General features: G+C 72.6%; 42 protein-coding genes (1 of these 42 running past the window's edge). 25 read left to right on the forward strand and 17 right to left on the reverse strand.

The features are described 5' to 3' along the window. On the reverse strand, positions 1-2711 hold a 2711-nt coding region (locus tag ABD841_RS20345; RefSeq protein ID WP_344973924.1), incomplete at its 3' end, for a family 78 glycoside hydrolase catalytic domain. Then, positions 2708-4108: a DUF3863 domain-containing protein gene (locus ABD841_RS20350; protein ID WP_344973927.1), complete on the reverse strand. Its 1401-nt coding sequence runs from the start codon at positions 4106-4108 to the stop codon at positions 2708-2710. The genes ABD841_RS20350 and ABD841_RS20345, both read right to left, overlap by 4 nt. Before the next feature lie 178 nt (positions 4109-4286). Between ABD841_RS20350 and ABD841_RS20355 the strand changes: the two genes are divergently transcribed. The 5 genes from ABD841_RS20355 (at position 4287) to ABD841_RS20375 (ending at position 13067) form a co-directional block, all read left to right on the forward strand. Next, a complete protein-coding gene (locus ABD841_RS20355; protein ID WP_344973930.1) occupies positions 4287-5570 on the forward strand; it encodes an ABC transporter substrate-binding protein in 1284 nt (427 codons plus the stop codon). Between the two features lie 102 nt (positions 5571-5672). Beyond that, positions 5673-6620: a carbohydrate ABC transporter permease gene (locus ABD841_RS20360; protein ID WP_344973933.1), complete on the forward strand. Its 948-nt coding sequence runs from the start codon at positions 5673-5675 to the stop codon at positions 6618-6620. Positions 6621-6666: 46 nt separating this feature from the next. Next, complete coding sequence (locus tag ABD841_RS20365) at positions 6667-7497, forward strand: carbohydrate ABC transporter permease (protein WP_344973936.1); 831 nt, start codon at positions 6667-6669, stop codon at positions 7495-7497. A gap of 12 nt (positions 7498-7509) precedes the next feature. Further along, complete coding sequence (locus ABD841_RS20370; RefSeq protein ID WP_344973939.1) at positions 7510-10473, forward strand: glycoside hydrolase family 2 protein; 2964 nt, start codon at positions 7510-7512, stop codon at positions 10471-10473. Beyond that, on the forward strand, positions 10470-13067 hold the full coding sequence (locus tag ABD841_RS20375; protein ID WP_344973942.1) for a glycoside hydrolase family 2 protein: 2598 nt from the start codon (positions 10470-10472) through the stop codon (positions 13065-13067). The genes ABD841_RS20370 and ABD841_RS20375 overlap by 4 nt, the downstream gene beginning before the upstream one ends. Positions 13068-13128: 61 nt before the next feature. On the opposite strand, the gene ABD841_RS20380 is transcribed toward ABD841_RS20375, so the two are convergent. Beyond that, positions 13129-13605 (reverse strand): hypothetical protein, encoded by a 477-nt coding sequence (locus ABD841_RS20380; protein ID WP_344973945.1) that lies wholly within the window; start codon positions 13603-13605, stop codon positions 13129-13131. Between the two features lie 169 nt (positions 13606-13774). Between ABD841_RS20380 and ABD841_RS20385 the strand changes: the two genes are divergently transcribed. Together ABD841_RS20385 and ABD841_RS20390 are read left to right on the forward strand one after the other, a co-directional pair. Beyond that, positions 13775-15214 carry an amino acid permease gene (locus ABD841_RS20385; protein WP_344973948.1) on the forward strand — a complete coding sequence of 480 codons (1440 nt, stop codon included), beginning with the start codon at positions 13775-13777 and terminating at the stop codon, positions 15212-15214. A 138-nt stretch (positions 15215-15352) separates the two neighbouring features. Next, on the forward strand, positions 15353-16012 hold the full coding sequence (locus tag ABD841_RS20390) for a class I SAM-dependent methyltransferase (protein ID WP_344973951.1): 660 nt from the start codon (positions 15353-15355) through the stop codon (positions 16010-16012). An 83-nt stretch (positions 16013-16095) separates the two neighbouring features. Here the strand turns inward: ABD841_RS20390 and ABD841_RS20395 are convergent, their stop codons facing one another. Next, positions 16096-18882, reverse strand: a complete 2787-nt coding sequence (locus ABD841_RS20395; protein ID WP_344973954.1) for a helix-turn-helix transcriptional regulator — start codon at positions 18880-18882, stop codon at positions 16096-16098. A gap of 199 nt (positions 18883-19081) precedes the next feature. Continuing rightward, positions 19082-20452, reverse strand: coding sequence for an FAD-binding protein (locus ABD841_RS20400; RefSeq protein ID WP_344973956.1), 1371 nt, complete (start codon positions 20450-20452; stop codon positions 19082-19084). Positions 20453-21037: 585 nt separating this feature from the next. Between ABD841_RS20400 and ABD841_RS20405 the strand changes: the two genes are divergently transcribed. Then, positions 21038-22465, forward strand: coding sequence for a tryptophanase (locus ABD841_RS20405; protein ID WP_344973959.1), 1428 nt, complete (start codon positions 21038-21040; stop codon positions 22463-22465). 211 nt (positions 22466-22676) lie between these two features. Here the strand turns inward: ABD841_RS20405 and ABD841_RS20410 are convergent, their stop codons facing one another. Beyond that, a complete protein-coding gene (locus ABD841_RS20410) occupies positions 22677-23858 on the reverse strand; it encodes an acyl-CoA dehydrogenase family protein (RefSeq protein ID WP_344973962.1) in 1182 nt (393 codons plus the stop codon). Positions 23859-23919: 61 nt separating this feature from the next. Here ABD841_RS20410 and ABD841_RS20415 point away from each other — a divergent pair, with 61 nt between their 5' ends. Further along, positions 23920-24531, forward strand: a complete 612-nt coding sequence (locus tag ABD841_RS20415) for a TetR/AcrR family transcriptional regulator (protein ID WP_344973965.1) — start codon at positions 23920-23922, stop codon at positions 24529-24531. Here ABD841_RS20415 and ABD841_RS20420 read toward each other — a convergent pair. After that, positions 24528-25232, reverse strand: a complete 705-nt coding sequence (locus tag ABD841_RS20420) for an HAD family hydrolase (protein ID WP_344973968.1) — start codon at positions 25230-25232, stop codon at positions 24528-24530. The genes ABD841_RS20415 and ABD841_RS20420 overlap by 4 nt on opposite strands. 119 nt (positions 25233-25351) lie before the next feature. On the opposite strand from ABD841_RS20420, the gene ABD841_RS20425 reads away from it, so the two are divergent. Then, a complete protein-coding gene (locus ABD841_RS20425) occupies positions 25352-26377 on the forward strand; it encodes an LLM class flavin-dependent oxidoreductase (protein WP_344973971.1) in 1026 nt (341 codons plus the stop codon). Between the two features lie 72 nt (positions 26378-26449). Continuing rightward, positions 26450-27418: an endonuclease/exonuclease/phosphatase family protein gene (locus ABD841_RS20430; protein WP_344973973.1), complete on the forward strand. Its 969-nt coding sequence runs from the start codon at positions 26450-26452 to the stop codon at positions 27416-27418. A gap of 34 nt (positions 27419-27452) precedes the next feature. Here the strand turns inward: ABD841_RS20430 and ABD841_RS20435 are convergent, their stop codons facing one another. Further along, positions 27453-28757: an MFS transporter gene (locus ABD841_RS20435; protein ID WP_344973975.1), complete on the reverse strand. Its 1305-nt coding sequence runs from the start codon at positions 28755-28757 to the stop codon at positions 27453-27455. Between the two features lie 509 nt (positions 28758-29266). On the opposite strand from ABD841_RS20435, the gene ABD841_RS20440 reads away from it, so the two are divergent. The 12 genes from ABD841_RS20440 (at position 29267) to mtnB (ending at position 43100) form a co-directional block, all read left to right on the forward strand. Then, positions 29267-29749 carry an OsmC family protein gene (locus ABD841_RS20440; protein WP_344973978.1) on the forward strand — a complete coding sequence of 161 codons (483 nt, stop codon included), beginning with the start codon at positions 29267-29269 and terminating at the stop codon, positions 29747-29749. Between the two features lie 427 nt (positions 29750-30176). Further along, positions 30177-31985 carry an ABC transporter ATP-binding protein gene (locus tag ABD841_RS20445; RefSeq protein ID WP_344973981.1) on the forward strand — a complete coding sequence of 603 codons (1809 nt, stop codon included), beginning with the start codon at positions 30177-30179 and terminating at the stop codon, positions 31983-31985. Next, complete coding sequence (locus ABD841_RS20450; protein WP_344973984.1) at positions 31982-33850, forward strand: ABC transporter ATP-binding protein; 1869 nt, start codon at positions 31982-31984, stop codon at positions 33848-33850. The genes ABD841_RS20445 and ABD841_RS20450 overlap by 4 nt, the downstream gene beginning before the upstream one ends. A 197-nt stretch (positions 33851-34047) precedes the next feature. Beyond that, positions 34048-34917, forward strand: a complete 870-nt coding sequence (locus ABD841_RS20455; protein ID WP_344973987.1) for an alpha/beta fold hydrolase — start codon at positions 34048-34050, stop codon at positions 34915-34917. Between the two features lie 234 nt (positions 34918-35151). Further along, complete coding sequence (locus tag ABD841_RS20460) at positions 35152-36198, forward strand: BMP family ABC transporter substrate-binding protein (RefSeq protein WP_344973990.1); 1047 nt, start codon at positions 35152-35154, stop codon at positions 36196-36198. 2 nt (positions 36199-36200) lie between these two features. Further along, the gene (locus ABD841_RS20465; RefSeq protein ID WP_344973993.1) at positions 36201-37718 is read left to right on the forward strand and encodes an ABC transporter ATP-binding protein; all 1518 of its coding nucleotides are present in this window, start codon (positions 36201-36203) and stop codon (positions 37716-37718) included. After that, complete coding sequence (locus ABD841_RS20470) at positions 37715-38830, forward strand: ABC transporter permease (RefSeq protein ID WP_344973996.1); 1116 nt, start codon at positions 37715-37717, stop codon at positions 38828-38830. Before ABD841_RS20465 ends, ABD841_RS20470 begins: the two co-directional genes overlap by 4 nt. Continuing rightward, positions 38827-39747 (forward strand): ABC transporter permease, encoded by a 921-nt coding sequence (locus ABD841_RS20475; RefSeq protein WP_344973999.1) that lies wholly within the window; start codon positions 38827-38829, stop codon positions 39745-39747. Before ABD841_RS20470 ends, ABD841_RS20475 begins: the two co-directional genes overlap by 4 nt. Further along, positions 39744-40784: a translation initiation factor eIF-2B alpha/beta/delta subunit family protein gene (locus ABD841_RS20480; protein WP_344974002.1), complete on the forward strand. Its 1041-nt coding sequence runs from the start codon at positions 39744-39746 to the stop codon at positions 40782-40784. The genes ABD841_RS20475 and ABD841_RS20480 overlap by 4 nt, the downstream gene beginning before the upstream one ends. Next, positions 40781-41737, forward strand: a complete 957-nt coding sequence (locus tag ABD841_RS20485; protein ID WP_344974005.1) for a nucleoside hydrolase — start codon at positions 40781-40783, stop codon at positions 41735-41737. The genes ABD841_RS20480 and ABD841_RS20485 overlap by 4 nt, the downstream gene beginning before the upstream one ends. Continuing rightward, positions 41734-42423: an acireductone synthase gene (mtnC, locus tag ABD841_RS20490; protein WP_344974008.1), complete on the forward strand. Its 690-nt coding sequence runs from the start codon at positions 41734-41736 to the stop codon at positions 42421-42423. The genes ABD841_RS20485 and mtnC overlap by 4 nt, the downstream gene beginning before the upstream one ends. Then, positions 42420-43100, forward strand: coding sequence for a methylthioribulose 1-phosphate dehydratase (gene mtnB / locus ABD841_RS20495; RefSeq protein WP_344974011.1), 681 nt, complete (start codon positions 42420-42422; stop codon positions 43098-43100). The genes mtnC and mtnB overlap by 4 nt, the downstream gene beginning before the upstream one ends. Before the next feature lie 73 nt (positions 43101-43173). On the opposite strand, the gene mtnK is transcribed toward mtnB, so the two are convergent. Genes mtnK through ABD841_RS20515 form a run of 4 tightly spaced genes read right to left on the reverse strand, consistent with a single transcriptional unit; the run spans position 43174 to position 48168 of the window. Beyond that, positions 43174-44415 carry an S-methyl-5-thioribose kinase gene (mtnK, locus tag ABD841_RS20500; RefSeq protein WP_344974014.1) on the reverse strand — a complete coding sequence of 414 codons (1242 nt, stop codon included), beginning with the start codon at positions 44413-44415 and terminating at the stop codon, positions 43174-43176. After that, entirely contained in the window at positions 44412-45464 is a 1053-nt protein-coding gene (locus tag ABD841_RS20505) for an ABC transporter permease (RefSeq protein WP_344974017.1), read from the reverse strand. The genes mtnK and ABD841_RS20505 overlap by 4 nt, the downstream gene beginning before the upstream one ends. After that, complete coding sequence (locus tag ABD841_RS20510) at positions 45461-47068, reverse strand: sugar ABC transporter ATP-binding protein (RefSeq protein ID WP_344974020.1); 1608 nt, start codon at positions 47066-47068, stop codon at positions 45461-45463. The genes ABD841_RS20505 and ABD841_RS20510 overlap by 4 nt, the downstream gene beginning before the upstream one ends. Further along, a complete protein-coding gene (locus ABD841_RS20515; RefSeq protein WP_344974023.1) occupies positions 47065-48168 on the reverse strand; it encodes a substrate-binding domain-containing protein in 1104 nt (367 codons plus the stop codon). The genes ABD841_RS20510 and ABD841_RS20515 overlap by 4 nt, the downstream gene beginning before the upstream one ends. Positions 48169-48263: 95 nt before the next feature. Here ABD841_RS20515 and ABD841_RS20520 point away from each other — a divergent pair, with 95 nt between their 5' ends. Continuing rightward, entirely contained in the window at positions 48264-48872 is a 609-nt protein-coding gene (locus ABD841_RS20520) for a 1,2-dihydroxy-3-keto-5-methylthiopentene dioxygenase (protein WP_344974025.1), read from the forward strand. Positions 48873-49111: 239 nt separating this feature from the next. On the opposite strand, the gene ABD841_RS20525 is transcribed toward ABD841_RS20520, so the two are convergent. Together ABD841_RS20525 and ABD841_RS20530 are read right to left on the reverse strand one after the other, a co-directional pair. Further along, complete coding sequence (locus tag ABD841_RS20525; protein ID WP_344974028.1) at positions 49112-50056, reverse strand: sulfite exporter TauE/SafE family protein; 945 nt, start codon at positions 50054-50056, stop codon at positions 49112-49114. A gap of 126 nt (positions 50057-50182) precedes the next feature. After that, complete coding sequence (locus ABD841_RS20530) at positions 50183-50611, reverse strand: RrF2 family transcriptional regulator (RefSeq protein ID WP_344974031.1); 429 nt, start codon at positions 50609-50611, stop codon at positions 50183-50185. Positions 50612-50975: 364 nt separating this feature from the next. Between ABD841_RS20530 and ABD841_RS20535 the strand changes: the two genes are divergently transcribed. Next, complete coding sequence (locus tag ABD841_RS20535; RefSeq protein ID WP_344974034.1) at positions 50976-52328, forward strand: cation:proton antiporter; 1353 nt, start codon at positions 50976-50978, stop codon at positions 52326-52328. A 238-nt stretch (positions 52329-52566) separates the two neighbouring features. On the opposite strand, the gene ABD841_RS20540 is transcribed toward ABD841_RS20535, so the two are convergent. The 3 genes from ABD841_RS20540 to ABD841_RS20550 all read right to left on the reverse strand — a co-directional run. Then, positions 52567-53931, reverse strand: coding sequence for a salicylate synthase (locus tag ABD841_RS20540; RefSeq protein ID WP_344974037.1), 1365 nt, complete (start codon positions 53929-53931; stop codon positions 52567-52569). A gap of 306 nt (positions 53932-54237) precedes the next feature. Continuing rightward, a complete protein-coding gene (locus tag ABD841_RS20545) occupies positions 54238-55023 on the reverse strand; it encodes a thioesterase II family protein (RefSeq protein ID WP_344974040.1) in 786 nt (261 codons plus the stop codon). Continuing rightward, on the reverse strand, positions 55016-57671 hold the 3' portion of the coding sequence (locus ABD841_RS20550) for an amino acid adenylation domain-containing protein (protein ID WP_344974042.1). The gene runs 974 nt beyond the window's last position; the window shows 2656 of its 3630 coding nt (coding positions 975-3630); the start codon falls outside the window, past its right edge; the stop codon is at positions 55016-55018. Before ABD841_RS20550 ends, ABD841_RS20545 begins: the two co-directional genes overlap by 8 nt.

The raw sequence follows: 57671 nt of genomic DNA on the forward strand, positions 1-57671 counted from the left end.
GCCACCGTGAAGGAGTAGGTCCCGGCCCGGACGAGGACCACGGTCTCCTCCGGCGTCTCCCGCACCGGCTCGACGCCCTCGGCCTCGGCGCAGGGGACGCCGCCCTCGGTGACGAGGTCGCCCGGGGCGGCCGGGAGGTGGACGTACGCCCGGGCGCCGACGGGCACGGTCACGCCGACGGTGAGCGCGTCCCCGTCCCGCCGCCAGGCCACCCCCGCCGTCCCCCGGGGGGTGACCACCTCGGCCCGGGCCCCCGCCAGGGCCCGGGTGAGCGCGGGGCGGACCGTCAGCGTGTCGGCGTCCGGCGTGCCCTGGCGGAGCCCGGCGACGTGGGTGAAGAGCCAGTCGTCGACGGTACCCAGGAAGTAGTGGCCGCGGGACCGCGACGCGGCGCTCCAGTGCTCCCAGAGCGTGGTCGCGCCCTGCTCCAGCCAGAAGGCCCAGCCGGGGAACTCCGGCCGCAGCGCCACCGCCAGGGCGAGCTCGCCGTGGCCGTGGTCGGTGAGGACCGGCAGGAGGTACTTGGTGCCGAGCGCCCCGGTGTTCAGATGGCCGCGCGCCGAGACGTCCGCGGCGACGCGTGCGGCGACCCCGGCGCGCTCGGCCTCCTCCAGCAGGCCGAAGGCCAGGGCCAGCACGTTGTGGGTCTGGCGGAACCCGCTGTCCCCCTCCCCGCGCACGCATCCGGACCCGGCGTCGAGGAACCGCTCGCGGAAGGCCGCCCGCACCCGCCCGGCCCGCGCGCGTAGCCACCGGACGTCCCCGTCCAGGCCGAGGATCCCGGCGACGTCCGCCAGGGCCGTGAGCATCGCGTACAGGTACGCGGTGGCCGCCACCCGCGGGTCCTCGGGGGCGTTGCCGCCGCCGGGGTCGGTCTCCGGGCTCACCCAGTCGCCCAGGGTGGTGTCGGCGATCCCGCCGGGCGAGCGGCCGAGCTCGAACTCCAGGTAGTCCCGCATCCCCGCGTAGTGCTCGCGCAGTACCCGCACGTCGCCCGTGTAGCGGTGGATCCACCACGGGATGAGCACGTACGCGGCGTGCCACGGCGGCGCCGGGCTCCAGTCGAGGTGCCAGCCGCCGTGCGGGGCGATCACCTCGGGCGCGCCGCCTCCGTCGCGGGTGTCGGCGATGTCGTCGACCCACTTGGCCAGGAACTCGTGGATGTCGAGGTTGCGCAGGAACATCTCCGCGCCGAGCATGCCGTCGCCGGTCCAGCCGTTCTTCTCGAACTTCGGGGTGTCGGTCGGGATGCCGTGCAGGTTGTTCAGGACGGTCGCCACGGTGACGTCGTGCAGCCGGGCGAGTGTGGGCTCCGCGCAGTCGAAGCGGCCGGTAACGGCGGCGTCGGTGTGCACGACCTTGGCGACGAGGCGGCCGGGCGGCGGCGGTCCGGGCTCCGGCCAGCCGGTGATCTCCACGTACTGGAATCCCTTCCAGGAGAACTTCGGCTCCCAGCACTCGGGCTCGCCGGTGCCGGCCAGGGTGAACTCGTCGGTCTGGAAGCGGCCGTCGAAGTAGCCCTTCTCGTCCTCGTAGTTGGGCAGGCCCCGCTCGGTGAGGCGCTCGCCGTACCGGAGGGTGACCGTGGACCCGGCGGCCCCGGTGGCCCGCACCTGCAGCCAGCCCGCGACGACCCGCGGGACACGGGCCACGTAGACGCCCGGCAGCGGCTCGGTGACCTGGTCGACGGGGAGCTCCTCGACGACCCTGACGGGCTGCTGGCGCTGGTTGACCAGGCGCCCGGACGGCCCGGCGAGCACGTCGGCGGGGCGCCAGCCGGCGTCGTCGAAGCCGGGACGGTCGTATCCGGGCCGCTCGTGGCGGGCGTCGTAGCTCTCGCCGCCGTACGGGTCGTCGTAGCGGGTGGGGCCGTCGGCCCGCCGCCAGGCGGGCGAGGAGACGATCTTCCGGGTGCGGCCGCCGGCGAGGCCGAGATGGAGCAGCACCCGCGCGCACGGCTCGCCGTGCCAGGGGGCGGTGTGCCAGTCCCAGGTGTTGGCCCCGGTGACGCCGTAGAAGCCCCGGCCGAGCTCCAGCCCGATCGCGTTGGCCCCGGACCGCAGGAGGTGGGCGACCTCGAAGGCCACGTACTGCACCCGGTCCTCGTAGTCGGTGAACCCGGGGGACAGGACGTCCGCTCCGGGACGCTCCCCGTTGACGGAGACGTCGGCGTACCCGCCGGCGGCCACGACCAGCAGGGCCGAGCGCACCTCGCCGTCGACGGCGAACTCGGTCCGCAGCAGCGGGGCGGCGGGACGCGCCCGCTCTCGGCCGATCCACGCCGCCCCGCCCCAGTCCGCCTCGGTGAGCGGCCCGGTCACGAACCACGATCGGGCGTGGGCGTCGCCGTGCGTGGTCCGCACGGTGACCTCCCATTCGTACCGGGTGAGCGGCGCCAGGGGCGGTCCTTCGTACTCGACCTCGTAGGAGCGCGGGCCGGGCACCTCGCCCGAGTCCCACACCGGGGCGCCGGGCCCCGCGACCACGACACGGTAGGAGAGCTGCGCGCAGGCGCGGGCGCCGGAGGTGACGATCCAGGAGAACCGGGGGACGACGTCGAGGCCGATCGGCGTGGTCCGGTGCTCGGCCCGCAGGCCGCCCAGGCGGGCCGCGCCGTCACCCGGACGGGCCGGCCCTGTTCCTCCGGCCGCGCCCGCGCCGCCCACCTCCGGTAACGGACCCGTTCCCGCCTCCGGGAGCGAACCCGTCATCGGACCTGCTCCAGGACGTCGGCCAGCTCGCTCGCGCCGGCGTAGCGCGCGGACAGGGCCTCGGCGACGTCGGGGTGGGCGTCGAAGAACTCGGCGACCGGGACCGGGGCGTCCTGGGGGCGGGTGCGCTTCTGGTTGATCTCGCCGAGGAAGCTCCAGTTCCGCTCCCCCGGCCCCTGCGGCTCGGGGACGGGCCGGCGGTAGTCGGTGTAGTCGAACACCTTCGCGGGCTCCAGGCCGTCGACGACGCCGAGGCGGTGGTCGGCGTTCATGAACCAGGTGACCCGCTCCCCCGCGGTCGAGGCGTCGATGCCGGTGCCCTCCTGCCGCAGGATGTAGCGCAGGCTCTCGTTGTCGGCGTGCCGGGCGCGGTGCTCCTCGCCGAGGCCGGCCATGGTGGGGCAGGCGAGGTCGGGCCAGCGCGACGCCATCCAGGCCAGCCAGTCGCCGAACCGGCCGAGGATCGCGGGGTCGACGGCCATCCCCCGGCTCACCTCGGCGATCTCGTAGTTGACGGTGACCCATCCGAGCCCGTTGCGCTCGACGTTGCGCTCGTCCAGATGGGCCTCTCCGGTGGCCTGCATCTGGCGGAGCGCGCGGTCCGGGGGCATGCGGTGCAGGGTCTCGATGGGGCCGACGCCGAGGCGGGAGTTGTAGGTCGTCTCGCCGCCGTGCGACATGCCCGCCGTACGGGCGGCCACCAGGTCGACGGTCCAGCCGTCGAGGGTGACGACGTCCACCCGGTCGGCGCCCCGCCCGGGGATGAGGAAGTTGCCGCGCGAGGGATAGTAGGGGTAGGCGATCGACCCGTCGCCGTCCTGGAGGTCGATGTCGAACTGGCTCCAGATGTTGCCCTGGACGGTCCGCACCCCCGCCTCCGTACCGGCCCGTTCGATGTTCTCCGCGGCGAGGAAGCCCGCCAGCAGGGACCGCACGGGGCGGGTGAACACCTCGCCGAGGACGTCGACGGCCTCGGCGATGTCCCTGGCGACCTCGTCCCGGGTGGCGTACCGGTTGGCGAAGAAGCCACCGGGCACGAACGTGACGTCGTCCCCGTACGTCTCGCACAGTTCGCGCACGGTGCGGCGGATGGTGGCGTAGCGGTCGGAGCCGTCGGTGAGCGCCCCCCAGGAGAAGCCCCAGGTGATCCTGGCGCCGGGGAGGTTCGTGCGCGCGCAGTCGGAGAACGCGAGCACGGTCTCGGCGGTGTGCAGCTCCGTCTCGTCCTCCCAGAGCCACCGTGTGCGGGTGGCCTCGATCTGGTGCTTGCGGATCACCGAGTTGAGCGTCAGCCGCCGGTCGCCGGGGCCTCGCGTGGGGGTGGGGTCGGGCAGGGCCATGAGGCTCTTCCTGTCGTCGCGCCGTCGTGCCGGGTCGGAGCCCTCACACCACGTCATTGTATCGATTTAGGTAGCGACACTAGCGAATCTACCGTGCGATTGCTAACGTTCACGCCCAAGCGTCGAATTTTAGCCCGTTTCTCGGCGCAAAAATGTAGTGTCACCACCTATCACTGCGTGAGACGCCCCGGTGTGCAAGGTGATCGGCCACCGACGGCAGCAGGAGGAGAACACCATGAGAAGGCTCAGACACGTCGCCGCCCTGATCGCCGTCGCCGCGGTGGCGCTGGCCGGATGCACGTCCGGCCGGGGCGGCCAGGGCGGCCAGGCAGGAGGCTCCGAAAGCGCGACGACCCGTCTGAGCTTCGTGATGTGGGGTGACGGCGGCGAGGCCACCAAGAGCTACCAGGAGGTCATCACCAGGTTCGAGGCCCAGCACCCCGACATCAAGATCAATTTCGAGACGTTCAACACGAACGACTACGACACCGTCCTCAAGACCCGCCTGGCCGGTGGCGCGGGGCCCGACATCTACGGTTTCGACCAGAAGAACCTGATCGACTTCATCAACGCCGGCTACACCACGGACCTGTCCAAGGAGAGCTGGTTCTCCTCCCTGAGCGCCGACACGCGCAAGGAGGCGACGCGCAACGCCAAGAACGGCGAGGCCAACTACGTGCCGATCTCGCAGTCGGGCAACGGCATCGTCTACAACGCCGACCTGTTCGAGAAGGCCGGCATCACCGAGGAGCCCACGACCTACGACGAGCTGGTGGCCGCCGCCAAGAAGCTCAAGGACGCGGGCATCACCCCGTTCGCGATGTCCGCCCAGGACAACTGGTGGCCGCAGTTCATCGTCTACTACGCGGTGGCCGAGAACGTCTTCGAGAAGGACCCCGACTTCAACGAGAAGCTCATCTCCGGAGCCGCCACCTTCAGCGGCAACGAGGGCTGGCGGCGCAGCCTGGAGATCTACCGCGAGCTGGTGCCCTACTACATGGACAACCCGCTGGGCACGAACCAGACCGCGGCCAAGTCGGCCTTCATGCAGGGCAAGGCCGCGATGTTCCCCGCCGCGTGGATCCTCCCCGACGTACGGGAGGCCAAGCTGAACGCGGGCTACATGAACTTCCCCACCACGAACGCCACCGGCACCAAGGCCATGTGGGGCAGCTACCTGGTCTCCCTCGGCGTCAACCCGAACAACAAGAAGACCAAGGAGGCCAACCGCTTCCTCAGCTTCTTCTTCACCGACGACGTCTACCTGAAGTTCCTCGGCGGCGTGAAGGCCTTCCCGGTCAAGGAGGGCCTGGACGTCTCCTCCATCGACCCCCTCTACCCCGACATGCAGAAGTCCTGGGAGGGCCGGACGTTCGTGCCGCTGCTGCTGCCGTCCTACCCCGCCATCCAGGAGACGCTGCTCGTCGAACTGCAGAACCTGACGGGTGACCGGTCCGACGTCACCAAGGTGCTCAACCGGCTGGACGAGACCATGAAGGACATCCGGGCGGGTGAGTAGGCACGCCTCCCCGCTCACCCCGGGCGAGACCACCGGAGCCGGGCGGCGCGTCACGCCGCCCGGCTCCGGTGGCCGGTCCCCCCTCAGAAAGGAAGCTTCCCCATGGCGGTCCACACCTCGTCGCCGTCGCTGCGGCCCGGCAAGGGGACCGAGCGGCCGGGCCCGGCGCCCCGGCGGATCCGGCACCCCCTGAACTCGCGGTTCTGGATCGCCCTGGCACCGGCCCTCGTCCTCTACACCGTCTTCACCCTCTACCCGATGGCCCAGGTCGTGCTCTCCAGCGTGACCGACTCCAACGGCTTCACCGGCGACAGCGACTTCGTCGGGCTCGACAACTTCGCGCGGATGTTCACCCGCGACCCCGCCCTGCTCGACGCGCTCGGGAACACCGGTGTGTACGCGTTCTTCCGCATCGTCGTGCAGACCGTGCTCGCCTTCGGCATCGCGGTGCTGCTGAACAAGAAGATGGTCGGCGGCAACGTCTACCGGGCGACCTTCTTCGCGCCCATCGTGATCAGCCCGGTCGCGATCGTGTTCACCTGGTCGTTCATGTTCGACCCGACCACCGGCACCGTCAACACCACGCTGCGGGACCTGGGGCTCGGCTCCTGGGCGCAGGACTGGCTGGGCGACTACGACCTCGCGCTGTACAGCGTGATCCTCGTCGACATCTGGGCGAGCATCGGGTTCAGCGTCGTGATCTTCCTCGCCGGGCTGGGGACCATCCCCTCCGAGGTCCTGGAGGCGGCCAGGGTCGACGGGGCCACCGGCTGGCGCAGCCTCCGGCACATCACCGTCCCGCTGATGCGACCGACCTTCGGCCTGGTGCTCGTGCTCGCGGTCAACGGGGCGCTGCGGGCCTTCGACACCGTCTACCTGATGACCAAGGGCGGGCCGGGCGGCGCCACCGAGCTGTACATGACGCGCGTGTTCTTCGAGGGCTTCGTGAAGAACCACTTCGGCTACGCCTCGTCGATGGCCGTCGTCGTGATCGTCGTGCTCATCGGCATCGCCTACCTGCAGAACCGGTTCGAAAGGGAGATGTCGTGACCCCCTTCCCACGGCCGAGGCCGGCGACCCCGCGCGGAGGTGCGCGATGAACCACGTCAGGAAGCTGGCCAGGTCGGCACCGCGGCACCTGGTGCTGATGATCCTCTCCGCCGGGATGGTCTACCCCCTGGTGATCATGCTTCTCACCTCGGTCAAGTCCAACGCCGAGGTGCTGCAGAACCCCACCGGCCTGCCGCGCGCCCCCACCCTGGAGAACTTCGTCACCACCTGGTACGAGGGCAGGTTCGACCTGCTGTTCGCCAACTCCGTCGGGCTGACGCTGGTCAGCATGACCGCCGCCACCTTCGTGGCGGCGCTGGCCGCCTACGCGGTGGTGCGCAAGGCCACCCGCCTGGGGTCCGGGATCTACCTGCTGCTCGCCGCCGGGATCTTCCTGCCCATGCAGCTGGCCGTCATCCCCCAGTTCCGCGTGGTGCGGAGCCTGGGCCTGATCGACAACTACCTCGGCGTCGTCCTCGTCTACGTCGCCGGCTCGATCCCCTTCGGGGTGTTCCTCATGGCGGCCTTCATGCGGCAGATCCCGCGGGAGATCGTCCAGGCCGCGGTCATCGACGGCGCCGGCTACTTCCGGCTGTTCGGCAGCATCTTCCTGCCGCTGGCCCGGCCCGCCATCGTGACGTTCTGGGTGCTGCAGGGCGTCGGCATCTGGAACGACTACCTCGTGCCCTACCTGTTCCTGACGGACCCGGAGAAGCGCACGCTCACCACGGGCGTGCTCTACTTCCAGCAGCAGTACCTGGCCGACTGGGGCAACATCATGGCCGGCGTGGTCATCATGAGCCTGCCGGTCCTGCTGCTGTTCGTCTTCGCCCAGAGATACTTCGTCAGCGGCCTGTACGCCGGCGCCGTCAAGTAGAAGGCGAGTCCCATGCCCGACCCGACGCCTCGCCAACTGGACGACGTCGAGAACGAGATCTACCGCCGTACCCGGATCGCCGGGGACGACTTCGTGGACCGGCACGCGTCGCTGCACATCGAGACCGTGCCCGCCGTGCCTGTCGCACCCGCCGTGCCTGTCGCACCCGCCGTGCCTGTCGCACCCGCTGTGCCCGCCGCGCCTGTTCCGCCCGCCGCCGATCCGGCGCGGCCCGGCGCGGCCCCGGACGGGGCGGACCCCGGCCGGGTGATCAGCCTGGCCGGGCGGTGGCTCATGGCGGGGCACGAGCCCCGGCGGCAGTTCTCCATCGACCACTGGACCGCCCCCGCGGGCCGCAAACCGGCCGGGGAACCACCCTCGTGGTGGCGAGAGGACACCGACCGCGGTGGCTGGATCCCAGCGCGGGTCCCCGGGACCGTTCAGGCGGCCCTGGTGGAGGCGGGCCTGATGCCCGACCCGTTCTGGGACTCCGGCACCTACGACGAGCTGACCGCCCACGGCACGCCCGCCGAATGGCCGTGGCACTTCCGGCGCACCCGGGCGGAGCGCCAGGAGTGGTGGCTGGCCCGGACGTTCACCCTCCCGGCGTCGTGGCGGGGCCACCGCCTGCGCCTGGCCTTCGACGGGATCGACTACGCGGCGACGATCTACCTCAACGGCGCCCCGCTCCGCCACCACACCGGCATGTTCGGCGGCCCGGAGATCGACGTCACCGATCTGGTGCGGTTCGACGCCGGCAACGAGGTCGTGGTGCGGATCTTCCCGCCGCCGCGCGACTGGCACGGCGTGCCCAAGGGCAGCCCCGGGTGGGGATGGCACTACGGGCACCTGATCAGCATGGGCGTCTGGCGGGACGTGACCGTCGAGGCCGTCCCCGACGTCGAGGTGCTCGACCCCTTCGTGCGGACCGTCTCCCTGGACTCCGGGCGCGCCGGGCTGCGGGTGCGGTACGACGTCGTCAACCACGGCACCGTACCCGTGCGGGTCCGCCTCACCGGCCGGCTCGAGCACCCCGACGGCACCGGCGCGACCGGCTTCGAGAACACGGTGACCGCACAGCCCGGGACGAACCGCTACGAGACCGCGGTGACCGTCGAGTCCCCCGCCGTCTGGTGGCCGATGGGCTACGGCGGGCAGCCGCTCTACCGGCTCGCGCTCGACGCCTCCGCCGCCCGGGACGGCGGTGGCGAGGTCTCCGCCGCGGGCACCGCCTGCGAGTTCGGCATCCGCACCGTCGAGATGGCCACCGTGCCCGACTGGCAGGGCGAGGAGTACTACCGCTGGCAGTTCGTCGTCAACGGCCGCCGCATGTTCGTCAAGGGCGCCAACTGGTGCTGGACCGACCCGCTGCTCGGCGGCGGGTCCGGCAAGGACGAGCACCTCCTGGAACTCGCCCGCCGCGCCAACCTGCAGATGCTGCGCGCCTGGGGCGGGGGCATGATCGAGAGCGACGACTTCTACCGGGCGTGCGACCGCAAGGGCATCCTGGTCTACCAGGAGTTCCCGCTGTCCTTCGGGCTGCCCGAGGCCCCGGACACGGACCTGGGAGTGCTCGACCGGCAGGTCTCCCGCGTCGTGCGGCGCCTGCGCAACCACCCGTCGCTGGTGCTGTGGGGCGGCGGCAACGAGAACGCCCGGCCCACCGGCGCCGACGAGTCGCACATCCTGATGGGGCGGCGCTGCACCCAGTACGACCCCTCCCGGCCCTTCCACCGCACGAGCCCGTGGGGCGGCGGCGCGCACAACTACGTCGTCTACCACGAGGGGCAGCCGATCGACAGCGGCTACCGCGGCGTCGACGCCGTGATGTACGGCGAGTACGGCACCTCCAGCCAGTCGGGCCGGCAGAGCATGCTGCGCTTCCTGCCCGAGGAGAAGCTGCGCGAGTGGCCCCCGCCCGAGGACGGCGGCATCATGCAGCACCAGTCCCAGTTCGGCCTGTTCGACCTGGTCAAGCAGTTGCGCTACGCCGACTACGGCCCGGTGACCGGCTGGGACGAGATGATCGAGTACAGCCAGATGGCGCAGGGGGACGCCCTCAGGTTCGCGTCGGAGATGATCCGCGCCGGGAGCGGCCGGCACACGAGCGGGTACCTGTTCTACAAGCTCACCGACCTCTTCCCCGGCGCCTCCTGGTCGGTGGTCGACTTCTACGGCGTGCCCAAGCTCTCCTACTACCGGGCCCGCCAGTTCAGCCGTCCCCGCTCGGGGTTCGCGGTCTACGAGAAGCTCGACTGGGGACCCGGCGAGCGGTTCCGGGCGGACGTCCACGTCGCCAACGACTCTCCCGTCCCCCTGCGGGGGGCGAGCGTGACGTCGAGCGTCTACGGGGCCGACCTCCGGCTGCTGCACCGCCGCGAGAGCCGGGTGTCCGTGGGCGACGACGACCGGGTGCTCGCCCACGCGCTCGACATCGACCTCGGCGGCGACGGCGGCGGGGTCTTCCTGCTCGACGTCGCCCTGCGCGACGCGGACGGCGCCCTGCTCTCGGACCAGTGGTACTGGTTCAACGCGCACCCCAAGACCGCCCGGGTGCGCCGGATCGAGGCGCGGCCGATCGACGAGCTGGCGGACGAGCCGGTCCGTGAGCTGATCCGGGCCTACGCCGAGCCCCGGCCCGCGCCGCTGCTGGAGTTCCCCCGGACCCGGCTGCGGCTGGAGGTGGCCGAGGCGGCCGGCGGAGGCGAGCTGGTGCTGCGCAACATCGGCGACGTCGTGGCGTTCAACGTCATCGTGGACGGCTTCGGCCACGGTTACGGCGACTACCTGGAGGACAACGGCATCGGCCTGCACCCCGGCGAGGAACGCCGGATCCGCTACGAGACGGCCGCGGGGCGGATCGACGCCTCCCGCCTGTCGGCGCGGGCCTGGAACGCCCCGCGGGTCACCGTCTCGCCCCCCGGCCCCCTGCCCACCCCCACCGTTCCGGCGACCACCGCGGGAGACCCCGAATGACGTTCCACGAACTGAGCCGCGGCTGGACGGTGCGCGCGCGGTCCGGGCCGGTCCCGGCCGAGCTGCGTCCCCGTCTCTCGGCGGGCGTGCCCGCCGAGGTACCCGGCGTCGTGCACACCGACCTGCTCTCCGCCGGGCTCATCCCCGATCCCCATGTGGACGAGAACGAGAGCCTGCTGTCCTGGATCGGCCTGACCACCTGGGAGTACTCCGCCACGTTCGACTGGCGCGGTGGGGACGGGGCACGGCACGACCTCGTCGCCGAGGGCCTGGACACCGTCGCGACGGTCGTCCTGAACGGCACCGAGGTGGCGCGGACCGTCAACCAGCACCGCGGCTACCGCTGGAACGTCTCCTCGCTGCTGCGCGAGGGGGCCAACGAGATCCGCGTCACCTTCGACTCCGCGATCGGGTACGCCCGGGAGCAGGAGAAGATCCTCGGTGAGCGGCCGCACTCCTACCACCACCCGTACAACGCCGTCCGCAAGATGGCCTGCAACTTCGGCTGGGACTGGGGCCCGGACGTGGTGACCGCGGGCATCTGGCGGCGGATCGGCGTCGAGAGCTGGTCACGGGCGCGCCTGGCCTCGGTCCGCCCGCTCACCTCGGTGACGGGCGACGCGGGTGGCGGGGGCACGATCACCGCCGCCGTCGAGATCGAATGGGAGCGCCCCGGCCTGACCGGGCCGGTCTCGCTGACGGTCGAGGCGGCGGGCCGCACGGCGAGCGTCCCGGTGGTCCCGGGGGCGGGCACGCGCGACCGGGCCGAGGCCGTCCTCCGCCTGGACGGCGTCGAGCTCTGGTGGCCGCGCGGCCACGGCGCCCAGCCGCTCTATCCCGTCTCCGTCACCCTGCGAGACGACACAGACGACACAGACGGTGCAGACGGTGCAGACGACACGGACGGCACCGCGGGGGCGGCGAGCCCGGACGGCGCGGCCGCCCCGAAGGGCCCGGACCCCGTGGCGGGCCCACTGTCGGAGTGGTCGGGGCGCGTCGGATTCCGGACCGTGGAGGTGGACCTGACGCCCGACCCGGACGGCAGCCCGTTCACGTTCCGGATCAACGGCGAGCCGGTCTACGTGCGCGGCGCCAACTGGATCCCCGACGACACCTTCCTCCCCCGCGTCACCCGCGCGTCGCTGGAACGCGCCGTCGGCGAGGCCGTCGCCTCGAACATGAACCTGTTGCGTGTGTGGGGCGGCGGCGTCTACGAGTCGGAGGACTTCTACGACATCTGCGACGAGCAGGGCATCCTGGTCTGGCAGGACTTCCTGCTCGCCTGCGCGGCCTACGCCGAGGACCCTCCGCTGTACGCGGAGTTCGAGGCCGAGGCCCGCGAGGCGGTGACCCGCCTGGCGGCCCACCCCAGCCTGGTGCTGTGGAACGGCGGCAACGAGAACATCTGGGGCTACGCCGACTGGAACTGGCGCTCCCGGCTGGGATCCCTCACCTGGGGCGAAGCCTATTACGTCGACCTGTTCCCCCGCGTGGTGGCCGAGCTGGCGCCCGGCACGCCGTACTCGCCGGGAAGCCCGTTCTCCTTCAGCCGTTACCTGCACCCCAACGACCCCGCCCACGGGCTGACGCACATCTGGGACGTGTGGAACACCCGCGACTACGGCGTCTACCGCGACTACCGGCCCCGGTTCGTGTCGGAGTTCGGCTTCCAGGGGCCGGCCACCTGGGCGACGCTGAGCTCGGCGGTGCATGACGACCCGCCGAGCCCGTCCGGCCCGGCCATGCTGGCGCACCAGAAGGCCAGGGACGGCAACGGCAAGCTCGCCCGGGGGCTGCGCGGGCACCTGCCCGAGCCGGAGTCGATCGACGACTGGCACTGGGCCACCCAGCTCAACCAGGCCAGAGCCGTCGCCTTCGGCATCGAGCACTTCCGCTCGCTGTTCCCGCTCAACACCGGCGCGGTCGTCTGGCAGCTCAACGACTGCTGGCCCGCCGTCTCCTGGGCCGCCGTCGACGGCCGGGGCCGGCGCAAGCCCCTGTGGTACGCGCTGCGGAGGGTCTACGCCGACCGCCTGGCCACCGTCCAGCCCCGGCCGGACGGCCTCGCGCTCGTCGTGCACAACGACGGCCCGGAGCCGATGGCCACGACCGCCACCGCCCGGCGGATGACCCTGGCCGGGGCGGAGCTGGCCGTCGCGCGGTTCGACGTGCGCGTGGAGGCGCGCGCCGCCGCCCGGGTGACGCTGGCACCCGGGCTGGCCGAGCCCGGGGACGTGTCGGGCGAACTGCTGGTCGTCGACCTGGCGTCCGGGCAGCGGGCGTTCTGGTACTTCGCCGAGGACGTCGACCTGGCGCTGGACCCGGGGGCGCTCGACGCCGCCGCGGAGGCGGCCGACGGCGGCTACCTCGTCCGCGTGCGGGCGTCGTCGCTGGTCAAGGACGTCACCCTGCTCGCCGACCGGCTCGCGGCCGACGCGGAGGTCGACGAGGCTCTCGTCACGCTCCTCCCGGGGGAGAGTTTCCGGTTCCGGGTGTCCACCGCGGAACGCCTGGAGGAGGCCGCGCTGACCGCCCGCCCGGTCCTGCGCTCGGCCAACGACCTGGTGGGCCGGGCGCGCCCCGCCGCCACCTGACCCCGGCCCGGCGGGCGTTCCCGCGCCACCGGCGCGCCGGAGCGCCCGCCCGGCCCGCCGATCAGCGCGGCCCGCCGACACCCGGCCCGTCGTCGCCGCCCGGCTCATCGGTGCCGCCGGGCGGACCGGCCGCGTCGGGGTCCGCCTCCTCCGCGGCCCGGATCGCGTCGTCCCAGGGCGACCCGGCCTCCCGGCCCGGCACGTCGGCGGGCCCGCCGGGAGCGCCGGGCTCGTCGGGCGGCTGGAGGAGCTGCCGGACGACCGGTGTGTCGAGGAAGGAGGAGACGGCCTCGACCATCCCCTCCCCCAGGGGGCGGAAGGCGTCCACCACCGCCTGTGCCGGGGCGCCGAAGCGGGTGCCGAGCTCGTGGAGGAAGTCGTCCAGGAACTCCGGCAGGGGCGGCACCGGCAGGCCGAGCTGGTGACGCGGCGCCGCCTTCTCCGGCGGCGACCAGCGCATGGAATCGTCGCTCATCGCGAGCCACTCGTCGACGGCTCCGTCGATGGAGTCGAGCACGTGATCGGGATCGTCCGGCATGGCGGCTCCCCCCGTCGCTGGGATCCGATAACACGACGGTACCTCGCTCCGCCCCAGCCGGGCAGTGGCCGCGAGGGCCTCACCCCCCGTGAGGGCGTAAACGCCGTTCGTTAGGCTGGATAACGCGTCAAGGCAGTCCACTGCGGCCGTCCTGCGGGGGGGATGTGTCATGGCCGTGACCAGTCCGGGCTCAGGTGTGTTCCGCCGCAAGCCCATCGAGCACATCGAAGAGCCCGAAGGCGCCCGGAGCGAGCAGCTCAGCCGCGTGCTGGGGCTGTGGCAGCTCACCGCGATCGGGGTGGGCGGCATCATCGGGGCGGGCATCTTCGCGCTCGCGGGCGCCGTCGCCAACGGCACGGCCGGCCCCGCCGTCGTGGTCTCCTTCCTGGTCGCGGGGGTGGCGAGCGCGGCGGCGGCGTTCTCGTACGCGGAGTTCGCCGGGCTGATCCCGAAGGCCGGGTCGGCGTACACCTACGGCTACGCGGTCCTGGGCGAGCTGGCCGGCTGGTTCATCGGCTGGGACCTGCTGCTGGAGTACACGGCGATCGTCGCGGTCGTCGCCATCGGCATCTCCGGCTACTTCTCGTTCCTCCTGACCGACCTGGGGATCGGGCTGCCCGCCTGGATGCTGGGCGCGCCCGGGACGGGCGAGGGGCACCGGGTCGACCTGTTCGCCGCCCTGCTCTGCCTGCTGATCGCCTACCTGCTGAGCCTCGGCATCCGCAGCGCGGCCCGCTTCGAGGTGGCCGTCGTCGTGCTGAAGGTCGCCGTGGTGCTGCTGGTCATCATCGCCGGCGCCTTCTACGTCAACCCCGCCAACTACGTCCCGTTCTTCCCGTACGGCGTCGGCGGCGCGCTCACCGGCGCGGCCACGGTCTTCTTCGCCGTCTTCGGCTACGACGCCATGAGCACCGCGGCCGAGGAGTCCAAGGACGCCAAGCGCCACATGCCGAAGGCGATCATCTACTCGCTCGTCATCTCGATGGTGCTCTACGTGCTGGCCTGCCTGGTCCTGACCGGGATGCAGAGGTACGACCGGATCGACAAGGAGAGCGGCTTCTCCACGGCGTTCCAGTCGGTCGGCCTGCGGTTCCTGGCCGACGTGATCGCCGTCGGGGCGATCGTCGGCATCCTCACCGTCATGTTCACGTTCCTGCTCGGCGTGACCCGCGTGTGGTTCTCGATGAGCCGCGACGGCCTGCTGCCGAGGTGGTTCGCCAAGACGCACCCGACGCGGCACGTGCCGACGCGCGTGACCTGGATCGCCGGCGTCATCTCCGCGATCATCGCCGGTTTCCTCCCGATCGCGGAGGCGGCCGAGCTGACCAACATCGGCATCCTGCTCGCCTTCGTGGTGGTGTGCGCGGCGGTGATCGTGCTCCGCTACCGCCACCCCGAGCTGCCCCGGACCTTCCGCTGCCCCGGGGTGCCGGTGGTGCCCGCGATCGGGATCTTCTTCTCCCTCTGGCTGATCACCTTCCTGCGCTGGGAGACCTGGGCGCGCTTCGCGATCTGGTTCGTCATCGGCATGATCGTGTACTTCACGTACTCCTACCGGCACTCCGCGCTCGCCGGGGCGCGTCCCACGGCCCGCGGCGAGGGCCGCTGACGCCCCCGTCCCCGGTCCGGCGGCGTGGAAGGGCCGGGGCGGGGCCCCGGGACGACGATGAGGAATCTTGGAACAGAACATATGGATCATCGCCCGCGAAACTGGCATACCCTCTTCAACTGGGGGAATGAGCTGGCGGTGCTCTATCGAACCCGTGCCGCGACCGGCGACACCCGCACCTTCCTCAGCGCGATCGTGCGCCACCCGCACCAGTTGGGGGCGATCGCCCCCAGTTCGAAGGCCGTCGCCCGGCTGGCCGCGTCCGTCGTCCCCGACACGCCCGGAGCCGTCGTGGTGGAGCTCGGCGCCGGCGGCGGGGTGATCAGCGACGCGATCCGCGACCGCCTGCCGCCGGGCGGGCGGCAGATCGCCGTGGAACTCAACGACGACATGGTCCGCCACCTGCGGCGCAGCCGCCCCTGGCTGGAAGTGGTCCCCGGCGACGCGGGCGACCTGGGCGACCTGCTCACGCGGGCGGGGGTGACACGGGCGGACGCGGTCGTCTCCTCGCTGCCCTGGACCCTGTTCGACGACCCGCAGCAGGAGCACGTCCTCGGCGAGATCGCGGCCTCGCTCGTCCCCGGCGGGAGGTTCAGCACCGTCACGACGCTGGCCGTGATGCCCATCCCCCGGTTCCGCCGGTTCCGCACCCTGCTGGACCGCACCTTCGCCACCGTCGGCACCCTGGGCCCGGTCTGGCACAACATCCCGCCCGCCCTGGTCTACACCGGCACCCGGGCGGCCGCCGCCGGACGGCCCGAAAAGGCGGGCCGGGACCTGCCGGAGCCGCGCCGGTAGGGCCGCCGGACGCCGCGCTCCGGGCGGTGGCACGCGCCGGAGACCACCGGCCGGGCGGCGGCCCGGCCGCCGTCACCGCGTGGTCAGGACAGGGCCGGGCGGCTGCCGACGCCCTGCATGTGATCCCGCAGCCGCCGGCGGCTGTTGATCCCCAGCTTTCCGTAAATGTTTCGCAGGTGATAGTCGACGGTGTGCATGCTGATGAAGAGTTCGGCTGCGATCTCCTTATTGGTCAGGCCGTTGCCCACGAGATGCGCGACATGGCGTTCGCGCTCCGTCATCCCCTCAAGTTTGTCGGCCTGAGACGATTCGAAGTGCTCCCCTTCCGCGAGCAGCCCCTCGCACCGCCGGGCGAACGGGAACGCGGTGATCGCCATGAACCGGTCGCGCGCCGTGGTCAGCCATGTGCGCCCTTCACCCCTCTCACCGGCGGCGAGCAGAGCCGCACCGTAACTGTGCTCGGCGGACGCGCGATGAATCGGGTTCTCGTCCGCGCGCACCGGGCTCTTCACGGCGGTCTCGTAAAGGCGCATGGCGGCCTGGCGATCACCGCTCCTCTCCATGAGCCTGCCGTGCAACCAGGATTCCGGAAGGCGGAGATAGGGGGTCTCCGCGGCGAGCGACTTCAGATGCTCCATGGCCTTCTCCGCCTCTGCCCTCCGGTCGCACTCGATGAGCGCCTCCGCGTGCAGGGGAACCCACCACAGTTCCAGCAGCCGCTGCCCCGCGGTGTCGGGTACGTCGAGCAGGGGACGCAGGGCGTCCAGCATCGACCGGTGGTCACCCGCGGCTTGGGAGATGGTGGCCTTCGCGATGACGGGCCAGGCCAGGCAGCTCACGCCGAGGAGGGACTCATCGGCGATCCGGGCGTACCTGCGCGCTGAGACCACGTCGCCGCGGCCCGCGTGAACACACGCGAGCAATCCGTACGAGTGTGCGTAGAGCCATGGCCTGCCCTCAGCCGACTGGACGACGATGGAGTTCCGGGCGCTGATCATCGCCTCGTCCCACACACCGGACAGATACCGGACGAGACCGAGGTGGACCTGTCCGAATTCGTCAAGCATGGACAGTCCGGCGATCTTCCCGAGCTCCAGGCCGGCCACGATGTCCTTCTCACCGGAGCGCAACTCTCCCGACAGGGCGCGGTAGATGCCGCGCCACATGAGCCGGTCCGCTTCGGAGTCCACCTCCGAGCGGCCTGCCGGGGCGTAGACGTCCTCCAGCTGCCGGAGAGCGGTCCGGGCTCCCCGAAAACCGGAACTGTACACCAAGTTGATCTTGGCGCGACGGGTGAAGTGCCGGCCCGTCGAGTTCATGCGCAGAACGTGCCGGGAGAAGCGCGCGGCCTCCTCTCCCCGCCCCTCGATGACACAGTGTGTTCCCAGCCAGACACCTGCCATGGCCGCGGCCCAGTCCATGCCCGGAACCGCCTCGGCCGATTCCATCGCTCGCGCCATCTGGCGTTCCGACGCGGCGGGGGCGCCCTGAGAGATCGCAAAGGCGGCGACGACCAGGTCACGCAGAGGTGTGGGCCCGCACGAACGCACTTCATGCATCAGCGGCTCCACCCGTGAGAACTTGTCGAGCCATATCAGGTAGGCGGCGGCGGTGAGCAGCAGCCGCTCACGCTGCTCCCGCGCGCCGACGAGGTCCGCGGCCCAGAGAAGGTAGGTCGCGGCGCGCTCCATGTCGCCGGCCTCGATCGCCTCCGTGGCGGCCTGCTCCAGATCCGAGGCGAGACGAGGCGAGGCTCCCGCGGCGGCGGCGACCTTGTGCCTCCAGCTGGACGTGCTGTCGACCAGGGGAGCCGCCGCAGCGTGCAGTTCCCGCAGCCGGCGCGCGGGGGTCGCGCTCAGAATCACGTCCCGCTGGAGTGCGTGCCGAAGCGACACGTGACGTATCAGACCGTCGGAACGGTGCCGGACCATACCCGCGTCGACCAGGGGCTGAACGGCGGCCGACATGTCTTCCACACCCGACAGACGGGCCGCGAACCTGAGCGGGGCCCAGCCGTCCAGGACAGCGAGCGCTTCGAGGAGGGCTCTGGAGTCCGCCGGCAGAATCTCGAACTGATGGCGCAGGGCAGCCGACAAAGGCTGCGGCACGGGAACGAGACCCGGCGCGACCGCGAGGCGCGGGGCGGCTGTTTCCGCCAGGACCGTCTGGAGATACAGGGGATGCCCGTGCGTGATCCGGTGCAGGCGCTCCGCCGTCCCCGGCGGGGGAGAATGTCCTCCGGCGCTCCCTTCCACCCACTCCACGACATCTTCCAGGGAAAGAGCGTCCAGCACCAGACGATGACCGTTCGGAACACCGAGTATCAGTCGCCGCCAGTCGCACGCGCTCCTCGGGAGGGCCGCCTCTTCGGTCCTCAGGGCGAAGACGAGGAGGACGCGGTCGGCCCAGAGGCGTCGCATCACGAAAGCCAGAACTCGCTGCGACAACTCGTCGGTCCAGCTCATGTCGTCGACGACGACGGCCACCGGTCTCGCCGCCTGGAGCTCGTCCAGCAGGCGAATGAACTGGGCCCCGACCGAGAACGGCGAGGTGCTGTCCCCGGAGGATGGGAAAAGGGCGCCCCTCCCGAGGAGCGGGAATTCCGCGAGCCAAGCATCCGGCACGTTCCTGGTCAGCTGGCCGATGACTCCGAACGGAAGGTCCGTCTCGGTCCTGTCCCCGGTGGCCTGCAACACCAGGAAATCCCCCAGGTCCTGAAGCAACCTGTTGATGAGGGATGTCTTCCCGATCCCCGCCTCGCCCTCTATGAGCACCGCCCTGGCCCATCCCGATCGGACGCTCCGCGCGTACTCCGAGAAGAGCAGGATTTCATCCCGCCGCCCGAAGAACCGGGCGGGCTCGCCGAGCACCTCGTCGCCGTCTCCCTTCCGCGGTCCGGGCAGGGAGCGGGGACCGGCGACGGATATTCCTTTCCCAAGGTCGGCGAGGCGTTCTTCCATAAATCGTGTGCACCATTTTCCCAGTGTGGCCGGACGGGCATCGGAGACTTCCGCCGTTACGCGCGGGCCCCCGGTTCGTCACCGCGGGTGCCGGAATACGGTGACGGCATCAGAATATTCCGGGGCCCGGCGTGAGGATGCCGCCGGGGTCGTATCTCCTCTTCGCATCAGAGAATTCTTCCCATGCCGATCCGTATCGATCCCTCCACTGATCTCCGGACAGTATCAGGGGAGCATTCGGGTAATGCGTTCCACCCCACTTCCTGGCTCGTTCGTACAGGGATCTGTTATGGGCGATCGCGATCTCCGAGAAATCCCTTTCCACTGATTTCAGGATGCCGAACAGGAAACACCTGTTTTCCTGCTCGGGCACGCGGAACAGGGGAAGCCCGAGCCGTCTCCTGTCAAGGGCGTAGAAGAGCACGGGAAAGTAATGGTCGACCTCTCCCGGGCTGACCTCGGCCAGGGCCTCGGCGGCGAAACCCCGGATCTCGGAGGCCGGCACGAAGATGTCGCTCCACGCGTGGGAGCGCTCACGGAGACCTTTCTCCTCGATCTCGGCCATCTGCGGCCCCATCCTCATCGCCCAGTCACGGTAGGGGATCTCGACAACGGACACCGAACCGGGAGCGGTGTCCAGCCCTGCCAGGACGTGGTCATCGTCCGGGCGGGCGGAGGGCGTGACGAAGGAGACCAGCTGAAGGCGGTGATTCCATCGCGATCCACCGTCACCCGGGAGCGCCAGACCGAGAACGTAGTCGGCCCGACCGTCATCAACGGCGATCATGTGATTCGAGAGCTGGTCCGCCACCCGGTCGTAGGAGAGTTCGTATACGCGCACGTGTGTGGGCGACGGCACGAGGCGGACGGTCGCCCGCACGATGATCCCACATTGGCCGAGCCCGCCGAGCACCGCCTCGAACAGATCCTTCCGGATCGATCGGGAGCAGGTGACCAGTTCGCCTGCGCCGGTGACGACCTGCACTTCCAAGGTGTTGTCTATCTGCAGCCCGTGCCGGAAGGCGCTGCCGCCGATTCCCCCCATGGACAGCGTTCCGCCGACGCTGATCCCCAGGAAGTCCGTGAGCACCGGAGGCGTGAGACCATGGGGAAGAGTCCGGTCGACCACTTCGTCCCACAGGATTCCGGCACCGACGGTGACGCGGTCCTTCTCCAGGGAGTGGACGGCGGAGAGCCCGCCCGTCTCCAGCACGATGCCCCCGGTGACCTGCGACTGGCCTCCGAGCGAATGCCCTTGACCGCGTGGCGCGACGGGGATCCCGCGCTCCCGGCAGAATTTCACCACTGTGATGACGTCGTCGACGTCGTGCGGCCGGACCACTGCGGCAGGCCGGCTTCTGACGAGACGGCCGAAGTCCCGGGACACGTTCTCAAGGGCATGCGGAGCGACGGTCAGGGAGCCGCGGAGACGTTCTCCGAGCAGGCGCAGCGGATCGCCCGGAGGCGGCGACTGTGACATGTGATCTCTCCGGCGTTTTTCATGTGGGGCGCGCGGCAATCGAGCGGGGGCACCGGCCGACCGGGAACAGAACAGACCTCGGATATGGAAAGCCCGGGCAGTTCAACACCGTCCGCATGCGGCATCGTCACAGAGCCGGCCGCGACGCACCCCACGCGAAATACGTAGTCGCCCCGGCCGTCGTGGACATAACCGGAGCGCCGGACGGTCACTAGAGAAGTCCAAGAATGCGCAGAACGGTCTCCTGGCGATTTCCAATGACGCCGCCGGAACATGGCCACGCGAACCGCGAGAGAACTCACCTGCATCGGAGTAGCCGATTGGAACCCCCGGCATGCGCAGAGAACTCCGGGCAGGGCCGCCTCCCGGGTATCCGCACTGCCTCCCCTGACGACGGCGTGGGCCGACGGGGGCCGACGGAACGGAGGCGGAGTCCGTGTGCGGGATGAGCCGGGACGACCGCCGCCGTGCCCGCTCCCCCGTTCAACCGGCCTTCTTTTCCTTGGCGCCGCGCGGTCTCGGATCCGGCGGCAGCCATGTCATGCACCTGTTGGTCTCAGCGCACATATGAGATGGGAAAAACGAATGAGCGATCGACGCGGGCAGGTGTCCTGGGAACACGTCCCGGAACCGTACCGGGCGAAAGTCATCGAATCCATCCGGCTTCCATCGAAGGCCGAGCGGGAGGCGCGGCTGAGGGAGGCCGGCTACAACCCGTTCTACCTCAAGTCCCAGGACATCTATGTCGATCTCCTGACGGACAGCGGCACGGGAGCCATGAGCGACGCCCAGTGGGCCGCGCTGATGCTCGGCGACGAAACATACGCGGGCTCGCGCAGCTACGACGTCTTCGAACGGACGGTTCGGGACATCACCGGATACGAACATGTCGTACCGGTGCATCAGGGCCGCGCGGGAGAACACCTGGTGATGGAGAGCCTCGTCAAACCGGGTGACATCGTGCTCAGCAATACGCTCTTCGACACGACCCGTACCCATGTCGAACAGCGGGGCGGGCTTCCCGTCGATCTGCTGGCCGACATCGCGTGGGACTACGACCACCCGCATCCGTTCAAGGGAAATTTCGATCTCGACAAGCTCCGGGCGGCGCTCGAACATCACCGTGGCCGGGTGGCGGCCGTCGTCGCGACCGTCGTCAACAACCTCGCCTACGCTTCACCCGTCTCGCTCGACAACATGCGGAGCGTCCGTGAACTTGCTCGCCGATTCGGCGTCCCGGTATACATCGACGCGGCGAGGTTCGCGGAAAACGCCTGGCTGGTGACCCAGCGGCAGGACGACCAGCGGGGGCGCCCGGTCGCGGACGTCGCCCGCGAGTTCTTCTCCCTGGCGGACGGGTGCTGGATGAGCGCCAAGAAGGACGGCCTCGTGAACATCGGCGGCTTCGTCGCGGTCAGCGACGAGCATCTCGCGGACGAATGCCGCCAGCGGCTCGTGTTGTACGAGGGCTTCCCGACGTACGGCGGCCTCGCCGGGCGTGATCTGCAGGCCCTCTCGGTCGGGCTACGCGAAGGACTCGAATCGGATTACCTTCGTCACCGCACCGCGCAGGTCGAGTATCTCCATGACGGCCTGCGCGACGCCGGCGTGACGGTCTGCACTCCACCTGGCGGATCCGGCGTGTACGTCGACGTGGCAGCTCTCTACCCTCATCTCTCGCCGGAGGACAACCCGGGCATCACGGTGACGGCAGACCTCTACCTGCAGGGCGGCGTGCGGATGTCCGCGGGAGTGTTCGAGCTCACCACGGTCAATCCCGCTACCGGAAACCTCGTGAAGAGGGATTTCAGCTGCGCGCGGCTCGCACTGCCACGGCGTGTCTACGGCAGGGCCCATCTCGATCACGTCATCGGAACGATGCGGAAGGTCCTCGACGGCGCCGGCGGGGCGCCCGCCTACAAGCGCGTAAGCTCGCCACGCGTACTCGCCCACTTCTTCGCCCGGTACGAGCCCGTCCCGCCGGGTACGGGCTCTCGGCACTCCGTTCCGTAGAAGACGCCGGTGGGGGCCGGAACCGCCGGCCGCCGGAGCGGCGCGACGGCGGGACCGCGTCGGAGGGCCGCGATCCCGCCGTCGGGGATGTCCAGGCCGAGACCGGGGGTGCGTGACCCGGCTCCCGTTACGGGGAAGGGCCGGTCAGCCGGGCGCCGTCCATGCGGATCGTCCCGCCGCCGAATGATCGCCGCGGTGCCGTCGAGCCCCGTCAGCCGTGTTCCTTCCCCGGCACCGAGATGGTGCCCCGGTCGTCCCTGGCCAGCGCCCGGCCGATCACCATGCGCTGGATCTGGTTGGTGCCCTCGAAGATCTGCATGACCTTGGCCTCGCGCATGTAGCGCTCGACGGGGAAGTCCCGGGTGTAGCCGTACCCGCCGAGCACCTGGACCGCGTCGGTGGTGACCTTCATCGCGTTGTCGGTGGCGACCAGCTTGGCGATGGACGCCTCCCTGGTGAACGGCAGGCCCCGGTCCTTCAGCCTCGCCGCGTGCAGGGTGGTGGCGCGGGCGCTCTCGACGGCCGCGGCCATGTCGGCGAGGAGGAACGCCAGCCCCTGGTGGTCGATGATCTTCTTGCCGAAGGTCTCCCGCTCCTTGGCGTAGGCGACCGCGGCGTCGAGCGCCCCCTGGGCCAGGCCGGTGGCCACGGCCGCGATGCCGAGGCGCCCGGAGTCGAGCCCCTGCAGGGCGATCTTCAGGCCCTCGCCCTCGGCGCCGAGCCGGCGCTCGACCGGGACGCGGACGTCCTCCAGGCGCATGGTGGTCGTGTGCGATCCGGTGAGGCCCATCTTCCGCTCGGGCGGGTCGGCCACCAGCCCCGGGGTGCCGGCGGGGACGAGGAAGCAGGAGATCCCGGTCCGCTCGTCCGACGTCCGGGCCATCACCTTGTAGAAGTCGGCCTGGCCGCCGTGCGTGGTCCAGGCCTTGGCGCCGTTGATCACGTACTCGTCGCCCTCGCGGCGGGCCCGGGTGCGCATCGCCGCCGGGTCGGAGCCCGCGTGGGCCTCGCTCAGGCAGTACGCGCCGAGCAACTCGCCGCCGAGCATGTCCGGCAGCCAGCGTCGCCGCTGCTCCTCGGTGCCGAAGGCGGCCAGGCCGAAGCAGGACAGCGCGTGCACGCTGACCCCGACGCCGACGCTGGACCACACGGCCCCGATCTCCTCCAGCACCTGCAGGTACACCTCGTAGGGCTGGCCGCCGCCGCCGTACTCCTCGGGATAGGGCAGGCCGAGCAGCCCCGCCCGGCCCAGGGTGCGGAAGACGTCGCGCGGGAAGGCCTCGGAGGCTTCGTCCCCGGCGGCCCTGGGGGCGAGTTCCTTCTGGGCGAGTTCGCGGACCAGCGCCATCAGGTCGGCGGCCTCGTCTGTCGGCAGGACGCGGGTTGCAGGCATGGGAGTCCTTAGGCTCGTACTGTTATGGGTACCAAAGTATCAATTCTGGTACTATCCCGGTATGGCCAGACCCCTCTCGGAGAAGTCGCGCGCACGGCGCGAGGAGATGATCGGCGAACTCCTCGCCCTGTTCCTGGCCGAGGGCTTCGCCGCGTTCAGCCTCGAGGAGCTGGCCCGGCGGCTGCGCTGCTCGAAGAGCACGCTCTACCTCGTCGCGTCGAGCAAGGAGCAGATCGTGGTCACCGTCGTGCGCGCGTTCTTCAAGGGCGCCGCCGCCCGGATCGAGGCCCGGGTCGCCGCGTCGGAGAACGCTCGGGAGCGGCTCGCCGACTACCTGGAGGCGGTCGCCGAGGAGTTGCGGCCGGCGTCGCCGGCGTTCCACGCGGACCTCGCCGCGTTCGCACCGGCGAGCGAGGTCTACCTGGACAACACCCGTGTCGCGGCCAGGCGGGTCCAGGACCTGGTCGCCGCGGGGGTCGAGGCGGGCGAGCTGCGTCCCGTCGACGCGTCGTTCGTGGGTGCCGCCGTGGGGCAGGTGATGGCCGCCATCCAGCGCGGCGAGATCGGGACGGCCACCGGCCTGGACGACGCCGAGGCCTACCGCCGGCTCGCCGACCTCGTCGTCTCGGGCCTCAGCCCGCTCCGCGACTCCGAGCCCGTGCCGGCAGGCTAGCCACCGAGCCTGCGGACGCCGAGCTCGTGGAGGCGTCCGAGCATGTCGGCCGGGTCGGCGTAGACGCGGAAGGCGGCGGCGCGTTCCAGCTCCTCCCGGCCGTAACCGCCGGAGAGCAGGCCGACCCCCAGCGCCCCGGCCCGGCGGGCGGCCAGCAGGTCCCACACGCTGTCGCCGACGACCATCGCGAAGCGCGGGTCGATCCGGAGCAGGGCGGCTCCGGCGAGGAAGAGGTCCGGGTCGGGCTTGGCGTGCCGTACCAGGTCACGGGTGACCATCGGCGTGTCGTCGGGGAGGCCCAGCATGCCGAGCGCGGGGCTCGCGGTCACCGCGCGGCCGCTGGTGGCGATCGCCCAGGGCACCTTGCGGGCCGTCAGCTCCGCCAGGAGCTCGGCCGCGCCGGGCAGCGGGCGGACCGAGTCGAGCTGCTCGGTGTAGGCCTCCGCGTGCGCCCACTGCAGGTCTTCGATCTGCTCCTGGCTCAGCGACAACCCCGTCTCCCGCAGCAGGGCGGTGACGAACAGGCCGCCGCTCATGCCGATCCGCCGGTGGATGCGCCAGACGGGCAGGTCGATGCCCAGCCCGGACAGCGCGGAGCGCCAGGCGATCACGTGCTGGTAGACGCTGTCGATGAGCGTCCCGTCCAGGTCGAAGAGGAAGGCCGGCGTCGGCGGCTCGGGATATGTCAGTTCCAGGTTCATGCCCTCATTGTTCAGAGGGGCCGACCTCCGCCGGAGGCCGGGGCTGCCCGCGGGGCAACCGGAATAAACATCCGTTTACCTGGGTTGCCGCGTCCATGGCTGAAGACAACATTCGTGGCGTGGCGCGCGGGTCCGCCGAATTCCCGCTCTCGGTCCTGGAACTGGCCGTCGTCGGGGCGGGTGTGACCCCCACCGAGACCCTGCGGGCGAGCACCGAGCTGGCCAGGCGTGCGGAGGAGTGGGGCTACCACAGGATCTGGGTCGCCGAGCATCACGGGATGCCTTCGGTGGCCAGTTCCTCCCCCGCGGTGTTGATCGCCCATCTGGCCGCGGCGACCACGACGATCCGGCTGGGCTCCGGAGGCGTGATGCTGCCCAACCACGCCCCCCTGATCGTCGCCGAGCAGTTCGGCACCCTGCACGCGCTTCACCCGGGCCGCATCGACCTCGGACTCGGCCGGGCCCCCGGCACCGATCCGGCCACCGCGCGGGCGCTGCGCCGGCACGGGCCGGACGCCGACGACTTCCCCGAGCAACTGGCCGAGCTGACCGCCTTCCTGGACGGCTCGTTCCCCGAGGGGCACCCGCTGGAGCGGGTCGTGGCGGTCCCCCGCTCCCCCGAGTCGGGCCGCCCGCCGATCTGGCTGCTCGGCTCCAGCGGCTTCAGCGCCCAGCTCGCCGGCATGCTCGGCCTGCCGTTCGCGTTCGCCCACCACTTCAGCGCGGACAACACCCTCCCGGCCCTGGAGCTGTACCGGTCGTCCTTCGAGCCGTCCGACGTGCTCGACCGGCCGTACGCGATGATCGGCGTGTCCGCGGTGGCCGCCGACACGTCCGCGCAGGCGCTGCGCCTGGCCCGCTCGGGCGGGCTGTCCATGATCCGGCTGCGCCGGGGCGCCCCGCAGCCCGTGCCCACGCCCGAGGAGGCCGAGGCCTACCCCTACAGCCCGGTCGAGCGGAACTTCCTGGACGACTACCTGTCCAAGGTGGTGCTCGGCGATCCGGGCGAGGTCCGGCAGGGCCTCGACGACCTGCGCAAGCGCACCGAGGCCGACGAGCTGATGATCACCACGATGGTGCACCACCCGGCGGACCGGATCCGCTCCTACGAGCTGATAGCCCGCGCCTACGATCTCGGTCGCTGACAGCCATATCTCCGCCGATAACCCAATAAATCTACGCATAATCTGCACAAGAGCCCGTTACGCTCCCGTTTCATGATCAATCCAAGGCGGAGATGGGTGAGCGTGCTGGTCTGGCTGCCGGTGCTGCCGTTCACGGTATGGGCGGTGCTCAGGGTCGGCGGCTGGACCCCGGCATGGCAGTGGGTCCCCCTGGTGGCGTTCACCCCGTACGTGGCGGCGGCCTCGGCGGTCCCGCTGCTCGCCGCCCTGGCGTCGCGCCGCCGGGCCGCGACGGCCGTCGCCCTGGTCACCTGCGTGACGCTGGCGGCGGCCGTGCTCCCCCGGCACTTCGGCGGCGACGAGCAGCCCGCGGCGGGCGGGCGGCTGCGGGTGCTCGCCACGAACCTGGCCGTGGGCGCGGGCGACACCGCGACCCTGATGAAGCTCGTGCGCGACCTCGACCCCGACGTGCTGGCCATCCAGGAGATCACCCCGGCGGCCCGCGACCGCCTGGACGAGGCCGGGCTCCGCACGACCATGCCGCACGTGGTTGACCGCGCGGTGGACGGCGTGTGGGGGTCCGCCATCTACGCCAGACACCCCATCACCGAGAAGCCGATGATCGAGAAGGGCAGGTTCCGCCAGGCCCGGGGGGTGCTGAAGCATCCGAGCGGCCACGAGATCGAGGTCGTCTCCGTCCACCCGTGCGCCCCCCGGTACGACTACAAGGTGCAGTGCTGGGCGGAGGGCCTGCAGGCGCTGCCCCGGGCCGGCGGGCGGCAACTGCGGGTGCTCGCCGGGGACTTCAACGCCACCCTCGACCACGGGCTCGTCCGCGACCTGCTGGCCGGCGGCTACCGGGACGCGGCCGACGTCACCGGGCTGGGGCTGACCGCGACCTGGCCGCAGCAGGGCTGGGAACCCGTCCCCGGCGTGGCCATCGACCACGTGTTCGCCGACTCCCGGATGACGATCAACACCTTCGGCGTCCACTCCCTGCCCCACACCGACCACCGCCCGGTCTTCGCCGAGCTCGGCCTGCCCCGCCACGCATCCGGCTGACCCGGGCCCGGCCCGCCACGGCCCGGCCGGCCGCTCACCCGCTCGGCTCCGCCCCGGCCTGTTCCGCCGCATCCTTCGCTTTCGTCGCATCCTCCGCTTCCGCCACGTCCGCCGCGGAGCCGGGCCGGGGCGGAGCCTCGTCCCGGCGGGTGCGGAAGGCGCCGAGGAACAGGGCGAGGGCGAGGACGGCGTACGGCAGCGCGGAGACGGTGAAGACCGTCGCGTGCCCGGTCACCTCCGAGGCCGCGGCGTAGGCGCCGTAGACGAGGACGGTGCCGAGGCCGGTGCCCAGCCCGGCGAGCGAGGTGACGGTGGCGCGGGCGTGACCCGTGATGCTCTCCTGCAGCCGCACGTCGGCCAGCACGCTCGCCAGCTGGAAGGCGCAGAAGGCCGCCGCGAGGGCGACGAACCCCGCCGCGGCCCCGCCGGCCGCCCCCGCGGCCAGGGCCAGGGCGCCGACACCGACGACCCCGGCGAGCGCCCGGTCCGTGAAACGCCGCCCGGTCACCGCCAGCGCGCCGCCGGCCGCGCCTCCCGCGGCGACCAGGAGCACCAGGAGCGGCACGATGGGCGCGGCGACACCGGTGTCCGCCGCGAGCAGCGGAATGTACTCCTCCAGCGCGCCCCACAGGACCGTCACCGCGGGCACCAGGAGCAGCGCCCGCCGGACCGGCCGGTGGGCACGCGCCTCGCGCAGGCCGTCGCGCAGGATCGCGGCGTGGCCGCGCAGCGACGTCGGCTCCCCGCCCGGCACGTGGTGCTCGGGGAAGGTCGTCGCGACGGCCGAGGCGAGCACGCACGCCAGCACGCTGGCGGCCCCCACCAGGGGGTAGCCGCCCAGCGCGAACACCGGGGCGGCCACGGCCATGGACGCCATGACGGCGCCGACGCCGACGGCGGTGGCGCGGCCCATCACCGCGGCGTAGCGGTCCGCGGCACCCAGGCGGTCGAGCTCGGTGTAGATCAGCGCCTCGGTCGCGCCCGACTGCAGCGCGCCCGCGGTGCCCCACAGCACGAAGCCCGCGGCGAAGGCCCAGTAGGAGGGCGCGAGCACCCACAGGGCGTAGCCCGCGGCGGTCAGCAGCGGCGCGAGGGCGAGCAGCCGGCGCCGCGAGACCGCGTCCGCCCACACCCCGGAGGGCACCTCCATCACGATGGAGGCGGCCGACCAGATCACGAAAAGTGAGGAGATCTCGGCGGTCGACAGACCTGTGCCGGCGAAGAGCAACGCGTAGAACGGATAGAGCAGAACGAACTCGTCGAGAAACGTGTAGGCGTAGAGCGTGACGGCCAGGCGCTTCGCGCGCGCGTCGGGCGCGCGGAACAGAGAAACGATCATGAGGTCCTTCTCACGGGGACTGCGCGGACTGGGGATGCGGGGCATCCCGGGGGTCCGCGGCAGCACGCGCCGCTCCGGCCTCGGGTAGAGCATCAATGTCGCCAGGTCATACCACCGATCCTACGGCCGCTCCCCCCGCCGCGGCTCCTCCTTTTCCGGCCGTCCGCGCCCCCCGCCGTCCGCGCCGCGGGCTTCCCGGCCGTCCCGTCCCCCGCCGTCCGCGCCCCCGGCGGCCCCGTGCCCTCCCGTCTGAGCCCCCGATCGCCCCTGCCGTACGGGACCCCGGCAGCCCCGCCCCTTTCCATCCGTGCCCCCGGCCGGATCGCCCGGCGGCGCTTTGGTATACATCGCAGATGGAGAGGCGGCGCGAGCCGCTGCCGTACGGGTGGCGGCCCACGAGGTCCCGGAGACCGCGGGCAGGGGGACGTCCCTTTCCGCGGCGGAGGCCGCCCGGGCGCATGCCATGGCGGCGCCGTCCCCGGCACGACCGATCGAAAAGGAGCAGCGCGTTGGGCAAGGAGCACGGCTACGAGGTCACGGTGCGCTGGACCGGGAACACCGGTTCCGGCACCGGCGGCTACCGCGCCTACGACAGGTCACACGACGTCCTCGCCGCGGGCAGGCCCGCCATCCTGGCGAGCGCCGACCCGGCCTTCCGGGGCGACCCGGAGCGCTGGAATCCCGAGGAGCTGCTGGTGGCCTCGCTCTCGCAGTGCCACATGCTCACCTACCTCGCGCTGTGCGCGCGCAACGGCGTCGTGGTGACCGGGTACGAGGATCTCGCCCGCGGGCGCATGGTGGAGACCCCCGGCGACAGCGGCCACTTCACCGAGGTCGTGCTCAACCCCGTGGTGACCGTCGCCGACGCCTCCATGGTGGACCTGGCCGGCGCGCTTCACGAGCGCGCGCACGCGGACTGCTTCATCGCGCGCTCGGTCAACTTCCCGGTCCGGCACGCCCCGGTCGTCCAGGTGGCGGGCGTCACCGTGTAGGACGCCATCGGGTAAGGGCGTCACGGCGCAACGGGCGGGGCGCGGCCCGGTCGGGTCGCCGGGCCGCGGCAGCCCCCGCCGGAGCCGGTGGGCACCGGGCGCGGCCGTCCCCCGGCACGGTCGAGACCGGGCGCGACCGGAACCGGACGCGGTGGGGCCAGGCGCACAGGGGCGTATCAGCGCAGGTCATCGGGGTATGTGACCCGTCGGCTACACGATGGGCGCCGTCAGACCAGTTGCCGCCGGGCTGCCGGGACACGGAAACTGGGACGTCGCCCGTGCCGTGCGGGTGACGGCGATCCGGCGGGGTGCCCACCGAGGGCGGTGGTGCGGAAGACCGATCGAAGGGGGGATGCGCGGCTCCGGCCTGCCACGTCACGATCGGCCGTCACTCCACCCGAGCCCCAAAGGAGCGTGCCGTCTGCCGATGCCCCCTGATACCGCATCCACCGACCCGGAGTCTCCCGACCGCGAACCACCATCCCCCCGGCAGCCCCGCCAGTGGCCGAACTCCCTGTGGCGCCTGAAATCGTACCTGCGCCCCTACGCCCTGCGCATGGCCCTGATCTGGATACCGGCCTTCGGCGCCGTCGGGATCGCCATCGTCATCCCGCTGATCGGCCGGGAGATCATCGACGGTCCCGTCGCCCGGGGCGACCACGGCGCCGTCCTCCCCCTCGCGCTGCTCGCCCTGGCGCTGGGCGCGGCGGAGGCCCTTCTGGTCTTCCTGCGGCGGTGGCTGCTGGCCGACGCCGTCCTGGGCCTGGAGACCAGGATCCGCGACGACCTCTACGAACACCTGCAGCGGCTGCCGATGGGCTTCCACGCCTCCTGGCAGTCGGGCCAGCTGCTCTCCCGCGCGACCACCGACCTGTCGGCGATCCGCCGCTTCCTCGGCTTCGGCCTGCTCTTCCTCGTCCTGATCACCGTGCAGATCGTCACGGTGACCGGGCTGCTCCTGCACATGTACTGGCCGCTCGGCCTGCTGGTGGTCGCCTCGGCGGTGCCGATCGTGGTCACCTCGTTCCGCTTCGAGCGCAGGTACATCGCCATATCCCGCAAGGTCCAGGACGAGCAGGGCGATCTCGCCACCGTCGTGGAGGAGTCGGCGGCCGGCATCCGGACGATCAAGGCGTTCGGCCGCGCCCGGCACGTCTCGGGTGTCTTCGGCGAGGGAGCGCGCAGGGTCTACCGGACCTCGATGGAGAAGGTGCGCCTGTCCGGCAGGTTCTTCACCTTCCTGGAGGTCGTCCCGAACGTCACCCTCGCGCTCGTGCTGCTGCTCGGCGCCCTGGCGGTCGGCGCGGGCACGCTGACCCTGGGCACGCTGGTGGCCTTCACCACGCTGATGCTCCAGCTCGTCTGGCCCATCTCCGCGCTGGGCCACATCCTGACCCTGGCCCAGGAGGCGATGACCGCGGCGGACCGGGTGCTGGAGGTGCTCGACACCGAGCCCGGGATCGTCGGCGGCACGCGGGTGATCGAACGCCCCCGCGGCCACCTGCGCTTCGAGGGCGCGGGCTTCGCCTTCCCCGGCTCCGCGGAGCCGGTGCTCCGCGACGTCTGGCTGGAGGTCCGCCCGGGCGAGACGGTCGCGGTGGTGGGCGCCACGGGGTCCGGCAAGACCACGCTGACCGCGCTGGTCCCCCGCCTGTACGACGTCAGCGCGGGCCGTGTCACGATCGACGGGGTCGACGTCCGCGACCTGCCGCTGCCCGTGCTGCGCTCGCTGGTGGCCACGGCCTTCGAGGAGCCGACGCTGTTCTCGATGAGCGTCCGGGAGAACCTCACGCTCGGCCGGCACGACGCGACCGAGGAGGAGATCGAGGCGGCGCTGCGCGTCGCCCAGGCCGGGTTCGTCCACCGGCTGCCCTGGGGCCTGGAGACCAGGATCGGCGAGCAGGGCCTGTCCCTGTCCGGCGGCCAGCGCCAGCGGCTGGCGCTGGCCCGCGCCGTCCTGACCCGCCCCCGGATCCTCGTCCTGGACGACACCCTGTCCGCGCTGGACGTGGAGACCGAGGCCCTGGTCGAGGAGGCGCTGCGGCACGTGCTGCGCGACGCCACCGGCATCGTCGTCGCCCACCGGGCCTCGACCGTGCTGCTCGCCGACCGGGTGGCCCTGCTGCTGGACGGGACGGTCGCGCACGTGGGGCGCCACGAGGAACTGATGGCGGACGTGCCCGAGTACCGGGCGCTGCTCTCGGCCGACCCGGACACCGAGGGGGTGATGCGGTGAGCGACACGGCCCTGGCCGGGGAGAAGGAGAAAGCGCAGGGGTGGCGCGGCGTCGCCGCGGAGGACCGGGACGAGGTGCCGGAGCGGGTGTCGTTCCTGCTGCGCAGCCGGTCCCGGCGGCTCCTGCGCGACCTGCTGCGGCCCTACCGCCGGAAGATCGCCCTCCTCGTCGCGGTCATCGTGACGTGCAACGCCGCCTCGCTCGCCATCCCGTACCTGGTGAAGGTGGGCATCGACGCGGGCATCCCGCCCATGGTCGCGGGCCGGGGGCCGGGCACGCTGGTCGCCGTCGTCGCGGCGATCCTGGCGGCGGCGGCCGTGCAGCTGGTGGCCCGGCGGGTGTTCATCGAGATGGCCGGCCGCATCGGCCAGAGCATCCTGCTGGAGCTGCGGCGGCGGGTCTTCGGGCACTTCCAGCGGCTCTCGCTGTCCTTCCACGACGAGTACACCTCGGGCCGGGTCGTCTCCCGGCTCACCTCCGACGTCGAGGCCATCTCGGAGATGCTGCAGTCGGGCTTCGACGGCCTCGTCACCGCGGTGCTGACGCTGGCCGGCACCGCGGTGCTGCTGCTCGCGCTGGATGTCCACCTGGGTCTGGTGGCGCTGCTCCCGCTCCCCGTCCTGGTGCTGTTCACCCGCTGGTTCCGGCGTCAGTCGAGCATCGTCTACCGCCGGAGCCGGGAGGCCGTGGCGCTGGTGATCGTCCACTTCGTGGAGTCGATGGCCGGCATGCGCGCGGTTCAGGCGTTCCGCAGGGAGCCGCGCAACCAGGAGATCTTCTCCCGGCTGAACGCCGACTACCGGGACGCCAACCTGCGGAGCATGCACCTGATCGCGATCTTCTCGCCGGGCGTCAAGCTGATCGGGAACGTGACGGTCGCGGCCGTCCTGCTCCACGGCGGCCTGCTGGCGATCGACGGGGAGGTCACGGTCGGGGTGCTCGCCGCGTTCCTGCTCTACCTGCGGCAGTTCTACGAGCCGATGCAGGAGATCAGCCAGTTCTATAACACGTTCCAGTCGGCGGGCGCGGCGCTGGAGAAGCTCTCCGGCGTGCTGGAGGAGCGCCCCTCGGTGGCCGAGCCGCGCGAGCCGGTGACGCTGGAGTCGCCGCGCGGGGCGGTCGCGTTCGAGGCCGTCGAGTTCTCCTATCTGGACGGCACCCCGGTGCTGCCCGGGCTCGACCTGGTGATCCCCGCCGGGCAGACGGTGGCGCTGGTCGGCACCACCGGGGCGGGCAAGACCACGCTGGCCAAGCTGGTCTGCCGTTTCTACGACCCGGTGGCCGGGCGGGTGCTGCTGGACGGGGTCGACCTGCGCGACCTCGGCGAGGAGACGCGGCACGCCGCGGTGGTCATGGTGACGCAGGAGAACTTCCTGTTCAGCGGCTCGGTGGCGGACAACGTCCGGTTCGGCAGGCCGGACGCCACCATGGCCGAGGTCGTGGCGGCGACCCGCTCGGTCGGCGCGCACGAGTTCGTCTCGGCGCTCCCCGAGGGGTACGACACGCAGGTCGGCAAGCACGGCGGCCGGCTGTCGGCGGGACAGCGGCAGCTCGTGGCGTTCGCCCGGGCGTTCCTCGCCGATCCCGCGGTGCTGATCCTCGACGAGGCCACGTCCAGCCTGGACGTGGCCGGCGAGCGGCTGGTGCAGCGGGCGATGCGGACGGTCCTGGCGGACCGGACGGCCCTGATCATCGCGCACCGGCTCTCGACCGTCGAGATCGCCGACCGGGTCCTGGTGATGGACGGCGGCAGGATCGTGGAGGACGGCCCGCCCGGTGAGCTCGTCGCGCGGGCGGGCCGCTTCGCCGGCCTGCACCGTGCCTGGCTGGACAGCATCTCCGACCGCAGGGACGCGCCCGGCTGATCCGGCGTGGCCCCGGGGCGCCGTCACCGGCCGGTGACGGCGCCCCGGGGCACCGGACGGGACATCGCGCTCCGGGGGCTCCGCGGCTCCCACCGGGAACCGACAGAACTCCTTATGGCGTAAGGTATTCATCTATCGATCTACACCATAAGGAATTAGCCGCCGCCCGCCGGGCGAGACAGAACTGGAGATGCCCGATGTTCGACGCGAAACTGCACGACGGAAGCAGGATCACGGTGGAGGTGCACGGCTCCGGCCCCACCGTGCTGCTCCCCGTCAACCCGCGACCGGCCGAAGGGCCGCAGGCCGACGAGATGCGGAAGTGGGGCATGGACCCCGCGCTGGGCCGTTCCCTCATCGAGGGGCTCGGCGACGCCTTCCGGGTGGTCGCCTTCGACTACGAAGGCCACGTCATCGCCACCCCCAAACCGGACACCCTGACACCCGCCGCCATCGCCGCCGATCTCCTCGCCGTGGCCGACGCCGTCGGCGCCGACCGGTTCGCCTACTACGGGTACTCATGGCTGGCGCTGAGCGGGCTCCAGCTCGCGATCCGCACCGACCGGCTCTCGGCGCTCGTCATGGGCGGTTTCCCGCCGATCGACGGGCCGTACGCGGAGATGCTGCGCGTCACCACGGCGACCCACGAGATGGCGACCTCGGCCTCGCGCGCCCCGGCGCCCCCGGAGACCCGGACGGCGCCGGAGACCCGGGCGGAGGACTACGACTGGTCCTCCGTGGAGGTGACGATGACGGAGCCGCAGACCAGGCAGTTCGTCACGCTGTACCGGGCGTTGCAGGGGTTCGACGACCGGGCCGCCCAGACGCGGATCACCTGCCCCCGGCTCTGCTTCGTGGGTTCGGCGGACGAGATACCGTACGGCGAGCGCTGGGGGGACGTGCTCGTGAGCATGGCCGGCCCGATCGTGAACCGGCGCGCGGAGCTGGAGGCCTTCGGCTGGGACGTGCGGGTGCTGGACGGGCTGGACCACACGCGGGCCATGCAGTCCGAGCACGTCCTGCCCGTACTGCGGCCCTGGCTCGTCTCCACGGTGGGCGGCCGCTGAGGTGTCCCGAGCCCGGCCGCCCGCGCCTCACGGACCGTACCGGGAACGGGGCCCGGCTCCCACGTCCCGGCCGGCATCGCGCGCGGGCGGCCGTGCCACGCACCCCGGCTCGGGGACATCGCATGACAATCTATATTGTTCAGGTAGGAAATAAATAGATATGCTCTCCGGCGAAGCCGGGCGTGCGTCCCGGCCGGTGGTCCGTCCACCGACGCGAAGGAACAGAACGACACCATGCGAACCACCCCCACGCTCCCCGCCCTGGCCGCGACCGGCGTCCTGCTCTCCCTGGCGCTCACCGCCTGCGGCGGCTCCGGGAGCGGGACCGGCGGGACCGCCGAGGCCGCACCCGGGAAGTCGGTCATCCTCATCACCCCGAACCCGGTCGGCACCAACAGCTTCCTGCAACTCGGCGTGAAGGGCGCGGAGGCCGCGGCCAAGGAGATCGGTGCCGCCTTCACGCTGTACGAGAGCAAGGATCCCAACAGCATCGCGCAGAACGTCGACGCGGCGGTGCGCGCCAAGCCGACGGTCATCATCGGGATCAGCTTCTCCTTCGACGACATCTTCGCCACGGTCCCCAAGCAGCACCCCGACCGGCAATTCCTCCAGGTCGACTCCTGCGCCAAGACCCCCGCGCCCAACCTGACCTGCGTCTCCTTCAAGGAGCACGAGGCGGCCTACCTGGCCGGGGTCGAGGCCGGACTGCTGACCAGGAGCGGGCAGCTCGGGGTGGTGGCGGCGCTCGACTCACCGTTCATCCACCGGTGGATCGACCCGTTCTTCACCGGCGCCAGGTCCGTCAACCCCAAGGCGGTGGGCACCCCCCTCTACGTCGGCGGCAACAACCCGTTCAGCGACCCGGTCAGGGCGAAGTCCCAGGCGCAGACACTCACCGGCCGGGGTGCCGACATCGTCGCCGCGGCCGCCTCGGGCGGCAACCAGGGCGTCTTCGAGGCCGTCGCCGCGGCCAAGGCCAAGTCCTTCGGCGTGGACGTGAACCAGTGCCCGCAGAGCCCCGGCACCATCATCGACAACATCCTCAAGCACGTCGACGTGGCCGAGGCCGCGGCGATCAAGGACATCGCGGCGGGCAAGGCTGGCGGGGTCAAGGTCTACGGCCTGGCCGAGGGCGGCGTGGGCGTCACCGCCCTGGAGGACGACCTGGCCGCGTCGCAGTGCACGGTGGCGGCCAGCCCGGAGGTGGTGGCCAAGGTCAGGGAAGTCCGCGACGACATCGTGTCCGGCAAGATCACGGTCACCGACCCGCTGGCCGGCTAGGGATGCCGGCCGAGACACCCCCGGCCGCCGAGCTGGTGGGCATCACCAAGAGGTTCGGCCCGGTCCTGGCCAACGACGGGGTCGACCTGTCGATCGCCAGGGGTGAGATCCACGCCCTGGTGGGCGAGAACGGCGCGGGCAAGTCCACCCTGATGTCCGTGCTGTACGGGCTGCACCGGCCCGACTCCGGCCGGATCCTCAGGAACGGGTCGCCGGTGCGGCTGCGCTCCCCCGCCGACGCCATCGCCCACGGGCTCGGCATGGTCCACCAGCGCTTCCGGCTCTTCCCGGGCCTGACCGTCGCGGAGAACGTCGTGATCGGCGCCGAGCCGACCCGGCGGGGCGTCCTCGACCTCGCCGCGGCACGTGAGGAGGTCGAGCGCCTCGGCGAGCTGTACGGGCTGCGGGCCGACCCCTCCGCCGTGGTGCGCGACCTGCCGATCGGGGTGCGCCAGCGGGTGGAGATCCTCAAGGCACTCCACCGGCGGGCCGAGGTGCTCATCCTGGACGAGCCGACCGCCGTGCTCACCCCGGGCGAGGCCGCCCGCCTGTTCGAGGTGCTGCGCGCCGTCACCCGGGCGGGCCTGTCGGTCGTGCTCGTGACGCACCGGCTCGGCGAGGTGCTGGCGGTCGGCGACCGCGTCACGGTGCTGCGCGGCGGCCGGGTCACCGGCCGTTTCACCGTCGCGGAGACGACCGCCGACGAACTGGTGGTCGCCATGATCGGCCGGTCCGCCTCGCCCGCGCGCCACCCGGGCCGTCGCGCGGCGGCCGGGACGCCGTACGCGCTGGAGGTCCGCGAGCTGACGGTGCGCGACCGCGACGGCGTCGCCCGGCTGTCCGGTGTGTCCTTCGGGGTGCGGGCGGGTGAGATCGTGGGCGTCGCGGGCGTCGCGGGCAGCGGCCAGCGCGAGCTGGTGGACGCGGTGACCGGGCTGCACCCGCCGGGACCCCGTGACGCGGGCGCGGTCCTGCTGTCCGGCCGGCCCGTGCTACGCCGCGAGGCGGCCGTCGCGTACGTCCCCGAGGACCGGCACGGGCGGGCGACGGCGGCGGACATGTCACTGGCCGAGAACCTCGTCATGGGCGACCAGCGCTCCCCCGGACTCCGCCGCGGGCCGGGCCTGTCGGCCGCGGCGGTCCGCGACCGGGCCCGTGAGCTGGTCGGGCGGTTCGCCATCCGCGCGGCCTCGGTGGACGCGCCGATCTCCACCCTGTCCGGCGGCAACGCGCAGAAAGCCGTGCTGGCCCGCGAGCTGTCCCGGCGAACCCCGGTGATCGTGATCGAGGAGCCCACCCAGGGAGTCGACGTCGGCGCCCAGGAGCAGATCCACGCCCTGCTGGCCGAGGCCCGTGACCGCGGCCAGGCGGTGCTGCTGCAGTCGAGCGAGCTCGGCGAGCTGCGCGCGCTGGCCGACCGGATCCTCGTCATGTACGGCGGCCGGATCGTGGCCCAGATCCCCGGCGACGAGGCGACCGACGAGCGGCTCGGCGCGGCCATGGCCGGGACCGCGGCATGAGCGCGAACGCCGGAGACCGCGTGGACGCCCGCCGGGTCGCGCGGGCGCTCGCCTCGCCGGCCGTGCTGGCCGTCGCCGGGGCGCTGGCCCTGACCACGCTGGTCATGCCGCTCGCGGGGGTCGATCCCGCACGGGCGTACCCGGCGCTGCTCGACGGCGCCCTGGGCCCGGGGAACCTGGAGTACACGATCGCCGCGTTCGTCCCGACCCTCGGCATGGCGCTGGCCTTCGCGATCCCGTTCCGGACCGGCGAGTTCAACCTGGGCGGTGACGGGCAGATGGCCCTCGGTGGGGTCGCCGCGGCGGCGCTCGCCCTGTACGCGCCGCTGCCCGCCGGGATCGCCGTGGTGGTGCCGCTGGCCGCGGCGGCGCTCACCGGGGCCCTCGTGGCCGGGATCTCCGCGCCGCTGCGCACCCGGCTCGGCATCCCCGCCATCGTCAGCACGCTGCTCGTCAGCACCCCCGCCGTGGCGCTCGCCTCGTACCTGGTGCGCTTCCCCATGGCGGAGCCGGGCACCGGCATCGCCCAGACCCCGCCGCTCCCCGAGGCCGCGCACCTGCCGGCCCTCGGCGGCAGCGGCTACCTGACGATCGGGCTGCCCGTCGTGGCGGCGCTGACCGCGGCCTGGCTGTACGCGGACGCGCGGACCGTGCTCGGGTACGAGATCCGCGCCACCGGGGCCAACCGGGAGTTCGCCCGGTACGGCGGGGTCGCGGTGGACCGGCTGGCCGTCGTCACGCTCGCCGGTGGCGGCGCGTTCGCCGGGCTGGTCGGCGGGCTGATCGTGCTGGGCCCGCCGTTCCGGTTCGTCGACGGCGCGCTGACCGCCCCCGGCTACACCTTCACCGCCATCGCGGCGGTGCTGCTGGCGACCGGCAGGCCCCCCGCCGTCCCCCTCACCGTCGCGCTGGTCACGATCCTGCAGGTGGGCGGCCAGGGCATGGAACGTGAGGCGGGCGTGCCGAGCCAGCTCACCCAGATCATCCAGGGGCTGGTCATCGTGATCGTCGCCGTGCTCGCGACCGTGCGCGCCCGTACCCGTACCCGTACCCGGGCCGGCGAGCCGGCCGGGACGGCGGGGCGGCCCGGAGAGGCGGGGACACCCGCGTGAACATCCTGGAACCGGCCTTCGTCGCCGCGGTGCTGACCGCGGCCGCCCCGGTGATCCTCGCCGCCCTGGGCGGCCTGCTCTGCTCGGTGTCCGGCGTCTTCAACATGGCACTGGAAGGCCAGCTGCTCTGGGGCGCGTTCACCGCGGTGGTCCTCAGCCACCTCACGGGCAGCGCCTGGTGGGGGGTGGCCGGCGCGGTGACCGCCACGGCGCTGTACGCGGCCGTCCTGTCGGTGCCGGCGGTGACCTTCCGCGCGGACCCGGTCGTGGTCGCGGTGGGCGCCAACCTGCTGGCGCTCGGGCTGACCGCGTTCCTGATGCGCGAGATCCTCGGCGTCGGCGGCACCTACACCTCGCCCGGCCTGGACGGCCTGCCCACCCTGGCCGAGGCGGGCCTGGGCGGCGTCCCCGTGATCGGGCCGGTGCTGGGGCCCCAGTCACCGCTGGTCCTGGTGACACCGGTGCTGGTGGCCGCCGCGGCCTGGTGGCTGCGCCACACCCGCTCGGGGCTGCGGCTGCGCGGCATCGGGGAGCATCCCGAGGCGGCCGGGTCATTGGGGCTGCGGGTCGGCCCCTACCGGCACGGCGCGGTGCTGGCGGCCGGCGCGCTGTGCGGGCTCGCCGGGGCGCAACTGGCACTCGGCAACGTGACCCTGTTCAGTGAGGGTATGAGCGCGGGACGCGGCTGGGTCGCGGTCGTGGCGGTGATGCTGGGCGGGACCCGGCCGTACCGGGTCGCCGCCGCCTGCCTGCTGTTCGGCGCGGCGGAGGCGTTCGGCTTCCGCCTCCAGGGAGCGGGACTGCCGCAGCAGGCCGCCGACGCCGCCCCCTACGTGATCACGCTGCTCGCCCTGGTCGCCGCCGGTGCGGCGAGCAGGCGGCGGCACGCCGCCCGACCTCGGCTGGAGGCCCCATGACAACGACCGGGAAGCGGCCGGTGCTGGCCGACTCCGTCCGGATCACCGGCGACGCCGTGGAGATCCTCGACCGCCGCGTCTACCCCTTCGAGCACCGGTGGGTGCGCTGCGCCACGAGCGAGGACGTGGCGGTGGCCATCGAGCGGATGGTCACCCAGAGCTCCGGGCCGCTCTTCGCGACGACCGCCGGGCTGGTCCTGGCCGCCCGCGAGGCGCGGCACGAGCCGCCGGGCCGGGCGGCCGGGCGCCTGCGACGGTCCGGCGAACGGCTGGTCGCCACCCGGCCGACCAACAACCACATCCGCGACGCCGTCCACGCCGTCCTGGCCGCCACCGTGGACGGGCCGCTGCCGGAGGCGTCCGGGGACGAGCTGGTGGACGCCGTCACGCGGGCCGCGGCCGAGCACGACGCGGCCTACCGGGCGCGCAGCGCGGCCCTCGGCGGGCACGCCGCGGCGCTGCTGGAGGACGGCGCCCGGGTGCTCACCCACTGCTGGGCGGACGCCTACCTGATCGCGACCGTCGAAGCGGCGCAGGAGGCCGGCAAGCGGCTGGAGTTCGTCTGCACCGAGACCCGCCCCTACCTGCAGGGCGCCCGGCTGACCGCGCCCACGCTGGTGGAGATGGGCTACCGGCCCACCCTCATCACCGACGGGATGGTCGCCGCCGCGCTGGCCGACGGGCTCGCCGACGTGGCGCTGACCGCCGCCGACCGGGTGACGATGGACGGGCACGTCGTGAACAAGGTCGGCACGCTCGGGGTGGCGTTGGCCGCGCGGGCCTTCGACGTCCCGTACTACGCGCTGATCCAGGCCCCGGACCCGCAGGCGCCGACGGCCGGTGACGTCGTCATCGAGCACCGCGACGGCGAGGAGGTCCTGCACGTCCTCGGAGCGCGCACCGCCGGGGAGGGCCTGACCGGCTACTACCCGGCCTTCGACGCCACCCCGCCGCACCTGGTGACCAGGATCGTGACCGAGCGCGGAGCCTTCCGGGCCGAGCGCGTGGCAGAGCATTTCGACAAGGAGAACGGATGAGTCAGGTCCGCCGTGTCGTCGTGGACACCGACACCGGCATCGACGACGCGCACACCCTGCTGTACCTGGCGGGCCGCCCGGACGCCGAGATCGCCGGCATCGCCTCGGTGTTCGGCAACTGCGTCGAGGAGGACGCGGTCCGCAACATCGGCTACGTCACCCGGCTGCTGGGTCTCGACGTCCCGGTGGCCCGCGGCGCCGCCGAGCCGCTCGCCGGCGCGGCGCGCATCGCCCGGTACGTGCACGGCAGGGACGGCCTCGGCGACCGGGGCTACGACAGGCCGCTGCCCGAGGTCACCGGCGAGACGGGCGCCGAGCTGCTGGTGCGGCTGGCGCACGAGCGGCCGGGCGAGCTGGACCTGCTGGCGCTCGGCCCGCTCACCAACCTCGCGCTGGCGCTGCGCCTCGACCCGGAGCTGTTCACGAAGTACCGGTCCGTGGTGCTGATGGGCGGCTCCGGCCCCTACGCCGATCCCGGCACGCTGCTGATGATCGACGCCAACGTCAACAACGACCCGGCCGCCGCCGAGGCGGTCTTCTCCGCGCCGCGCAACAGGCTGGTGATGGTCGGGGTGAACGTCACGGCCACCACGATCCTGGACGAGCGGGCCATCGCGGCGCTGCACGCGGCCGACACGCCACGGGCGCGCTTCGCGAGCGAGATCCTGGAGACCTACCTCGACTTCTACCAGAACGAGTGGGGCCGCAGGATCATCCCGCTGCACGACCCGCTCGCCGCCGGGATCCTGCTGGACCCGAGCCTCGCCACCGCGGCCGTGGACGGGCCGGTCAACGTGGTCGGCGACGGCTTCCTGTCGCGGGCGCGCCTGATGCGCACCGCCGACGGGCTGCCGCCGTCGTTCCCGTACAAGCCCGCGCCCGACACCCACGTGATCACCGCGGTCGACGCCCCGCGCTTCGTCGCCGGCTTCGTGGAGGTGCTGACCCGGTGACGACTTCCTGGATCGTGCTGGACATCGAGGGCACCACCAGCTCCACCGCGTCGGTGCACGTCGGCCTGTACGCGTACGCGCGCCCCCGCCTCGGCCGGTGGATCGACGAGCACGGCGACAACCCCGAGGTGCGGGCCGCCGTGGCGCAGGTGGGCCTGCCTCCCGGGGCCGCCACGGAGGAGGTCGTGAAGGTCCTGCACGAGTGGATGGACGGCGACGTCAAGGCGACGCCGTTGAAGACCCTGCAGGGGCAGATCTGGGCGGCCGGGTTCGCCGCCGGTGAGCTGACCGCGCACTTCTTCCCCGACGTGCCGCCCGCCCTGCGGGCCTGGCGCGCGGCGGGCAGGCACCTCGCCGTCTTCTCCTCCGGGGCGGTCTCCAGCCAGCGTCCCTGGTTCCGGCACGGCGCGGAGGGCGACCTGTCGGCGCTGATCGAGCGGCACTTCGACACGGTCAACGCGGGCCCCAAACGGGAGGCGGCCTCCTACGCCCGGATCGCCGAGGCGCTCGGGGACCCCGGGGCCTCCGGGGAGCCGCCGCTGTTCCTGTCCGACGTGCCCGCCGAGCTGGACGCCGCCGCCGCCGCGGGCTGGCGCACGACCGGTGTGCGCCGCCCGGGAGAGCCCAGCGAGAACGCCGACTTCGGCACCCACCCCGTCATCACGTCATTCGAGGAGCTCCGTTGACCGGCCCGCACAGCAGCGACCCCCTCACCGGCCGGGAGGCCCGCGGCGGTGGCCCGGACGGTGCCCTCTCCGCGGAGCGCGTCTTCGCGGCGGGCGCCAGGCTGGCCGCCGAGTCGGCCAGGTTCAACGGCTTCGGCTGGATGCGCGGCACCTCGGGGAACCTGTCGGAGGTGGTGGGCCGCGACCCGCTCCGGCTCGCCGTCACCGCCAGCGGTCTCGACAAGGGCGAACTGGCCGAGACCGACGTCGCGGTGGTCGGCCCCGACGGGGCCGCCGTGGGCGTCGAGGGCGTCACGCCGCTGGTGCCCTCGGCCGAGGCGGGCCTGCACGCGCGGGTGGCGGCGCTGACCGGCGCCGACGCCGTGGTCCACGTCCACGCGCTCAGCGCCGTCGTCGCGGCGCACCACTGGCCGCGGGGGGTGCGGCTGCGCGACGTCGAGACGCTGAAGGGCATCGGACGGTTGGCGCACGACGACGAGGTCGTCATCCCGGTGATCCGCAACAGCCAGGACATGGTGGAACTGGGCGACCGGTTCGAGGAGGCGTTCGACCCCCGCACGCCCGCGGTCCTCGTCGCCTCGCACGGACTGTACGCCTGGGGTGCGGACCTGAAGCGGGCGCGTCACGTCACCGAGTGCGTGGAGTGGCTGCTGTCGTACGCCATCGCCACCCGCTGACCCGGCCCCGGGCCGACCGGCGCCGCACGGCGCCGCCCGGCGGCGCGTCTCCGCGCCGCCGGGCGGGCGTCCGTCAGGCGTTCCCGGGGGCGGTCCCGTCGGTGAGGACCTGGCCGGCCCGGTCGAACAGCGCCGCCGGGTCGCCGGTCGCGGCCCCCTCCAGCAGCAGGAGCCTGGCCGCGTGGAGCACCCCGCGGACGGCCCGCACCCGCGGCTCCTCCGGGAGGGTCTCGATGTCGGTGACCCGGGAGAAGCCGATCACCCGGCGGGCGGCCTTGGCCGCGCCGGCCGCCGCGGCGTCGGCGTACACCTTTGCGAGGAAGGCGTCGCGCACGGCGTCGCCGAACACCCGGGGGTCGTCCCGGCCGGGCCACAGGCCGGTGAACTCCTCGCGGAAGGAGTGCCAGGTCTCGGCGGCCAGGCCGAGCACCCAGGCGGCGTGGTCGTCGTCGCCGAGGACGACGGCCCTGGCCGCGGCCAGGAGGTAGTTGCCCCACAGCGCCCCGATGTCGAACCCGACGGGGCCGTAGAAGGCGAACTCCACGTCGAACGCCCTGGTCGAGCGCGGCGTCCCGGGGCCTTCCCCGCGGACCAGCACCGAGCCGGTGTGCAGGTCGCCGTGGATGAGCGCCTCGGCGTGGGTCATGAACGCGAGCTTGGCCGCGCCGACGGCGGCGCGCACGGCGGGGTCTCCGGCGTAGGCGGCGACGTCCGCCTCGTTGCCGGGCAGGACGCGGTTGTGCTCGTGGGTGATGTACGGCTCGGTGAAGACGAGGTCTTCGGTGATCTCGCACAGGTGGGGGTTGACCGAGGCGGCCACGGCCGCCTTGTGCGCCTTGGCGCCGAGCCCGAAGACCGAGGTGCCGAAGGCCACCCGCGCCACGTAGCGGCCGAGGTCCGCCGCGACCCCCTCGTGCCGGAGTCCCTCGTTGAGCGCGCCGCGCCAGACCCGGTGGTCGGACAGGTCCTCGATCGCGACGACGTACCGGTCCGGGTCGGCGTCGTAGATCTCCGGCACGTACCCCGGGGCCACGGCGCCGTGCGCGCGCAGGGCCCGCGCCTCGTGGTGGTTGCGCTCGGGGGTGATCGGCCAGGTGGGGTCCACGCGCACGTACGGCAGCGACTGCTTGAGCACCAGCCCCCGCCCGGGGGCCTCGACCACGAACACCAGGTTCAGGTTGCCGTCGCCGACCTCCCTGACCCCGGTGATGGCGGCCGGGTCGAGGAGGGCCCGGAGCGCGGGCCGCCCGGCGACGTAGCCGGGCACGGTCTCGACCGTGAGGAGTTCGTAGGTCTGGTCTGCGGTGACGGTCAACGGGTCTTCCTTTCCCGGCGTCCCGGGGTGAGGGTGTAGCTCACCACGAGCGAGCCGACGAGCAGCGCGCCCTGGACGAAGGTCTGCGTGTAGTACGGCGCGTTGAGCATGGTCAGGCCGTTGATCATCACGCCGATGAACAGCGCGCCCACCACGGTGCCCAGCGCGTTGGGCCGGTTGGCCCCGAGGACGGCGAAGCCGATGAGGGCCGCCGCCACCGACTGGAGGAGATAGGGGTCGCCGGCGCCCACGTCGCCGCGGCCCAGCCTGGCCGAGAGCAGGATCCCGCCGAGGGCGGCGCAGGTCCCGGAGACCGCGTAGGCGAGGGCGCGGTGGCGGCCGACGCGGATGCCCGCGAGCCTGGCCGCCTCCGCGTTGCCGCCGATGGCGTACAGGGCCCGTCCCCAGCGCGTGTGGTTGAGGAACACGTACACCGCCGCGGCGAGCAGGACGAAGACGATGACCGGCACGGGCACCGAGGCGACGGTGCCGCCGCCGAACCAGGCGAACCCCTCGGTGTACCGGCCGGGGGCGGGGGCGCCGTCGACCGTCATCCCGGCCGACACGGACTGGCCCGAGGTGGCGATCAGCGCCAGGCCCTGGAACAGGAACATGGTGCCGAGCGTGGCCACCAGGTCGGGGACCCTCGCGACCACGGTGAGCAGCACGTTGACCCCCGCCACCAGCAACCCGGTGAGCAGGCCCGCGACGATCGCCGTCGCGCCGGTGAGGTTGAACCGGACCATCGCCAGCGCCGTCACCATGACGACGGCGCCGACGCAGGCCCCGGCGGACAGGTCGAATCCGCCCGTGGTCATCGAGACGGTCACGCCGAGCGCGACCACCCCGACGACCGCGACCGACTGGAGCACGATCAGGACGTTGCCGTACGTGGCGAAGGCCGGGCGCAGCAGTGAGAAGAGCACCAGCATGGCGGCCAGGACGGCGACGAGCCCGTAGCGGTAGGCGAGCCCCGCGGCCCGCTCGGCGAGGCCCCGGCGGGCGGGCGGGGCGGCGGGGGCGCCCGGCCTCTCCCGGACCGCCGTCACCGCTCACCTCCCGACATGAGCGCGGCCAGTCTCCCGGCGGAGGCGTCGTCCGCGCTCAGTTCCCCGGCGGGCGTGCCCTCGTGGAGCACCAGGACGCGGTCGGCCATCTCGAGAACCTCCTGCGGGTCGGACGAGGCGACGATCACGCCCATGCCGTCCGCCCGCCCGGCGACGTGCTCGGCGATCGTCCGGCCGATGTCGGCGCGCGCCCCCACGTCGACGCCGCGGAACGGCTCGTCGAGCAGGAGCAGGCGGGGCTCGCCCCGGAGCCACCGGCCGACCACGACCTTCTGCTGGTTGCCGCCGGACAGTGTCTCGATCGGGGCGTCCGGGCCCGGCGCGCGGACGCCGAACCCGTCGATCACGCGTGCCGCCGAGTCGTGCTCGACACGCCGCGAGAGCAGGCCCGCGCGGCTGTGGGCGCGGAGCCGGGGCAGGGTGACGTGGGCCCGGACGGACCAGCCGGGCACGATCGCCTGGGCCGAGCGCTCCTCCGCGGCGAACGCGACGCCCGCCCCGACGGCGGCGTGCGGGTCGCGGGGCCGGTACGGCCGGCCGCCGAGGCGGAGCTCGCCGGAGAGCAGCGGCCTGGCCCCGTAGAGCTGTTCGAGCAGCTCGGTCTTGCCGGAGCCGACCAGCCCGGTCACGCCGAGGATCTCTCCCGCCCGCACCCGGAGGTCGAAGGGCTCGCCGTCGGGCGTCGCGCGGATACCGAGGGCCTCCAGGACGGGCTCCGTCTCCGGCCGTCCCGGCTCCGGCGCGGCTCCGCCCGGCGCCGATGCCGTCTCCGGGGCCGCCCCGGGGGCCGTCACCGGGGACGGGGCGGCGGATTCGCGGGTCCGGCGGGGCGCCGGGGCGAGGTCGCCGAGCATGGCCTCCACGATCGCGCCACGGGCCGGCGGCGCGGTGAAGGTCCGCCGTACCCGGCCGTCGCGGAGCACGGCGACGCGGTCGCACAGCTCCTCGATCTCGGAGAGGCGGTGGGAGACGTACAGCACGGCCACGCCCTCACCCGCCATCCGCCGGACCCTCGCCAGCAGCGGCTCGGTCTCGGAGGCCGACAGCGTGGAGGTGGGCTCGTCGAGGATGAGCAGCCGGGCCCGCCGCGACACTGCCCGCGCGATGACGATCTGCTGGCGCAGGCTCGCGGGAAGCGTCTCGACGGGGGCGTCGAGCGGCACCTCGAGCCCGGCCGACTCGGCGATCGCCCGGGCCCGCTCGCGGATCCGGGCACGGGTGGTGAACCAGCCGGAGTCGCGGCGGGCCAGGGAGTCGAGGGTGAGGTTCTCGGCGACGCTGGTGCCGAGGACCACGCCGTCGTCGATGTTCTGGTGCACGGTCTGCACGCCCGCGGCCTGGGCGTCGAGGGGTCCGGCCCACCCGGCGCCGGCGGCGCGGCCCGCCAGGCGGATCTCGCCCGAGCCGGGCCGGGTGACCCCGGAGAGCACCTTGATCAGGGTGGACTTGCCCGCGCCGTTGGTGCCGATCAGGCCGACGACCTCTCCCGCGCGGATGTCGAGGGTGACGTCGTGCAGGGCCCGCGTGATCCCGTACCACTTGGACACTCCCGCGACCGAGAGCACGGGCTCGCCGGCCCGGCTCATCGCGCGGCCCAGGGCACTCTGGCGACGTCCGGCGTCTGCAGGGCCGGGACGGCCTCGACGAGCTGCTCGATGCCGGTGATGCCGCCGTCGCGGAGCTGCTTCTGGGTGATGAGCGCGGGCGGCACCTTCAGCGCCTTGTCCACCGGGTGCCCGGCGACGAGCAGGGCGGCGGCGCGCACGGCGACGCGCCCCACGTTCGACGGGTCGGCCGCGGAGGTGGCCACCCAGGGGCTGCCCGGCTCGGTCATCACGGCGATGTCGGCGGTGGAGATGTCGGCGCCGTAGACCTTGACCTTGTCCTGGAGGCCGAGTTCCTTGATTGCCAGGCTGGCGCCCTTGGCGAACTCGTCGTAGGGCGCGAAGACCGCGGTGATTCCGGGGTTGGCCTGCAGCGCGGCCTTGGCCTGGTCGGCGACCGCCGAGGCGGTCGAGCTGTTGACCACGCCGATCTGGGCGACCTGCTTGATACCGGGGTTGTCCTTCTTGAAGCTGGTCCAGGTCTCGTTCCGGCGGTCCAGCGGCGCGAAGCCGGCCACGTAGACGTACAGGACCTCGCCGGTACCGCCGGTGTCGGCCTTCAGGGCGCCGAGCGCCTGATCGGCGATCAGGTGGTCGTCCTGGGAGAGGGCGACGGCCTCGGGCGTGCCGGGGTCGACGTCGAAGGCGACGACCGGGATGTCGGCGTCGACGGCCTTCTTGATGGCGGGCTGGACGGTCTGCGCGAACCCGTGGTCGACGATGATCGCGTCGGCCTTCTGGTTGACGGCCTGCTCCAGGTTGAGCGCCTGCTTGTCGTTGTTGCCGTCGCCGCTGGACAGGTCCAGGGTCACGTTCAGCGCCTTGGCCTCGGCCTGCGCGCCGGCGAGCCACTGCTCGAAGTAGTCGCCGGAGGACAGCTGCCGCACCAGGGCGATGTGCACGTCACCGGCGGCGAACTCGGCGGGGACCTCCGCCGTCGCCCCGATGGAGGGGGTGGCCGCCGCGGGGGCGGACGGGGAGGCGGGGGCCGGGGCGGCCGTGGTCGGGGTGCCCTGGGAGCACCCCGCGAGCGCGAGGGCGGCGAACACGCCGACGGCTCCGAGAACTCTTGCGTGGATCACATGCGGATGCTAAAGGGAAGATGAGGCTAATGTCCACTTTTCATATCTGAATACTAGGATTTGTGCTCAAGCTCGCCGCGACGCACAATCGGTCCATGACATACCTGACCGTTTACACCGACGGCGACACGCCCGAGACGCTGCTGGAGACGGACGACGCCGCGGAGATCACCGCGGCGCTCAAGGCGATCGACGTACGCCTGCGCACCTGGGAGGTCGTCGACGGCCTGGCCACGGGGGCGAGCCAGGAGGAGATCCTCGCGGCGTACCGGGACGAGGTGTCACGCGTCATCGCCGAGGAGGGCTACACCCTCGTCGACGTCGCGCAGCTGCACCCCGACGACAGCACCGACTGGCCGGAGCGCGCGGCGGCGGCGCGGCGGAAGTTCCTCGCCGAGCACACCCATGACGACGACGAGGTGCGCTTCTTCGTCGGCGGCTCGGGGATCTTCTACCTGCACGTGGACGGCAAGGTGCACGCGGTGCTCTGCGAACCCGGCGACCTGCTGAGCGTGCCGAAGAACACCACGCACTGGTTCGACATGGGCACCTCTCCCGACTTCACCGCCATCCGGTTCTTCCACGACGACGACGGCTGGGTGGGCGACTTCACCGGTGACCCGATCGCCGAGCGCATCCCCGACTTCGACGCCATCGTGGCCCGCAGGGCCTCCCTGGCCGCCGGAGGCCGAGACGGCCGGTGACGCCCGGGACGAGGCGTTCGGGCACCGGCCGCGACCGGTACCCGAACGCGTCTCCCCGGAACCCTGGCCACCCGCCACGAAGGCCCCCACAGAGAAGGTCCCGCGCGGAGAAGACCCTCCACGGAGAAGACCCCGCGCAGAGAAGGCCCCGCACAGAGAAGGCCCCCGTCGCTTGCCGCGGCGGGGGCCTTCGTGGGTGAGGTGCGAGCGCGACGCTCCGGGAGCGGGCGCGGCCGGGCTCAGCTGGCGGCGCCGGCGGGCTCCTCCTCGCCGGAGCGGTGCCTGATCTCCTCCTCGATCGCCTCGACGGTCTCGTGCTCGCGGTCACGGCGGTACTCGCGCACCGAGTAGGCGATGGCCGCGGCCCAGAGCACGGCGATGGTGATGTAGGCGACCGTCTGGACGCCACTGGAGGCGTCGATCCAGTCGCTGCGGAGCAGGGTCCGGACGTTGGTCAGGACGATCACGCCGCCGACCGCGGAGCCGAGCACCCGCGGCGGGATGTGGCGGACCAGCCAGGCGGCGATGGGGGCCGCGATGACGCCGCCGAGCAGCAGGACGGCGACCCAGGCGAAGTCGATGTTCTCCGAGCCGATGCCCACGAAGAAGCCGACGCTGGCGGAGACCGCGACCAGGAACTCGCTGGCGTCGATGGAGCCGATCACCTTGCGCGGCGCCAGGCGGCCGCTGGCCAGGATGGCCGGGGTGCCGACCGGGCCCCATCCGCCACCGCCGGTGGCGTCGACGAACCCGCCCACCAGGCCGAGAGGGGCGAGGAAGCGCTTGCGGAGCGGCTTGCCCAGGTTGCCCCGGGGCAGGCCGAAGGCCGTGAAGCGGACGAGGACGTAAATCCCCAGCGTGAGCAGGATCAGCGACATGACCGGCGCCGCCACCTCGGTGGACAGGCCGGACAGGAAGGTGGCGCCCGCGAAGGCGCCGACCGCTCCGGGGATGCCGATCTTGGCGACGACCTTCCAGTCGATGTTGTTGAAGCGCCAGTGGGACAGACCGGAGGCGAGCGTGGTGCCGATCTCGGCGAGATGGACCGTGGCTGACGCGGCAGCGGGGTTGGTGCCGATCGCCAGGAGCAGCGTCGTCGAGGTGACGCCGTAGGCCATGCCAAGGCTGCCGTCGACGAGCTGGGCGGCGAAGCCGACCAGGCCCAAGAGGATGAGCGAACGCACTACGCCCTCCTTCCTGTTTTTCCTACTCTGTTGATAGGAATTATAGTGATTGAAGGCCAGGAAATCGTCAAGTCACGTTTCGATACAGGGGTCTCAAGGGATGGACACATCCGCCCGCGCGGGCCATCAGGCCCCGCGACGCCTGGCGGGCTCGGCCACCGGCGACAGAAGAGCGGCCAGGCTGACCGTGTCGACGACCGCGTTTATGGAGGTCTCGATGCTCAGCCACACGGTGCGCAGCCGCACCGCCTCTCCGAAGTAGGTTACGTCAGCGGTCGGCACACCCCGCACCGAGGTCAGGTCACCGCCGACCGCGCGCAGCACGTCGCCGACCGAGATGTCGGCGGGCGGTCTGGTGAGCGTGAAACCACCCTCGTGGCCCCGCTGGGCGAAGACGAGGTCGGCGCGGCGCAGGTCGGCGAGGATGCCGCGCAGGAAGCTCGCCGGGATCTCCTGCGCCCTGGCCATGGCCTCCGACGTGACGGGCGCGGGATCGCTCAGCGCGATGACCAGCATGGCTCGCAGGGCGTAGTCGCCACGCGCCGTGACATGCATTCGAAGGCCCTCCCGAGGGTGCGTCCCACCGCGTTCCGTGACCCCACCCGGCCGCCCCTCTAAATCTACTATCTCTATAGGTTAACTCTGGATTATTCCCGCTGTTGGACCGGACCGAGAGAAGGGGGCGGCCCGGTCACGGACCGCCCCCCCGGACCCCGCTCCGTCGCCGAGGACGCCGCCACCGCGGAACCACGGGGAAAAGTGTGATCTGCACCACAATCTTCGATAAGCGCGAACCAAGCACATTCCAGAGGTCTCTTCAAGGATTGTTCAGCGATCTCCCCTTTGCGAAGCTCGACGCCGTGCCGTTCCTGGCTGGGGAGACAAGGCCGCACCTTGTGAGAGACCGGAGGGATCTGTCTTGTACGTCTCGTTGGCGGCACCGACGCCGGTAGCGCCGATCGCCGCCCATCAACTGCTGGTCTTCCTGCTCCAGGTCGGGCTGCTCCTGCTGCTGGCCCTCACCCTCGGCCGCCTCGCCAAGCGGCTGGGCATGCCCGCCGTCGTCGGCGAACTGTTCGTCGGCGTGGTCCTCGGCCCGTCCTTCCTCACCCACGTGGCACCGGGCGTCTCCGCGTGGCTGTTCCCGCAGGACGGCCCGCAGTTCCACCTGCTCGACGCGGTCGGGCAGATCGGCGTGCTGATGCTCGTCGGCATCACCGGCATCCACATGGACATGGGCCTGGTCCGGCGCCGCGGCGTCACGGCCGCAGGGGTCAGCGTGGGCGGCCTGGTCGTGCCGCTCGCGTTCGGCGTGGGCATGGGCTTCCTGCTCCCGGCGACACTCATCCCCGAAGGCACCCAGCCCCTGGTCTTCGCGCTCTTCCTGGGCGTGGCGATGTGTGTCAGCGCCATCCCGGTCATCGCCAAGACCCTGATGGACATGGGGCTGCTCCACCGCAACGTCGGCCAGCTCACGCTGACGGCGGGCATGATCGACGACGCGTTCGGCTGGTTCATGCTGTCGATCGTGTCGGCCATGGCGACCACCGGCCTGCGCACGGGCAGCGTGGTGTTCTCGTTCGTCTGCCTGGTGGCGGTGGTGGTCTTCGCGCTCACGCTCGGCCGCCCGATCGTGCGGCACGCGTTCCGGCTCGCCTCCCGGGACACCGACCCCGGCCCGTCCGTCGCCACCGCGGCCGTGCTGATCCTGCTCGCCTCGGCCGGCACGCACGCCCTGGGCCTGGAGGCCGTCTTCGGCGCCTTCATCTGCGGCATCCTGATCGGCAACGCGAGCGGCGTCGACCCGGCGCGGCTCGCCCCGCTGCGCTCGGTGGTGCTCTCCGTCTTCGCGCCGGTCTTCTTCGCCACCGCCGGCCTGCGGATGGACCTGACGTCACTGGCCGACCCGATGGTCCTGCTGGCCGGGCTCGCCGTGCTGGCGGTGGCGATCATCGGCAAGTTCGTCGGCGCGTACGCCGGGGCGCGTGCCAGCCGGCTCAACAAGTGGGAGGCGCTCGCCCTGGGCGCGGGCCTCAACGCCCGCGGCGTGATCGAGGTGGTCGTCGCCATGGTGGGCCTGCGCCTGGGCATCCTGAGCGTCGAGGTCTACACGATCGTCATCCTGGTGGCGATCGTGACCTCGCTCATGGCCCCGCCCATCCTGCGCTGGGCCATGGAGAAGGTGGAGCAGACCGCCGAGGAGCAGCTGCGCCAGGACAAGCAGCTCGCCTGGTCCCAGCAGACCCAGGCCGGCTCCTCCGAACACATCTAGGCACCCGGGTCCCGGAGCGCCTTCGGATGCTCCGGGGCACCCGGAACCGGTGGCCGCCGCCGCGGCCGGCGCGGCCGCCGGAACGCCTCCGGACGCGTCGGAACACCTCCGGTCCGGCCCCGCGGGTTCTGCGCCTGCGCGGCCGGACGGCACCGCTCCCCGGCCCGCGCCGGGGAGCGGTGAGCGCGAAAGGCCCCGCCCGGCCGGGGCGAGCGGGGCCGCGCGCGGAACCCCGGCGTCAGCGGGAGGTGGACAGGCTCAGCTCCGCGTCCTCGGGAGCCGTGGCGCCGGAGGCGGGGACGAGGAAACGCGAGACGCTGCGCAGCTTCTCGCAGGTCTCCTCCAGTTCCCGGTCGGGCGTCGACTGCTCTACGACACCCGCACCGGCCCGGAGCCAGGTGCGGCCGTCACGGCGGAAGACGCTGCGCAGCACCAGGGCGGCGTCGATGGTGCCGTCGGCGTCGACGGTCAGCACGGCGCCGCTGTACAGGCCGCGTTCCTCCGGCTCGCTGCGGCGGATCAGCTCGCAGGCGGGCGCCTTGGGGATGCCGGAGGCCGTCACGGCGGGGAACAGCACCGCCAGCGCGTCCCACCCGGTGCGGCCGTCCGCCAGCCGCCCGGAGACCTGCGAGGCCAGGTGCTGGACGCTCCCGCGCCGCTTGACGGACATGAAGTCGTCCACCCGGACGCTCGGCGGATCGCAGACCCCGGCCAGTTCCTCCCCGGCCAGGCGCACGGAGATGGCGTGCTCGAAGACCTCCTTGGCGTCCCGGTAGAGCTCCTCCCTGCGCCGCAGATCCGCGTCGGCGTCGCCGTCGAGCGCGCGCGTCCCGGCCAGCGGCTGGGTGAGCACGACACCGTCCACGTCCACCCGGGCGACGATCTCGGGGCTGAACCCGGCGGCCTCCCAGCCGGCGAGCCGGAGCAGGAAGGAGCGGGCGGGGTCGTTGCCGCGGCGGCCGGCCAGGTAGGTCGCGGGCAGGTCGATCTCGGCGGAAACCGGCACCACGCGAGAGAGGATGACCTTGTCCAGTCTCCTGTCGCCGATCTCGGCCACGGCACCGGCGACCGCGCGGCGGTAGGCGTCGCGCCCGTGGGTCTCCACGTCCACCGTGACGCGCTCACCGGGGCTCTCCTCCGCGACGGCGGCGAGGTGGCGCTCCAGCGCGTCGAGGTCGCCGGGGTCCAGGGCGCGCAGGGTGGCCATCCCGCCGGCGATACGGATCTCCCGCTCCGGGACGACCAGGTGCGCCACGGGAGCCGAGAGGTCGGCCCCGCCGATGCCGTGCAGCGCGTAGGCGAGCTCGAAGGCGATCCAGCCGTAGGCGCGCCAGCCGCGGGCCGTGACCTCGCCGAGCGCGCGGGAGAGCGCCGCCAGAGGCTCCCCCGCGGCGGGGAACTCGCGGACGCCCGCCCCGCCGGTCAGAACGGTGCCGTCGGCCCGCACGCTCAGCGACGCGTGCTCGCCCTCGGCCCAGGAAACCTCGTCGCGGTTCTCGTAGACCATGTGGTCTCCCGCGGAGAGCGCCGCAAGCCTGGCCGCCGTGGCGATGGGATCCGCCCCGAACACGATGCGGCGCTCGTGGTACGCGCTACCGGTCATATATCCCCTCCTAGGTCACGGATCATCCTAATTTAGGTTTGCCTAACCTAAAAGATTTTAGGTTAGGCAAACCTAAATTAGATCTTCAGTATCCCGTTCGCGGTTCCGCCGCAGATCTGTCACCCCGGACGACCCCGCGCCCCGGAAGCGGCCGTGCGCGATCTCACACCGTCGCCCGGCCGCGGGCGGGGACGGCCCCGGCGCGGCCCCGGCGCGGCCCCGGTGGCCGCCGCCGGACGCGACAGCCGCCGGAGCCGTGAAGCACGACCACCGCCGGGCGCGATCACCGCCGGGCGCGCCGGCACGTCATCGGGCGAGCGACCCGGACCAGGCGCGGGAGCGCTGGGCCAGCAGGAAGCCCACGACGTGGGCGACCACGTCGGCCTCCCGCTCGACGAGGTAGAAATGCCCGCCGGGGAAGTCGCGGACCCCGGTGAAGCAGTGGGCGACCTCGCGCCACCGGTCGGCGTCCGCGGCGTCCACCTCGGGGTCGCGGTCACCGAGGACCACCGCGACCGGCGTGCGCACCCTCGGCTCCGGCTCGGGCCGGTAACGGCCGAGCAGGCGGAAGTCGGTGCGGAACGCCGGGAGCACGAGTTCGCGGAAGTCGGGGTCCGCCAGCACCTCGGGAGGGGTCCCGCCGAGCACGCGCAGATACTCGACGATCTGCTCGTCGTCGAACTCCCCCACGTCCGTGGGCTCCTCGATCTGGTGGCGCGGGCTCTCCCGGCCCGAGACGACGAGCCCGATCGGCGGGTCGCCCCCGGCCTCCTCCAGCCTGCGGGTCACCTCGAAGGCGACCGAGGCCCCCATGCTGTGGCCGAACAGCACGGTCGGCAGGTCCAGATGCGGGGCCAGGAGGTTCGCGACGGAGTCGGCGAGAACGCCCATGTCCTCGATCTCGGGCTCGTCGAAGCGGCGTTCCCTGCCCGGGTAGGCCACCGACGTCACCTCCACGTCGGCGGGCGCGTGCCCGGCCCACCCGCGGAAGAAGTTCGCCGAGGCCCCGGCCGGGGCGAAGCAGACGATCCGCCCGGCGGCACCGGGCAGCGCGCGGTGGCGGCGGAACCAGCGCGGGTCGAGGTCACCCACGGCGGGCCTCCGCACCGTCCGTCCCCGCCGCACCTGCCGTGCCCTCCGCGGCCTCTCCCGCCCCGGCGCCCTCTCCGGCGAGGCGGGCCTCCAGCTCCTCGTCGCTCATCAGCTCGATCTCCAGGAACAGCTCGGCCACCCGGGCGAGCCGGTCCGGGTCCGGACGGCCCGGCCCGGTCAGCGTCTCGGCCAGGCGGGCGACGGTCAGGGACTGCAGGACGTCGTGGACCGAGATCGCGTCGGTGTCCAGGGCCTCACGCAGCCGGCCGACGATCACGGTGGCCAGCACCGAGTCGCCGCCCAGCAGGAAGTAGTCGTCCGCCAGGCCGACCCGGTCGACCTCCAGGGCCCGGGACCAGACGTGGGCGATCACCTTCTGCACCGGGGTGACCGGTTCGACGTGCTCGGGCGCGTCGGCGCGGGCCTCCACGAGCGCGGCCAGCGCGCGACGGTCGACCTTGCCGTTGGCGGTGAGCGGCAGCTCCCCGATCACCGCGATCCGGTCGGGCACCATGTGGACGGGCAGGCGCTCGGCGGCGTGCGCCTTCAGGGCGTCCTCGCCGGTGCCGCCCGCCGCGACGACGACCGCGCACAACCGCGGCACGCTGCCCGCCCGCGCCACCAGGGCGGTGGCGTGGCGCACCGCGGGGTGCTCGGCCAGCGCCGCCTCGACCTCGCCCAGCTCGATCCGGAAGCCGCGGATCTTGACCTGGTGGTCGGCGCGGCCCAGGAACTCGATCGTGCCGTCGGCCCAGTAACGGGCCCGGTCCCCGGTGCGGTACCAGCGCAGGCCGGCTGCCTCGACGAAACGGTCGGCCGTACGCCCGGGGTCGCCCCGGTAGCCCTCGGCCACCCCGGCGCCGCCGATCCACAGCTCCCCGGCGACCCAGTCGGGGCAGTCGCGCCCCTGGACGTCGACCACGCGGCAGCGGACGTTGCGCAGCGGCGTGCCGTACGGGATGCTCGTCCACCCGTCGGGGACCCGTCCGCCGGCGACCTCGCACACGGTGGAGTGGATGGCCGTCTCGGTGGTGCCGCCCAGGCCCGCGAAGCGGCAGCCGGGCACCTGCGCGGCCAGGCGGGCGGGCAGGTCGGCCCCGACCCGGTCGCCGCCCAGCAGCACGGCCCGCAGGCCGGGCCCCAGCGGGTCCCGCTCGGCGGCGACCAGGAGCATGTCGAGCAGGCTGGGTACGCAGTTCAGCACGGTGACCCCGTGGACGCGCACCTGGTGGACCCACGCCGCCGCGTCGCGGCGCCGGGCCTCGTCGACGGTCACCACGGCGCCGCCACACGACAGCGGGGCGAAGATGTCGAACACCGACAGGTCGAAGTCGAGCGCCGACAGCGCCAGGGTCCGGTCGCCGGGGCCCAGTCCGAACCGCTCGACGAGGTCGGCGACGGTGTTGGCGGCGGCCCGGTGGGAGACCTCGACGCCCTTGGGCTCCCCGGTGGAGCCCGAGGTGAACAGGACGTAGGCGACCGCGGCGGGGTCGGTGTCCTCGGGCGCGGCGAGCGGCCGGTCGAAGGCCGCCGCCTCCTCGTACGGCAGGTCGCCGCCGATCACGACGCGCACCCCGGCGCGCTCGCGGATGCGCTCGGCACGGGCGGGCGGCTGCTCGACGCCGACGGGCACGTAGTGCCCGCCCGCGGCGAGCACCCCCAGCACGGCGACCACCTGCTCGGGGCCCTTGGGCAGCCGGACGGCGACGGGGTCGCCGGGCCGGACCCCGCGCTCGCGCAGCGCGCCCCCCACGCGCAGCGCCAGCCCCGCCAGCTCGCCGTACGTGAGCGGGGGCGCGTCCGAGAAGATCACGGCGGGGACTTCCGGGGTCCGGGCGGCCTGCGCGAAGACCGCCCGGTGCAGGGCGAGGTCCGGGAGCGGCCCGTCGGTGGCGTTGACGCGCTCGCGCACCGCGAGCTGGCTCTCCGGCAGCAGCGGGCCGACCTCGGCAGCCCAGGCGTCCGGTTCGGCGATCCGCGCCACCAGCTCGCCGAAGGCGGCGAACATCGCCTCGGCGGCCCCCTCGGGGAAGGCGTCGGCGCGCACGTCCCAGTTGGCGAGGAACCCGCCGTGCAGCTCGGTGACCTGGGCGTCGAGCACCACCTGGGGGCCCTGGGAGACGATCCACACCGGCTCGCCGAGGCGGCGCTCGACGGTCTCGCCGAACAGCTCGCCCAGGTCGAGGGCGCTGGTGAAGACGACCGGGGCCAGCACCTGGGCGCCCTGGTCGCGGGAGAGGTCGCGCAGGACCTCCAGGCCCGGGTAGGAGGAGTGGGCGGCGGCCTCGTGCATGCGCCGCTGGATCTCGCGTGCCCGCCCGGCGAAGGCGCGCCGCTCGCTCAGGTCCACGTCCAGCATGATCGAGCCGGTGAAGTCGCCGACCAGGCCGTCCACGTCGGGATGGATCGGGCGGCGGTCGAACATGGGCACGTTCAGCAGGAAGCGCGGCTCTCCGCTCCACGCGCCGAGAACCTCGGCGAAGGCGGTGGCCATGGCGACGGCGGGGGTGACCCCGTGTGCGCGGGCCTGCGCGGTCAGCCGCGCGCGCCGCTCCGGGGAGAGCCAGTCGTGCAGGCGGACGACGCGGTTCGGGTCGCCGCGCTCGGCCTCCGGCCGCACGGGGAGGGCGGGCGCGCCGGGCAGGTCC

Origin of the sequence: Streptosporangium fragile, assembly GCF_039534445.1 — a bacterium.
Taxonomy (GTDB): Bacteria; Actinomycetota; Actinomycetes; order Streptosporangiales; family Streptosporangiaceae; genus Streptosporangium; species Streptosporangium fragile.

What these genes read in the sequence shown, in the direction of transcription:
- ABD841_RS20480 (WP_344974002.1), top strand. Translation starts at nt 39,744, where the DNA reads ATGACAACGACCGGGAAGCGGCCGGTGCTGGCCGACTCCGTCCGGATC.
- ABD841_RS20405 (WP_344973959.1), top strand. Translation starts at nt 21,038, where the DNA reads ATGAGCGATCGACGCGGGCAGGTGTCCTGGGAACACGTCCCGGAACCG.
- ABD841_RS20540 (WP_344974037.1), bottom strand. Translation starts at nt 53,931, where the DNA reads ATGACCGGTAGCGCGTACCACGAGCGCCGCATCGTGTTCGGGGCGGAT.
- ABD841_RS20350 (WP_344973927.1), bottom strand. Translation starts at nt 4,108, where the DNA reads ATGACGTGGTGTGAGGGCTCCGACCCGGCACGACGGCGCGACGACAGG.
- ABD841_RS20355 (WP_344973930.1), top strand. Translation starts at nt 4,287, where the DNA reads ATGAGAAGGCTCAGACACGTCGCCGCCCTGATCGCCGTCGCCGCGGTG.
- ABD841_RS20445 (WP_344973981.1), top strand. Translation starts at nt 30,177, where the DNA reads ATGCCCCCTGATACCGCATCCACCGACCCGGAGTCTCCCGACCGCGAA.
- ABD841_RS20430 (WP_344973973.1), top strand. Translation starts at nt 26,450, where the DNA reads ATGATCAATCCAAGGCGGAGATGGGTGAGCGTGCTGGTCTGGCTGCCG.
- ABD841_RS20365 (WP_344973936.1), top strand. Translation starts at nt 6,667, where the DNA reads ATGAACCACGTCAGGAAGCTGGCCAGGTCGGCACCGCGGCACCTGGTG.
- ABD841_RS20460 (WP_344973990.1), top strand. Translation starts at nt 35,152, where the DNA reads ATGCGAACCACCCCCACGCTCCCCGCCCTGGCCGCGACCGGCGTCCTG.
- ABD841_RS20420 (WP_344973968.1), bottom strand. Translation starts at nt 25,232, where the DNA reads ATGAACCTGGAACTGACATATCCCGAGCCGCCGACGCCGGCCTTCCTC.
- ABD841_RS20520 (WP_344974025.1), top strand. Translation starts at nt 48,264, where the DNA reads ATGACATACCTGACCGTTTACACCGACGGCGACACGCCCGAGACGCTG.
- ABD841_RS20380 (WP_344973945.1), bottom strand. Translation starts at nt 13,605, where the DNA reads ATGCCGGACGATCCCGATCACGTGCTCGACTCCATCGACGGAGCCGTC.
- ABD841_RS20530 (WP_344974031.1), bottom strand. Translation starts at nt 50,611, where the DNA reads ATGCATGTCACGGCGCGTGGCGACTACGCCCTGCGAGCCATGCTGGTC.
- ABD841_RS20455 (WP_344973987.1), top strand. Translation starts at nt 34,048, where the DNA reads ATGTTCGACGCGAAACTGCACGACGGAAGCAGGATCACGGTGGAGGTG.
- ABD841_RS20400 (WP_344973956.1), bottom strand. Translation starts at nt 20,452, where the DNA reads ATGTCACAGTCGCCGCCTCCGGGCGATCCGCTGCGCCTGCTCGGAGAA.
- ABD841_RS20485 (WP_344974005.1), top strand. Translation starts at nt 40,781, where the DNA reads ATGAGTCAGGTCCGCCGTGTCGTCGTGGACACCGACACCGGCATCGAC.
- ABD841_RS20435 (WP_344973975.1), bottom strand. Translation starts at nt 28,757, where the DNA reads ATGATCGTTTCTCTGTTCCGCGCGCCCGACGCGCGCGCGAAGCGCCTG.
- ABD841_RS20375 (WP_344973942.1), top strand. Translation starts at nt 10,470, where the DNA reads ATGACGTTCCACGAACTGAGCCGCGGCTGGACGGTGCGCGCGCGGTCC.
- ABD841_RS20470 (WP_344973996.1), top strand. Translation starts at nt 37,715, where the DNA reads ATGAGCGCGAACGCCGGAGACCGCGTGGACGCCCGCCGGGTCGCGCGG.
- ABD841_RS20415 (WP_344973965.1), top strand. Translation starts at nt 23,920, where the DNA reads ATGGCCAGACCCCTCTCGGAGAAGTCGCGCGCACGGCGCGAGGAGATG.
- ABD841_RS20385 (WP_344973948.1), top strand. Translation starts at nt 13,775, where the DNA reads ATGGCCGTGACCAGTCCGGGCTCAGGTGTGTTCCGCCGCAAGCCCATC.
- ABD841_RS20510 (WP_344974020.1), bottom strand. Translation starts at nt 47,068, where the DNA reads ATGAGCCGGGCCGGCGAGCCCGTGCTCTCGGTCGCGGGAGTGTCCAAG.
- ABD841_RS20370 (WP_344973939.1), top strand. Translation starts at nt 7,510, where the DNA reads ATGCCCGACCCGACGCCTCGCCAACTGGACGACGTCGAGAACGAGATC.
- ABD841_RS20465 (WP_344973993.1), top strand. Translation starts at nt 36,201, where the DNA reads ATGCCGGCCGAGACACCCCCGGCCGCCGAGCTGGTGGGCATCACCAAG.
- ABD841_RS20410 (WP_344973962.1), bottom strand. Translation starts at nt 23,858, where the DNA reads ATGCCTGCAACCCGCGTCCTGCCGACAGACGAGGCCGCCGACCTGATG.
- ABD841_RS20360 (WP_344973933.1), top strand. Translation starts at nt 5,673, where the DNA reads ATGGCGGTCCACACCTCGTCGCCGTCGCTGCGGCCCGGCAAGGGGACC.